The organism is Weeksella sp. HMSC059D05 (assembly GCF_001809725.1).
GTDB classification, from domain to species: domain Bacteria; phylum Bacteroidota; class Bacteroidia; order Flavobacteriales; family Weeksellaceae; genus Weeksella; species Weeksella virosa.
Genome location: NZ_KV798535.1, coordinates 178,793 through 236,463, shown reverse-complemented (window position 1 = coordinate 236,463; position 57,671 = coordinate 178,793). Strand labels below are relative to the sequence as shown.

The 57,671-nt window shown below is 35.1% G+C and carries 55 protein-coding genes, 1 other RNA gene and 1 pseudogene (2 of these 57 running past the window's edge); 17 read left to right on the top strand and 40 right to left on the bottom strand.

Annotated features, from left to right (window positions below; translation table 11 throughout):
* The 4 genes in view from HMPREF2660_RS05835 to HMPREF2660_RS05820 are tightly spaced (at most 13 nt apart) and all read right to left on the bottom strand, a layout consistent with a single transcriptional unit that may run on beyond the window.
* Positions 1-859, bottom strand: partial view of an MBOAT family O-acyltransferase gene (locus HMPREF2660_RS05835; RefSeq protein WP_013597677.1) — the 5' portion only. Its footprint begins 584 nt before the window's first position; only the first 859 of its 1,443 coding nucleotides appear in the window; its start codon is at positions 857-859; its stop codon lies beyond the left edge, outside the window.
* A 13-nt stretch (positions 860-872) separates the two neighbouring features.
* Complete coding sequence (locus HMPREF2660_RS05830) at positions 873-2,024, bottom strand: glycosyltransferase (RefSeq protein WP_070486072.1); 1,152 nt, start codon at positions 2,022-2,024, stop codon at positions 873-875.
* Positions 2,025-2,936: a glycosyltransferase family A protein gene (locus HMPREF2660_RS05825; protein WP_070486070.1), complete on the bottom strand. Its 912-nt coding sequence runs from the start codon at positions 2,934-2,936 to the stop codon at positions 2,025-2,027.
* Positions 2,926-4,083: a glycosyltransferase gene (locus HMPREF2660_RS05820; protein WP_070486068.1), complete on the bottom strand. Its 1,158-nt coding sequence runs from the start codon at positions 4,081-4,083 to the stop codon at positions 2,926-2,928. Before HMPREF2660_RS05820 ends, HMPREF2660_RS05825 begins: the two co-directional genes overlap by 11 nt.
* 93 nt (positions 4,084-4,176) lie before the next feature.
* Between HMPREF2660_RS05820 and HMPREF2660_RS05815 the strand changes: the two genes are divergently transcribed.
* On the top strand, positions 4,177-4,692 hold the full coding sequence (locus HMPREF2660_RS05815; RefSeq protein ID WP_070486066.1) for a Smr/MutS family protein: 516 nt from the start codon (positions 4,177-4,179) through the stop codon (positions 4,690-4,692).
* 13 nt (positions 4,693-4,705) lie between these two features.
* On the opposite strand, the gene HMPREF2660_RS05810 is transcribed toward HMPREF2660_RS05815, so the two are convergent.
* The 3 genes from HMPREF2660_RS05810 to HMPREF2660_RS05800 all read right to left on the bottom strand — a co-directional run bounded on the left by HMPREF2660_RS05810 (position 4,706) and on the right by HMPREF2660_RS05800 (position 7,006).
* Entirely contained in the window at positions 4,706-5,365 is a 660-nt protein-coding gene (locus HMPREF2660_RS05810; RefSeq protein ID WP_013597682.1) for an alpha/beta hydrolase, read from the bottom strand.
* Between the two features lie 125 nt (positions 5,366-5,490).
* The gene (locus HMPREF2660_RS05805) at positions 5,491-6,249 is read right to left on the bottom strand and encodes a TIGR02757 family protein (protein WP_070486064.1); all 759 of its coding nucleotides are present in this window, start codon (positions 6,247-6,249) and stop codon (positions 5,491-5,493) included.
* Between the two features lie 76 nt (positions 6,250-6,325).
* Positions 6,326-7,006, bottom strand: coding sequence for an ABC transporter ATP-binding protein (locus tag HMPREF2660_RS05800; RefSeq protein WP_041942047.1), 681 nt, complete (start codon positions 7,004-7,006; stop codon positions 6,326-6,328).
* 248 nt (positions 7,007-7,254) lie between these two features.
* Here HMPREF2660_RS05800 and crcB point away from each other — a divergent pair, with 248 nt between their 5' ends.
* Both crcB and HMPREF2660_RS05790 read left to right on the top strand, forming a co-directional pair.
* Positions 7,255-7,626 (top strand): fluoride efflux transporter CrcB, encoded by a 372-nt coding sequence (gene crcB / locus HMPREF2660_RS05795; RefSeq protein ID WP_070486062.1) that lies wholly within the window; start codon positions 7,255-7,257, stop codon positions 7,624-7,626.
* The gene (locus tag HMPREF2660_RS05790; RefSeq protein ID WP_070486060.1) at positions 7,623-10,454 is read left to right on the top strand and encodes a M16 family metallopeptidase; all 2,832 of its coding nucleotides are present in this window, start codon (positions 7,623-7,625) and stop codon (positions 10,452-10,454) included. Before crcB ends, HMPREF2660_RS05790 begins: the two co-directional genes overlap by 4 nt.
* A gap of 57 nt (positions 10,455-10,511) precedes the next feature.
* Here HMPREF2660_RS05790 and HMPREF2660_RS05785 read toward each other — a convergent pair whose 3' ends face one another.
* From HMPREF2660_RS05785 to HMPREF2660_RS05770, 4 genes are read right to left on the bottom strand one after another with little or no spacing between them, the layout of a single operon-like run.
* The gene (locus tag HMPREF2660_RS05785) at positions 10,512-12,227 is read right to left on the bottom strand and encodes a phospho-sugar mutase (RefSeq protein ID WP_070486058.1); all 1,716 of its coding nucleotides are present in this window, start codon (positions 12,225-12,227) and stop codon (positions 10,512-10,514) included.
* Positions 12,228-12,233: 6 nt separating this feature from the next.
* Positions 12,234-12,941, bottom strand: a complete 708-nt coding sequence (locus tag HMPREF2660_RS05780) for a GIN domain-containing protein (protein WP_168160793.1) — start codon at positions 12,939-12,941, stop codon at positions 12,234-12,236.
* Between the two features lie 10 nt (positions 12,942-12,951).
* Complete coding sequence (locus HMPREF2660_RS05775; protein ID WP_070486055.1) at positions 12,952-13,914, bottom strand: glycosyltransferase family 2 protein; 963 nt, start codon at positions 13,912-13,914, stop codon at positions 12,952-12,954.
* A 1-nt stretch (position 13,915) separates the two neighbouring features.
* Positions 13,916-14,482: a DUF4199 family protein gene (locus tag HMPREF2660_RS05770; protein ID WP_013597690.1), complete on the bottom strand. Its 567-nt coding sequence runs from the start codon at positions 14,480-14,482 to the stop codon at positions 13,916-13,918.
* A 425-nt stretch (positions 14,483-14,907) separates the two neighbouring features.
* Here HMPREF2660_RS05770 and ffs point away from each other — a divergent pair.
* The 4 genes and pseudogenes from ffs to HMPREF2660_RS11115 all read left to right on the top strand — a co-directional run bounded on the left by ffs (position 14,908) and on the right by HMPREF2660_RS11115 (position 19,168).
* An RNA gene (gene ffs / locus HMPREF2660_RS05765) (signal recognition particle sRNA small type) lies at positions 14,908-15,006 on the top strand.
* 75 nt (positions 15,007-15,081) lie between these two features.
* The gene (locus tag HMPREF2660_RS05760) at positions 15,082-16,731 is read left to right on the top strand and encodes a CTP synthase (RefSeq protein ID WP_013597691.1); all 1,650 of its coding nucleotides are present in this window, start codon (positions 15,082-15,084) and stop codon (positions 16,729-16,731) included.
* Positions 16,709-18,568: a membrane protein insertase YidC gene (yidC, locus tag HMPREF2660_RS05755; protein WP_013597692.1), complete on the top strand. Its 1,860-nt coding sequence runs from the start codon at positions 16,709-16,711 to the stop codon at positions 18,566-18,568. The genes HMPREF2660_RS05760 and yidC overlap by 23 nt, the downstream gene beginning before the upstream one ends.
* A 57-nt stretch (positions 18,569-18,625) precedes the next feature.
* Positions 18,626-19,168, top strand: a pseudogene (locus tag HMPREF2660_RS11115) (YgcG family protein).
* Positions 19,169-19,230: 62 nt separating this feature from the next.
* On the opposite strand, the gene yajC reads toward HMPREF2660_RS11115, so the two are convergent.
* The 3 genes from yajC to nusB are packed head-to-tail and all read right to left on the bottom strand — an operon-like array spanning position 19,231 to position 21,016.
* A complete protein-coding gene (gene yajC, locus HMPREF2660_RS05740; RefSeq protein WP_013597694.1) occupies positions 19,231-19,548 on the bottom strand; it encodes a preprotein translocase subunit YajC in 318 nt (105 codons plus the stop codon).
* Positions 19,549-19,577: 29 nt separating this feature from the next.
* Positions 19,578-20,030 carry a DUF1573 domain-containing protein gene (locus tag HMPREF2660_RS05735; RefSeq protein WP_013597695.1) on the bottom strand — a complete coding sequence of 151 codons (453 nt, stop codon included), beginning with the start codon at positions 20,028-20,030 and terminating at the stop codon, positions 19,578-19,580.
* 32 nt (positions 20,031-20,062) lie between these two features.
* On the bottom strand, positions 20,063-21,016 hold the full coding sequence (gene nusB, locus HMPREF2660_RS05730; protein ID WP_070486049.1) for a transcription antitermination factor NusB: 954 nt from the start codon (positions 21,014-21,016) through the stop codon (positions 20,063-20,065).
* 61 nt (positions 21,017-21,077) lie between these two features.
* On the opposite strand from nusB, the gene HMPREF2660_RS05725 reads away from it, so the two are divergent.
* Together HMPREF2660_RS05725 and HMPREF2660_RS05720 are read left to right on the top strand one after the other, a co-directional pair.
* Positions 21,078-22,838, top strand: coding sequence for an ABC transporter ATP-binding protein (locus HMPREF2660_RS05725; protein ID WP_070486047.1), 1,761 nt, complete (start codon positions 21,078-21,080; stop codon positions 22,836-22,838).
* A gap of 83 nt (positions 22,839-22,921) precedes the next feature.
* Positions 22,922-23,305, top strand: a complete 384-nt coding sequence (locus HMPREF2660_RS05720) for a PUR family DNA/RNA-binding protein (protein WP_013597698.1) — start codon at positions 22,922-22,924, stop codon at positions 23,303-23,305.
* A 74-nt stretch (positions 23,306-23,379) separates the two neighbouring features.
* Here the strand turns inward: HMPREF2660_RS05720 and HMPREF2660_RS05715 are convergent, their stop codons facing one another.
* Positions 23,380-23,628: a GlsB/YeaQ/YmgE family stress response membrane protein gene (locus HMPREF2660_RS05715; protein WP_041942243.1), complete on the bottom strand. Its 249-nt coding sequence runs from the start codon at positions 23,626-23,628 to the stop codon at positions 23,380-23,382.
* A gap of 184 nt (positions 23,629-23,812) precedes the next feature.
* Here HMPREF2660_RS05715 and glmM point away from each other — a divergent pair, with 184 nt between their 5' ends.
* From glmM to HMPREF2660_RS05695, 4 genes are all read left to right on the top strand, one after another.
* Positions 23,813-25,195 (top strand): phosphoglucosamine mutase, encoded by a 1,383-nt coding sequence (glmM, locus tag HMPREF2660_RS05710; protein ID WP_070486045.1) that lies wholly within the window; start codon positions 23,813-23,815, stop codon positions 25,193-25,195.
* 61 nt (positions 25,196-25,256) lie between these two features.
* A complete protein-coding gene (locus HMPREF2660_RS05705; protein ID WP_070486043.1) occupies positions 25,257-26,624 on the top strand; it encodes a tetratricopeptide repeat protein in 1,368 nt (455 codons plus the stop codon).
* Positions 26,625-26,699: 75 nt separating this feature from the next.
* The gene (locus HMPREF2660_RS05700; protein WP_070486039.1) at positions 26,700-27,281 is read left to right on the top strand and encodes an acyl carrier protein phosphodiesterase; all 582 of its coding nucleotides are present in this window, start codon (positions 26,700-26,702) and stop codon (positions 27,279-27,281) included.
* Between the two features lie 41 nt (positions 27,282-27,322).
* The gene (locus HMPREF2660_RS05695; RefSeq protein WP_070486037.1) at positions 27,323-28,951 is read left to right on the top strand and encodes an acyl-CoA carboxylase subunit beta; all 1,629 of its coding nucleotides are present in this window, start codon (positions 27,323-27,325) and stop codon (positions 28,949-28,951) included.
* An 87-nt stretch (positions 28,952-29,038) separates the two neighbouring features.
* On the opposite strand, the gene HMPREF2660_RS05690 is transcribed toward HMPREF2660_RS05695, so the two are convergent.
* The 9 genes from HMPREF2660_RS05690 to HMPREF2660_RS05650 are packed head-to-tail and all read right to left on the bottom strand — an operon-like array spanning position 29,039 to position 39,035.
* On the bottom strand, positions 29,039-29,587 hold the full coding sequence (locus HMPREF2660_RS05690; RefSeq protein ID WP_013597704.1) for a sugar transferase: 549 nt from the start codon (positions 29,585-29,587) through the stop codon (positions 29,039-29,041).
* A 16-nt stretch (positions 29,588-29,603) separates the two neighbouring features.
* The gene (locus HMPREF2660_RS05685) at positions 29,604-32,096 is read right to left on the bottom strand and encodes an exopolysaccharide transport family protein (protein WP_013597705.1); all 2,493 of its coding nucleotides are present in this window, start codon (positions 32,094-32,096) and stop codon (positions 29,604-29,606) included.
* Between the two features lie 5 nt (positions 32,097-32,101).
* Positions 32,102-32,899 carry a polysaccharide biosynthesis/export family protein gene (locus HMPREF2660_RS05680; protein ID WP_013597706.1) on the bottom strand — a complete coding sequence of 266 codons (798 nt, stop codon included), beginning with the start codon at positions 32,897-32,899 and terminating at the stop codon, positions 32,102-32,104.
* The gene (locus HMPREF2660_RS05675; RefSeq protein WP_070486035.1) at positions 32,889-33,998 is read right to left on the bottom strand and encodes a glycosyltransferase family 4 protein; all 1,110 of its coding nucleotides are present in this window, start codon (positions 33,996-33,998) and stop codon (positions 32,889-32,891) included. Before HMPREF2660_RS05675 ends, HMPREF2660_RS05680 begins: the two co-directional genes overlap by 11 nt.
* On the bottom strand, positions 33,985-34,731 hold the full coding sequence (locus tag HMPREF2660_RS05670; protein WP_070486033.1) for a glycosyltransferase family 2 protein: 747 nt from the start codon (positions 34,729-34,731) through the stop codon (positions 33,985-33,987). The genes HMPREF2660_RS05675 and HMPREF2660_RS05670 overlap by 14 nt, the downstream gene beginning before the upstream one ends.
* Positions 34,722-35,837 carry an EpsG family protein gene (locus HMPREF2660_RS05665; protein ID WP_070486032.1) on the bottom strand — a complete coding sequence of 372 codons (1,116 nt, stop codon included), beginning with the start codon at positions 35,835-35,837 and terminating at the stop codon, positions 34,722-34,724. Before HMPREF2660_RS05665 ends, HMPREF2660_RS05670 begins: the two co-directional genes overlap by 10 nt.
* Positions 35,837-36,826: a glycosyltransferase family 2 protein gene (locus HMPREF2660_RS05660; RefSeq protein ID WP_070486030.1), complete on the bottom strand. Its 990-nt coding sequence runs from the start codon at positions 36,824-36,826 to the stop codon at positions 35,837-35,839. The genes HMPREF2660_RS05665 and HMPREF2660_RS05660 overlap by 1 nt, the downstream gene beginning before the upstream one ends.
* Positions 36,823-37,893 (bottom strand): glycosyltransferase, encoded by a 1,071-nt coding sequence (locus tag HMPREF2660_RS05655; RefSeq protein ID WP_126414769.1) that lies wholly within the window; start codon positions 37,891-37,893, stop codon positions 36,823-36,825. Before HMPREF2660_RS05655 ends, HMPREF2660_RS05660 begins: the two co-directional genes overlap by 4 nt.
* Entirely contained in the window at positions 37,884-39,035 is a 1,152-nt protein-coding gene (locus HMPREF2660_RS05650; RefSeq protein ID WP_070486028.1) for a glycosyltransferase, read from the bottom strand. The genes HMPREF2660_RS05655 and HMPREF2660_RS05650 overlap by 10 nt, the downstream gene beginning before the upstream one ends.
* Positions 39,036-39,776: 741 nt before the next feature.
* Between HMPREF2660_RS05650 and HMPREF2660_RS05645 the strand changes: the two genes are divergently transcribed.
* Positions 39,777-40,988 (top strand): hypothetical protein, encoded by a 1,212-nt coding sequence (locus tag HMPREF2660_RS05645; RefSeq protein WP_070486114.1) that lies wholly within the window; start codon positions 39,777-39,779, stop codon positions 40,986-40,988.
* Between the two features lie 8 nt (positions 40,989-40,996).
* On the opposite strand, the gene HMPREF2660_RS05640 is transcribed toward HMPREF2660_RS05645, so the two are convergent.
* The 7 genes from HMPREF2660_RS05640 to HMPREF2660_RS05610 are packed head-to-tail and all read right to left on the bottom strand — an operon-like array spanning position 40,997 to position 47,053.
* Positions 40,997-41,587: an HAD-IB family hydrolase gene (locus HMPREF2660_RS05640; protein ID WP_070486026.1), complete on the bottom strand. Its 591-nt coding sequence runs from the start codon at positions 41,585-41,587 to the stop codon at positions 40,997-40,999.
* Between the two features lie 3 nt (positions 41,588-41,590).
* Positions 41,591-42,316, bottom strand: coding sequence for an SDR family NAD(P)-dependent oxidoreductase (locus HMPREF2660_RS05635; RefSeq protein ID WP_070486025.1), 726 nt, complete (start codon positions 42,314-42,316; stop codon positions 41,591-41,593).
* 3 nt (positions 42,317-42,319) lie between these two features.
* Entirely contained in the window at positions 42,320-43,642 is a 1,323-nt protein-coding gene (locus tag HMPREF2660_RS05630) for an FAD-binding oxidoreductase (RefSeq protein WP_070486023.1), read from the bottom strand.
* A gap of 1 nt (position 43,643) precedes the next feature.
* Positions 43,644-44,528 (bottom strand): decaprenyl-phosphate phosphoribosyltransferase, encoded by an 885-nt coding sequence (locus HMPREF2660_RS05625; protein ID WP_083299069.1) that lies wholly within the window; start codon positions 44,526-44,528, stop codon positions 43,644-43,646.
* Between the two features lie 13 nt (positions 44,529-44,541).
* Positions 44,542-45,573 (bottom strand): glycosyltransferase family 2 protein, encoded by a 1,032-nt coding sequence (locus HMPREF2660_RS05620; RefSeq protein ID WP_013597719.1) that lies wholly within the window; start codon positions 45,571-45,573, stop codon positions 44,542-44,544.
* Between the two features lies 1 nt (position 45,574).
* Positions 45,575-46,390: a glycosyltransferase family 2 protein gene (locus tag HMPREF2660_RS05615; protein WP_070486021.1), complete on the bottom strand. Its 816-nt coding sequence runs from the start codon at positions 46,388-46,390 to the stop codon at positions 45,575-45,577.
* A gap of 3 nt (positions 46,391-46,393) precedes the next feature.
* Positions 46,394-47,053: a hypothetical protein gene (locus tag HMPREF2660_RS05610; RefSeq protein WP_013597721.1), complete on the bottom strand. Its 660-nt coding sequence runs from the start codon at positions 47,051-47,053 to the stop codon at positions 46,394-46,396.
* A 259-nt stretch (positions 47,054-47,312) separates the two neighbouring features.
* On the opposite strand from HMPREF2660_RS05610, the gene HMPREF2660_RS05605 reads away from it, so the two are divergent.
* Positions 47,313-48,314 (top strand): glycosyltransferase family 2 protein, encoded by a 1,002-nt coding sequence (locus HMPREF2660_RS05605; RefSeq protein WP_070486020.1) that lies wholly within the window; start codon positions 47,313-47,315, stop codon positions 48,312-48,314.
* 126 nt (positions 48,315-48,440) lie between these two features.
* Here the strand turns inward: HMPREF2660_RS05605 and HMPREF2660_RS05600 are convergent, their stop codons facing one another.
* The 4 genes from HMPREF2660_RS05600 to HMPREF2660_RS05585 are packed head-to-tail and all read right to left on the bottom strand — an operon-like array spanning position 48,441 to position 51,714.
* On the bottom strand, positions 48,441-49,112 hold the full coding sequence (locus tag HMPREF2660_RS05600) for an NAD-dependent epimerase/dehydratase family protein (protein ID WP_070486018.1): 672 nt from the start codon (positions 49,110-49,112) through the stop codon (positions 48,441-48,443).
* Between the two features lie 14 nt (positions 49,113-49,126).
* Entirely contained in the window at positions 49,127-49,927 is an 801-nt protein-coding gene (locus HMPREF2660_RS05595; RefSeq protein ID WP_070486016.1) for a glycosyltransferase family 32 protein, read from the bottom strand.
* On the bottom strand, positions 49,924-50,769 hold the full coding sequence (locus tag HMPREF2660_RS05590) for a hypothetical protein (RefSeq protein ID WP_070486014.1): 846 nt from the start codon (positions 50,767-50,769) through the stop codon (positions 49,924-49,926). The genes HMPREF2660_RS05595 and HMPREF2660_RS05590 overlap by 4 nt, the downstream gene beginning before the upstream one ends.
* A gap of 30 nt (positions 50,770-50,799) precedes the next feature.
* On the bottom strand, positions 50,800-51,714 hold the full coding sequence (locus tag HMPREF2660_RS05585; protein WP_070486012.1) for a glycosyltransferase family 2 protein: 915 nt from the start codon (positions 51,712-51,714) through the stop codon (positions 50,800-50,802).
* A 507-nt stretch (positions 51,715-52,221) separates the two neighbouring features.
* On the opposite strand from HMPREF2660_RS05585, the gene HMPREF2660_RS05580 reads away from it, so the two are divergent.
* Both HMPREF2660_RS05580 and HMPREF2660_RS05575 read left to right on the top strand, forming a co-directional pair.
* Positions 52,222-52,863 (top strand): DUF6266 family protein, encoded by a 642-nt coding sequence (locus HMPREF2660_RS05580; protein WP_070486010.1) that lies wholly within the window; start codon positions 52,222-52,224, stop codon positions 52,861-52,863.
* Positions 52,864-53,038: 175 nt separating this feature from the next.
* On the top strand, positions 53,039-53,326 hold the full coding sequence (locus HMPREF2660_RS05575) for a helix-turn-helix domain-containing protein (RefSeq protein WP_070486008.1): 288 nt from the start codon (positions 53,039-53,041) through the stop codon (positions 53,324-53,326).
* Between the two features lie 186 nt (positions 53,327-53,512).
* Here the strand turns inward: HMPREF2660_RS05575 and HMPREF2660_RS05570 are convergent, their stop codons facing one another.
* The 5 genes from HMPREF2660_RS05570 to rfbB all read right to left on the bottom strand — a co-directional run.
* On the bottom strand, positions 53,513-54,382 hold the full coding sequence (locus HMPREF2660_RS05570) for a glycosyltransferase family A protein (protein ID WP_070486006.1): 870 nt from the start codon (positions 54,380-54,382) through the stop codon (positions 53,513-53,515).
* Complete coding sequence (locus HMPREF2660_RS05565; RefSeq protein ID WP_070486004.1) at positions 54,383-56,179, bottom strand: ABC transporter ATP-binding protein; 1,797 nt, start codon at positions 56,177-56,179, stop codon at positions 54,383-54,385.
* Positions 56,179-57,039 carry a glucose-1-phosphate thymidylyltransferase RfbA gene (gene rfbA, locus HMPREF2660_RS05560; protein WP_070486002.1) on the bottom strand — a complete coding sequence of 287 codons (861 nt, stop codon included), beginning with the start codon at positions 57,037-57,039 and terminating at the stop codon, positions 56,179-56,181. The genes HMPREF2660_RS05565 and rfbA overlap by 1 nt, the downstream gene beginning before the upstream one ends.
* A 30-nt stretch (positions 57,040-57,069) precedes the next feature.
* Positions 57,070-57,456 carry a four helix bundle protein gene (locus tag HMPREF2660_RS05555; RefSeq protein WP_013597729.1) on the bottom strand — a complete coding sequence of 129 codons (387 nt, stop codon included), beginning with the start codon at positions 57,454-57,456 and terminating at the stop codon, positions 57,070-57,072.
* Between the two features lie 107 nt (positions 57,457-57,563).
* Positions 57,564-57,671: the end of a dTDP-glucose 4,6-dehydratase gene (rfbB, locus tag HMPREF2660_RS05550; protein ID WP_013597730.1), read on the bottom strand. The gene runs 939 nt beyond the window's last position; only the last 108 of its 1,047 coding nucleotides appear in the window; the start codon falls outside the window, past its right edge; its stop codon occupies positions 57,564-57,566.

The window sequence follows — 57,671 nt, the reverse complement described above, 5'->3', positions numbered from 1 at the left end:
ATATATGCCAACGTCGCCAAAACTCGGCAATATCTCTTGAGAAATAAGGATAGTTGAAGTTTTTGAGTAGATTGATCCCGAACAAACGAGCAACTCCTAAAGCGATATCCGAATAGCCAGAGAAATCACCATAAATCTGGAAAGTAAAAAAAAGTGCCCCCAGTACCAAATTAGAACCAGATTGTGATTCGGGATTCGAAAAAATTTCATTGGCGTAAATAGCACAATTGTCTGCAATGACCATTTTCTTGAATAATCCCCATAGAATTTGCCGCATTCCATCTACGGCTTGGGTATAATTAAACACCCGTTTTCTTTTGATTTGTGGCAATAAATGCGTTGCGCGTTCTATGGGTCCGGCAACCAAAAGCGGGAAAAAACTAACGAAAACAGAGTAGTCGATAAGATTTTTTTCGGCCTTTATCCTCCCCTTATAAATATCGATAATATAAGAAAGTCCATGAAAAGTATAGAACGAAATTCCGACCGGCAAGATAATTTGCAATGTCCACGGATGCACCTGTAGACCAAAACCGTTGAGCAATTCGGCGAAAGAATCTGCAAAAAAATTGTAATATTTAAAGAATCCTAAAAACCCTAAGTTAATCCCAATACTTATGGTTAGCCAGATGTTTTTTATTTTTTGATTGGGTGCTTGTTCTATTTTCAATCCAGAAAAATAATCCAACAACGTAGAAAATCCCAACAAAAATACGAAACGCCAATCCCAACAACTATAAAAATAATAGCTAGCGACGAGCAATAGGATATTCTGAAGTTTGAAGTTTTTCCTAAGAATCCAATAGAGTGCAAAGACGATGGGTAAGAAAATAGCGAAACTTATAGAGTTAAAAAGCATAGATCAGTAATTTTTAGAGGATTTTTTTCCACTGTTCGATGATTGCGGTTTTTCTCCATTTTTTAGATTCTTTGCAAGAAGTTTCCATCAATCGGTTTAGTTCTTCTTCGTTTTGGATGAGATAAGTTAATTTTTCTTGAAAGGTTTTTTGGTCGTGAAGCGGCACTAGAAAGCCATTCTTATCATTGATAATATCCGAAGGCCCAAACGGACAATCGTAAGCAATCAGAGCGTTGGAGCACAAATTAGCTTCTATTAGAACAGTAGGTAAACATTCTTTTTTACTCGTAAAAAGAAAAATTTTACTTCGAGATAGCTCTTTATAAATTTCTTCTATAGTACACAATCCCAGTAATTGCACGTGATGTTTCAGATGGTTACTTGCTTCTATCTTCTTTTCTATTTTATTTTTTGATGGTCCGTCTCCAATGATTTTTAATTGAAACCTATTAAAATTAATATTTTCTAGAATTTTTAATAATTCTTCTACATTTTTATCATCATCTAAACGACCTACATAGATCAAGGTATTTTCTTTTTGAGAATTTTGTTTAGAATCGTACGATTCAAATGGTAATCCAATAATATTAGGGATATGCCAAGTAGATGAATTTAATAATTTATAGTGATTATAAGAGTCTGTATTGATACAAACTATTGCTTTTATTTTTTTATAATTTCTCCTCAATAATCCTTTCCACCAAACCCCTCCTACCTGATAGTTTGCATGCTCCCACGCAATGGTTTTTTTCCTTACTTTTTTATGGACAGCCAACTGTGATGATAACTTATACCAACAACTAATAATTATATCATAATTTTCATGATTCTTATTCATCCAATTATGTAGCATTTGCCATTGTCCAAAATCATACACATAATTTTTTATATTATTTTTATATGGTAATCGAGAAGCATATTTATTTAAATTGACATTGATTTTTTGAAAACCCCAATGAGAGAAAGTATCTATCACCTCAATTTTCACGCGTTTATCTAAATAGAAAAAACTATCGGTATTTTTTACCATTAATAAAACAGAAACCTCATATCCTTGTTCTACCAATTCATTGGCAAGATTGGTCATTACACGTGCAACGCCACCTGCCTTGAAAAGTTTATAATAAACCAGTAATATTCTTTTTCTTTCGTTCGGTTGCTTCATTTATTTTAACTTGTAATAAAGATAACTCAACGGATACAAAAGTAACGAAATGAATTTGAATTGATCGAGCCCAGCATTGATTTCAGAAAGTGTCTTTTTATTGATGATCGAATACACCTGATATCCAACTAAATTTCTGATGAGCGCTTTCGGATAATGCAGAAGTTGTTTCCCGTAAGAATTGATAAACGATTGATATCCTTTCATCAAACCATAGGTATTTTTCCCCGTCCAACGTGTATTGGAAACAGAATTCTCATCGGTTACATCAAAATGATACGTTCGGACAATTTTATTCACAAACCTAGTTTTGATACCTGCTGCATCATAAGTATTGTAAAAAACCGATTGCGGTATATATCCTTTTCCTTGGTAAGAAGAATAATCGAAATCGGCCAATAATCGCTGATAAGTTTTGGTAATAAAAATGCCAAATTTATCGCCCATTACTTTGTATCGATACCGCATCTCTAATATAGAACCATCAAAACCATCACCCGGATATGGATCGCCTACAACTCTACCATCTTCGTATTGCGATAAGCCCATAACAGAAATATACTCGTCTTGGTTATTGATTCTTTCCACTTCATCAAACAACACTTCTAGAGAAGTTTTCGGGTAAGAATCATCCGAATCAACCACCATAAAATAAGGCGTTTTCACCTTTTTTACTCCTTCGAAAACAGTAATAAACTTGTGTTGATTTTCATGGTAAATGTAGTGAATCTCTATTTTCTTTTCTTGCACAAATTCATCAACCAATTGTTTGGTTTCGTCTGTAGACCCATCATCCATTATGAGCCAAACAAAATCCTGGAAAGTTTGCCGTAATAGCGAATCGTACACCCGTTGCAAGGTATGAGCACGGTTATAGGTCGGCGTTATAATCGTGATAGATTTAGTGTTCATTGTATAATTTTTCGAAGGTCTCGGTGACTTGAGAATAGATTATTTGTTTGTCGAATTTTTGGTAAGCTAACTGAGCATTCTGTTTCAATCGATTAACCAATTCATGATCGGTCAAGAATCGACGCATAGCCTGGTAAATTTCATTTTCGTCTGCTTGTATCAAAACACCATCTACCTCATCGTCGATCATTTCGCTAATCCCACCCACATTGGTACTGATTATTGGCACGCCTAAACATAGCGTTTCGCCCAATATCAACGGATAAGATTCTGTTTTAGAGGGTAGGATAAAAAAATCTGCACTCTTCACATACGGATAAGGATTTTTTAGCGTGCCTAACATTTGCAAACGATCATCGAGTTGCAATTCTTCATGTAATTTGGTAAGCACTTCTCGTTGATCACCGTCTCCTATGATATAAACTTTATGATCCAGACCTTCATCAATCAATCGTTTGTGTGCACGCATCAACATCGGGAAATTTTTCCTTTTTTGTAATCGAGCAACCGATACAAATACCGGAGTATCACTTTTTTCTACCGTAAATTCTTTGGCTTTTTCATCGATTAGCTCTTTGTCGATTACATTGTAGATTACTTTTGCGTGCGGAAAAACTTCTTGATAATATTCGTTGATGACATCGCGTGTTTGTTTTGCTCCATAAATCATCACATCGTACTGATGCATATAATCGATAAATTTTTTGGCCATCGAAGGTTCTAAAAATCGGATATCGGTATGGAACCATCCAACTTTCTTGGTCGGAAGTGGCGATTTCAGCACATCTTCTAATTCAGAATAGCTCGAAGCAACTTCAATATCTAAATGCTGAATGCCTAGCTTTTTATATAATTTTTTCGGATACTTTTTGTAGTAACGCAAGCGTAAATTTCTTACAACTAATTGCACAAATCGAATCGGGAAAAACGAACTCATTTCTTCTCGCCCCCCGACAATGGTATAATAATGAACATGTTTCGGAATTTCTGTTCGCAATACACCTTGATGGAGATTGACCAGTAAACTAAATTCGAATTTATCACGTGGTAAGTTTTCTAATAAATCCAACACCACTTTTTGTACGCCACCCATTTCTAGAGAGCGTAACCGAAACATCACTTTTATTTTCTGAGTTTTTGATTGCATAGCTTGGTTTTCATGGTAAAAATACAAAGTTTTAAACAGTTCGAAATCCTATTCAACATAAAAAAAACCATATTTTTGCAGTAAACCTCTACAATGTTTCAGAAAGGAGACAAAGTAAAAGCCATAGACGATAATGTACAAGGAACGGTTACCAAAGTCCATCTACCCAAAATATGGGTATCGGATGAGCATGGATTCGAATATATTTTTTTCGAAAATGAGTTGATACTTGACCAGCCAATACGGTATGATTTTTCGACGGAAGAAGAGAATACAACTTTTGAAAAACCAAAATTCAAAACTTTCCGGAAATCGCACAGAACGCCTTATCTCACACGAGAAGTCGATCTGCATATTGAGTTTTTAGTAGAAAACACTCAACTTCTCAATCAATCAGAAATCTTACAGATTCAATTGGATATTGCAAGAGAAGAAATAGAAAAAGTCATGGATGAGGATCAAATCCGATTGATTCTTATTCATGGCTTTGGTAAGGGTGTTCTAAAAAGAGAACTGATAGAATTATTGTATCGTTATACCAATATCGAATTTTATGACGCCAATTTTAGAGAATATCATGGCAACGCCATCGAGGTGAGATTTTTATAGTTTTATTCTGGTTTTAGGCATCTAATTCTTTTTTAATCCAAGCCATCATATCAAAATAATTTTGTGGTATTATCCCGTGTCCGCTTCTATACTCATGGTATTCGTGCTTTATCCCTAAATTGGTGAGCAGCTTTTCTCCTAAGCGTGCTCCCTCTATTGGCAAAACCACATCTTCTAGCCCATGAGAAACAAAAAAACTAAGATGTGTATAATCTGCCCTATTTTCTTTAATATCAATGAAATGATCTTCTGGATAACCACTCAAAATCAAAACATTTTTCACTTTCTCTGGATAGGACAACGCAATAGCATAGCTAAGAATTGCTCCTTGACTGAAACCACTTATCCAAACATTCGAAGCATCTAGTTTCTCTTGTTCATTAATGGCATCTATAAAATCTACCAAAGAATTTCTCGACTCGACTCCTTCTTCGAAGTTGGTCATTTTCACACCATCGGTAAAATCCAGCCCATACCAACCAAATCCTCCATAAATAAGCGGAAATCGTCCTCTTACCGAGACAATATGTGCTTCTGCTGGTAAATCATTAGCGAAACTAAAAAGATCTTCTTCGTTACTTCCATACCCATGGATCAATAAATACAAAAATGCACGATCGGTCTCTACAGTGGGTTTTCGCTCTATATATTGAATGCCTTTTAGTTCTTTCATATCATTATTTTCTGTTTACAAAGTTACTCATTTCCTACCGAAGTCTTGCCTTCTTTTGTTGGATAACAAATTTATGTTTAGGAAAAATTTATATTGGATAGTAGGTATTCTGTAGCAAATTGTTTCTAAAATCCTTCAAAAACACCCAGACCAAAAAGTGCATAATCATATTTTACTGGATCTTTTGGATCCATTATTCTCAATGCTTCATCCAACTCTTTTAGGGCTTTTGCATCATTTTGTTTTCGAGTCAAAAGTCCAAGTTTTCGTGCTACATTACCAGAATGAACGTCGAGCGGACATGACAGAATAGCGGTTGGGATCGTTTGCCAAATACCCAAATCTACTCCTTGTGGATCTCTACGTACAAACCATCTAAGCATCATGTTGAGTCTTTTTGCAGAGGAGTTTTTCATCGGATCAGAAATATGTTTCTTGGTTCGAGGCAAATGATCGATCTCGAAAAAAATATTTCTAAAAGCACAAATAGCTTCTTGCATCGATGTTGAAGTTTGGTATTGAGAAAACACTGTCTCCAAACCACCGTGTTGTTGATAAATGTTGCGAAGAGATTTCATGAAGAATTGCAAATCATCGCTATTGAATGTTCTGTGCACAAAACCTTGCATCTTATCCAAATTATTCGCCGAGAAACTCATCACAAAATCATACGGAGAATTACCCATCAATTGCATCATTTTATCGGCATTTCTAATAATCATTTGTCGTTTTCCCCATGCAATAGTTGCCGTTAGAAAACCTGCAATTTCTATATCTTCTTTCTGTGAATACCGATGCGGAATTTGTATAGGATCTGTTTGTATAAAATCTAGCGTATTGTATTGCTGAACTTTTTCCTCTAAAAAATCCTTTAGATCTGTCATCTTACAAAGATAAGAAAATAAGAGAAGGATTGTTTGCCTCAATTTTCTGGGCAGAAAAAATATTTTCTAGTGTAGATTAATGTACAGTTTCTTTTACCAACAAACCATCTTGTATCTCTAGTTTACGATCGGTCATATTGGCCAATTCTTCGTTGTGGGTAACGATGACAAAAGTCTGATCCAATTCGTTTCGTAACTTAAAAAACAAGTGATGTAGTTCATCGGCATTTTTAGAATCTAAGTTCCCCGAAGGTTCGTCTGCAAAAACCACTGAAGGATTATTAATTAACGCTCTAGCAACGGCAACTCTTTGCTGTTCACCACCAGAAAGTTGATTGGGTTTATGACTAAATCTATGCGATAGCCCCAACATCGATAATAATTCTTTGGCATGTTTTTCTGCTTCGGTTCGAGGAGTCTTTCGTATAAAAGCCGGAATCATTACATTTTCTAGTGCTGTAAACTCTGGTAAAAGTTGATGAAACTGAAAAATAAAACCAATATTCTCATTACGAAATTTTGACAACTCCACATCCGAGAGTTTTGTAATATCCTCCCCTTTTATTAAAACAGTAGTAGCATTCGCAACCGGATTAGATGGTTTTTCTAAAGTCCCAAGAATCTGCAACAAAGTTGTTTTCCCTGCACCAGAAGCCCCTACAATAGATACAATTTCTTTTGGCATTATATCGATTGTTACTCCTTTGAGAACTTCTAAATCCTGATATTTCTTATGAATGTTAACCGCTTTTATCATGCTGTAAAAATACATTATTGTTTTTTAATAATGCAACGGAAAGCATTACAATTGATAGTATTTATCTAATTTAGCTAAAAATTAAAAACATGCCCCAACAACCAAAGATGAGTTTCCTAATTCTAACGACAAAACGCGATGAATTTATTCGTTGAAATAATAGGAAGATTTACCTTGCCCAACCACAAAAACACGCATCTAGTTATCCGACAATTGCAAAAAGCACTAAACAAACATACTATCTTGACATGAAAACCTTTTTTTATATTTTTATAGGCGGAGGAATCGGATCTGTTTTGCGTTTTGTATTGTCTAAGTACATGATACAATTTTGGCACAAGGATTTCCCAACAGGAACACTAATTGTTAATCTTATTGGATGCTTTTTGATCGGAGTTCTTTTTACATACTTTACGAAATATACTACCCCAACAATTTTCAGTTGGTTGTTGATTGCTGGTTTTTGCGGTGGCTTTACCACTTTCTCTACCTTCAGTTTAGAAAGTATTGTTTTATTAGAAAAAAATCAATATTCTATATTTGCTATATATATCCTATCTAGTCTATTGGGTGGGATTTCGCTTAGTTTTCTAGGCGCAAAAATTGCCTCTTATTTATGATAAACGATACAATTACCCCTTTTCAATCTGTAGAAAATGACCCCACAAAAACTCGGATCTATACTTTAGAGAATGGTCTAAAAGTGTATTTGAGTAGAAATGAAAACGAACCCAAAATCCAAACCTATATCGCAGTAAAAACAGGTTCGAATAACGATCCTGAAACTACAACCGGATTGGCACACTATTTCGAACATATGATGTTCAAAGGAAATTCTAAAATTGGTGCTTTGGATTGGGAACAAGAAAAAAAATATTTAGACCAATTAGAAGAACTTTTCGAAGCACACAGAAACACCAAAGATTTAGCTGCAAAGAAAGAAATTTATCAAGAAATTGATCGTCTTTCATATGAAGCATCTAAATTGGTTGTCCCAAATGAATACGACAAATTTACCTCGATCATTGGTGCATCACAAGTCAATGCGCATACTGCTTATGATGAAACGGTCTATTACAATACGATTCCGAAAAATGAACTAAAAAAATGGCTCGACTTAGAATTTTGTCGTTTTTCTGAAATCGCACTTCGTCTTTTTCATACGGAATTAGAAACCGTGTATGAAGAATACAACCGAAGCCAAGACAATGATGGACGTTTGATTTTCAACACTTTAATGAAACTTCAATTTCCAGATTCGAAATATGGAACACAAACCGTTTTAGGAAACCCTGAAGATCTAAAAAATCCTTCGATGCGTGCGATCAAAGAGTATTTTCATCAATATTATGTAGCCAACAACATGGCAATCATCATGGTAGGAGATTTAGAGTACGAACCAACCATCGAAGCGATAAAGGCAACTTTTGGACAATTACCAACCCGTTCTGTGCCACAACAATATCGAGCAAAAGAAAAACCGATGACTCGAAATATTTCTCAAGATGTTCATAGCCCTTCGGCCGAACGTGTACAATTCTCTTTCCGTCTCAACGGTGCAAATTCTACCGATATTCCTTACCTCAAATTACTCGACGTTTTGCTCAATAACAGTATTGCCGGTCTGATGGATCTCAACATAAACCAACAACAAAAAGCACAAACAGTCGGTAGCGGGAGCAGTATTTTTAGAGATTATTCTTTGCATCTTTTTGCTGGTTCGGCCAAAACAGGCCAAAGTTTAGAAGAGGTAGAAAAATTGATTCTTGATGAAATAGAAAACATCAAAAAAGGAAATTTCGACCAGTGGTTATTACAGGCTGTTGTCAATGATTATAAAAAATCGAGGGTGAAAAATTGGCTAAAACCAAGCTCTCTAGGGAGTACACTTTACCGTTCTTTTATCAACGACCAAGCATGGGAAAATGTAGTAAACGAATTGGAGGTGATGCAAAAAATCACAAAAGAAGAGTTAATGGAGTTTGTCAAAAAAAACTATCAATACCGCGTAACGATTTACAAACGAGAAGGCGAAAACAATACGCTGAACTATGTCGAAAGCCCCAACATCACACCAATTGAAATAAACAGAAAAGAAGAATCTGAATTCTTTAGCAGCTTCAAAAAGAAAAAAAGTAAACCAATAGAACCACAATTCATCGATTTTGATCAAATGATTAAAAAGGATAAAATTGCTCATTTCCCTTTTTATCACATCCAAAATCCACATAATGAAATGGTCCAAGTGTATTATATTTTCGAGGCAGGACAAGACCATGACAGTTTATTGAATTTTTCTTTAGGAATGTTGAGTTTTGCTGGAACAAAAAACTATTCACCAGAAGAATTTAAAAAAACATGCTACAAATATGGTGTCGATTTTAATTTTCAGGCAGGTAACGAACGTTCTATTTTATCGATCAACTGTCTAGAAGAAAACCTCGAAAAAGCACTACATTTATTCGATGAGTTACTGTACCATTTTACCTTTGATCAAGAGAGGGTGGAAGAATATAAATCTCAATTGATAAAAAATCGTGAAAACGCGATGCAAAATCGTTCCAAGATCAACAATGCATTGTATATGTGGGCGAAATATGGCCCGAATAACCGGCAGCGAAACATGTACAAAACCAACAAAATCCATACACTTGAACGAGAAGATTTCGAGCAATGTCTTCATCATTTCACTGCTTGTCCCAAAGAAATTTTTGTGTATGGATCTAATAGAAACCATGTAAAAAGACTACTCCTACAACAAATTCATCCTAGCGTAAAACAAACTCCGGCAAAGCGTATTTTTTCACAAGATGCAAGCAACGGCACGATTTATTTCGTACCGTATGAGATGGTCCAAACCGACCTAAATTTCGTTAGCCGTGATGATTTATTCGATCCGAAAAAAATTGCTTACGCTATGATGTTCAATGAGTTGATAGGCAGCGGACTCTCGTCTATAGTTTTCCAAGAAATACGAGAAGCCAAATCGCTAGCGTACTCGGCACGAGCCTATTACGAAACCGGGAACACATGCCAAGATTACAGTTATGTTACGGCTTCGATCGGAACACAACCCGACAAGATGGTGGATGCAATAAAAAGTATGAATACGATTCTAAACAAAATGCCAAACGCCAAAATTCAGTTTCAGGCTGCAAAGACATCAATAATCAAAAGCATATCGAGTAAACGATATCAACAAGCAGATATTTTCTTTTATTGGATGTCGATGAAAGACAAAGGAATCTCTTTCGATTACCGAAAAGAAATCTTATCAACCATAGAAAGAATGAGTATCGAAGATTTTGATATTTTTTATCAGCAACATATTGTTCCCAAAAATCAGAATCTTGCAATTATGGGAAAACGTGAAGAAGTAGTACCACGTTTAGAGGAATTGGGACTTTCGATAGAAGAAAAATCAATCGAAGAACTGTTTAATTTCTAAAAAAAATATCGTTCGTATCAATAGATTCGAACGATATTTTTTCTGTTGAAAATTAGATTACAACTTGGTGAAATCGTCTTTTAGAACTTTTATTTTCGCCAACAAATCTTTCTTTACTACTTCGTATTGATCTGCAGAATCTAACGGATGATGAACCGAAAAATAGAACTTAATTTTCGGCTCTGTCCCCGAAGGCCGACAAGCTACCTTGCTGCCATTTTCGGTATAGAATATCAATACATTAGATTTTGGTATTGACAAATGCTCTTCTTTATTTGTGATTAGATTTCGAGAAACAGAGGTTTGATAATCATTAATTTTGATTACTGCAGAACCTGCTATTTCTTTGGGCGGATTTTCTCTGAAAGTCAGCATCATTTTTTGGATCGTTTCTGCCCCTTCTTTACCGGGTTTTACTAACGAGATCAAGTCTTCTTGATAAGCGCCCAACTCTACATAAATGTCGATTAGTTTTTGATACAATGATCGACCTTTAGCTTTTTCTACAGCAGCAATTTCGGCAATCAACAAAGAAGAGGTTACCGAGTCTTTATCGCGAACAAAATCCCCTACCATAAAACCAAAAGACTCTTCTCCTCCACCGATAAATTTCTGTTTACCTTCTTCTTGGCGAATCATGTCTGCAATCCATTTAAAGCCCGTTAGTCCGACTTTACAATCTACTCCGAATTTTTCTGCCATCGGGAAAAAGATATCCGAGGTTACAATCGTCGAACCAATGAATTCTTTTCCAGTAATCTTACCATCTTTTTGCCATTGTTCTAGCAAATAATAAGTTAGCAATGTATTGGTCTGATTACCGTTGAGTAAGATCATTTTCCCGTTTAAATCTCTAATAGCAACTCCTAATCTATCAGCATCGGGATCGGTACCGATTACTAAATCTGCCCCGATTTTTTCGGCCAAATCAAGAGCCATAGAGAGTGCTTCGGGTTCTTCTGGGTTGGGAGACTTCACGGTCGGGAAATCGCCATTCGGTTCTTTTTGTTCTTCGACTAAATGAAATTGTTTGAAGCCTGCTTTATCAAATGCTTTTGGCGTGATGGCAATTGAGGTTCCGTGAATCGTGGTGAAAACAATTTTTATATTTTCTTTTCCTTGATCATTAAAACGTGCATTTTCTACGGCAGCTTCGATAAAAGCGCGATCAACTTCTTCTCCGATAAACGTTAACAGCTCGTCATTTCCAGAAAAGTTGATATCTCCAACTTCTACAGTTTGTACCTTTTCTATAATAGCTTTATCATGTGGTGGTACAATCTGTCCACCATCATTCCAATACACCTTGTATCCGTTGTAGTTTGGCGGATTATGCGAGGCCGTGAGAACTATCCCTGCATTACAATGCAAATGTCGTACAGCAAACGACAATTCTGGAGTCGGCCGAAAGTTATCGAACAGATAAACTTTTATGCCATTTGCGGTTAGGATGTCGGCTACGATTCTTGCAAATGTATCGGAGTTGTGTCGTACGTCATAGGCTATTGCCACAGATTTTTCTTCGGATGGGAATTGTTCTTTGATATAGTTTGCCAAACCTTGTGTTGCAGCACCCAACGTGTATTTATTGAGTCGATTGGTTCCTACACCCATTATTCCGCGCATTCCTCCAGTACCAAATTCCAAATCCTTGTAAAAAGAGTCATCCATTTCTTTTGGATCTTGTTCGATTAGTCTTTTTACTTCTTGGCGTGTTTTTTCATCATACACGTCTGTTAACCATTGCTGTGCTTTTTCTAAGCTTGTTTTCATGTTGTACTATTTTTTTATTACTTGCGCTTGATCAGCAATTTTGGTGTCTTTTCTTGGGTTTCCTATATATTCTACAACAGCGGTCCCTTTGGCATCTCCTACCAAAGAGTTTCTAGAGTTTATAATGATTTGTGCATTATTTTCCACTACAAATTTGGTATCATTTACTTCGAAATTTGTTAAGTTTAGGTTTGCCTGATCATAGGCTTTCAAATTCAGATTGACTGCTGTTCCTCTTAGGTCTACTTGAGTTTGATTTTGTGCTTTCAAATCAAAATCATTCGTTATTAGATAGATTTCACTTAATTTTGCTTGATCTTTTAACGAGATTGCCAGATTGTCTGCATTCAATGTTCCGACTACTTTAGCACTGGTTAAACCTTTTATTTCTAAGTTTTTAAAATCCCTAGTTACATAAACAAAAACTTGGTAATTGTTGTATTTATCCACTGGAATTTTCTCACTGAGTAACAAGGTTTTACCTTTGGCTTCTATGGTAAAGTTATCGAGAATATTTTGATGACTTTCTACCTCTACTTTATTTTCAGTTCCAGGTATCAAGGTTAATTCGCAATTACAGTTTGCTTCTAGTGACTGTATAGTTTCTACATTTTTCGAAACAATTTTTTGGTTGGATGGACCTTCTCCATCTATATTCGATTGACATGATGCAAAAAGCAAGCTTGCCACAGAAAGTACATATATTTTTTTCATAATTTTTAATTTAATAGACATTGATTTGATCCTTTATCGAATACAATGTTTTGTCTGTTTTTTTTCTTACGATGAGTTCTCCCAAAAACGCTGCCAAAAATAGCTGAGTTCCTAAAACCATCGTTGTCAAAGAAATATAAAAAAAAGGATTATCGGTTATTAAGCGGGCTGGTTTTTCTCGTATATAAACTTTTATAAGCTTATCAAAGCCTAAATACATCGAAAATAAAAATCCTAATAGAAACATTAACGTACCCAAAAGGCCGAAAATATGCATTGGTCGATTCCCAAATTTCGAAACAAATGATAATGTTATCAAGTCTAGAAAGCCATTCACGAAACGACTTGCGCCAAATTTAGAATAACCGTATTTCCTTGCCTGGTGCCGTACTTGTTTTTCTAAGATTACATTGTAGCCATTATTTTTGGCCAAAACAGGAATGTATCGGTGCATATCCCCATAGAGTTCAAGGTTCTTTGCAACTTCACTTTTATAGGCTTTCAGGCCGCAATTGAAGTCATGTAACTCGACTCCAGAGGTTTTTCTTGCCACCCAATTGAATAACTTCGAGGGTAGATTTTTCGTTAGTTTGGGATCTTTTCTTTTTTGCTTCCAACCCGAGACGATGTCTGCATTTTTATTAATCAACATGGAATAAAGATTTGGGATTTCTTCGGGGAAATCTTGTAGATCAGCATCCATCGTAATGACAACTTCGCCTTTTGCTATTGCAAAAGCTGCACTTAACGCTTGAGATTTTCCATAATTTTTTCGGAAACGAATGGCTCTTATTTCTGGGTTGAATTTTGATAAATACTCAATTACCTGCCAAGAATCATCCGTACTCCCGTCATCAACAAAAATCACCTCGAATGAGTAGTCGTATTGTTGACATATTTTTTTTATACGACTGAATAGTTCTTCTAAAGAATCTTGCTCATTGAGCAACGGAATGACAATCGAAAGCTTCATTTTAATAGATACGTTTTTTTAGAAATTGAGCAAAAAAGGCCGAAATCATTATGTAATACAATAAAACTAAGGGGTAGAAGGCAAAGAAGTTACGAAAAGAGAATAAATTAACGCCCATCACACTTTCGTCTTCTCGTAATTTTTGGATATCTTCTTTGATACTTGCTTCATTGTTATCGGAAAAAGTATCCATAAAACCATCTTTAAGGACATCTTGTAGCCATAGACCAGATGTATTCATAAAAATGAAAATAATTATTAGACTAACACTTCCACCCAAGAATAAGGGTAAAAACCCTTCTCTCAATCCTTCTCTAAAGGTCATTAAATGCTCTATTTCTGTAGCGGTTTTGGCTTTTCTCTTAGAGTAAGTAAAGACCTTGTAAAAAGCATAACCTCCATATAAAGGCACCAAAACAAAGGCGTTGAGAAAGATAGAGGTTTTGTAAAAAGATTTTGCAGTAATGGACCCATTGGTGCTGAAAATCATATAATATCCGAAAAAAATAACCAAAGTTGCAGCGACTAAAATCACGGCATCTTTAATAAAAGTTGACAATTGATTCATCTGACAAAGATAACGAAACTCGTTTGAAAAAAATGTATATTTACACTAACTATCCTTTACTTTTATATTCTGAATTTTATAATAAGATTCTAGCATTTCTACCTATTTTTTGTTTTTTATTTATTCATAATCGATTGATCTGTTACACAACCTAAAAAGAATGCATGATCAAGAAAAACTTCATTATAATCCAGCCAAACAATTTTTGGATAGAGATTTTTCATCGAAAGTAGTAAAGATTGAGAAAATGCAGAGTATTATCTTTGTATTTGCATACACTTTTTTTTTAATAAGCTAGGTATATTCACCCATAACACACGAAACAAGAAAAAAATTACCAACTAACAATCAACAAATTACAAAGGATTGAACATGTTTTTAGCGAATTGATTTTCTGTTATAAAAAAATAAGCATATATTTGCATCGGCAAGTCCTACACAACCAGCTCCTGTTGAATCCTCCAGGACGGGAACGTAGCAAAGGTAAACGGTTGTAGCGGTGTGATGTAGGTCGCTTGCCACTTTTTTTTTAAATTCCTCTCAACAATTTTTTTCCCCTTATTTTTATTCGTAATTTTGCGTCCATTGTTTTGAATTCAATGGAAAAAAATACACCAAAATTTATCTTTGTAACAGGTGGCGTTACCTCTTCCCTAGGGAAAGGAATTGTCGCATCTTCCCTTGGAATGTTGCTACAAGCACGTGGCTATCGTGTAACAATCCAAAAATTAGACCCTTATATTAACGTCGATCCAGGCACACTGAATCCGTACGAGCATGGTGAATGCTATGTAACCGAAGACGGAGCAGAAACCGACCTCGATCTCGGACACTACGAACGTTTTCTCAATCGAGCTACTTCACAAGCCAATAGCGTAACTACTGGTCGTGTGTACCAAACCGTAATAGAAAAAGAACGTCGTGGAGATTATTTAGGTAAAACTGTTCAGGTTGTCCCACATATTACCAATGAAATAAAAAGAAGAATAAAACTTCTTGGCAATACAGGAGATTACGACATCATTATTACCGAAATCGGAGGAACTGTAGGCGACATAGAGTCGTTACCTTATATAGAAACCGTTCGCCAACTGATTTGGGAATTAGGGGAGAAAAATTCTATAGTGATTCACCTCACATTAGTTCCTTATCTATCTGCTTCTGGCGAATTGAAAACCAAACCTACCCAACACTCTGTTCGTACTTTGATGGAAAGTGGCATCCGAGCAGATGTATTGGTTACGCGCACCGAACATCATTTACCAAAAGACGTAAAAGCGAAATTGGCACAATTCTGCAATGTGAAAAAAGAAAATGTAATCGAATGTATGGATGCCGAATCCATCTATGGCGTTCCTTTCTTATTGCATGAGCAACAATTTGACGAAGTCGTTCTCAAAGGACTAGATTTACCTTATAATCAACAACCCGATTTTACACTTTGGAAAACGTTCTTAGAACGCTCACTACACCCAAAAAACGAAATCGAAATTGCTTTGGTAGGAAAATATGTAACCCTCCACGACTCCTACAAATCAATCACAGAAGCTTTTACACATGCTGGTGCAACACTAGACACAAAAGTAAAAGTTCGTTGGGTTTATTCTGGCGATCTTACCGAAAGCAATGTGGCCGATGAACTAAAAGGTGTACACGGCATATTGATTGCTCCTGGTTTTGGGGATCGCGGTATTAATGGCAAAATTATCGCAGCCAATTATGCTCGCCGAAATCGTATCCCAACCTTAGGGATTTGTTTAGGGATGCAGATCATGGCGATAGAATTTGCGCGTAATGTTTTAGGCTATGAAAAAGCAGATTCTACCGAAATGGATACCCAAACACCTCACCCTGTTATCTCTCTAATGGATGCCCAAAAAAATGTTACCGAAAAAGGTGGTACAATGCGTCTAGGAAGTTGGGTATGCGAATTGATCGAAGGTTCTAAAGCTGCCTCTATATACAAAAGCCAATTGATCAAAGAGCGTCATCGTCATCGTTACGAGTTCAATAACGATTTCAAAGAAGAGTTCGAACAAAACAACTTTATCCCAACAGGAATTAATCCTGAAACAGAACTGGTAGAAATATTAGAACTAGACCAACATCCATTTTACATGGGTGTGCAATTTCACCCGGAATACAAAAGTACGGTTGACTCACCTCATCCATTATTTATACAATTTATCGAGGCAACCCTTAATCACTCATTAAACGAAAAAATCAATGCAAAAGGAGAGAAACTTTGACTTTAATCAGCTCATCGGCTTTGTATTAATCGCCATATTATTTGGTGTTTACTTCTGGATGACCAAGCCCTCTGAAGAAGAATTGGCTAGGCAAAAACAGGAGTTACTAGCCAAAGAAGCTACTGAAAAAAACAAGGGAACCCAAAAAGATATTGCTCAATTCCCTACCGACTCCCTCGCTACACAACAAGTGGTAAAGGAGGAGAATGTTACCTTCGAAAATGAGCACGTAAAAATTCAGGTTAACGGTAGAGGTGGACAAATTGGCTTAGTACAATTAAAAGAGCATTTAGCATTCGATTCACTAAAAGGCGTTGATGCACAACCACTCTATTTAGTGAAAGATGGCAATAGCCAGTTTAATTTAAGCTTTAAAGATATCAATGGAAAAACCATTAATACGAAAGAACTAATTTTCAGCCCGAAACAAGAACAAAAAGGGTCGACTAAAGTTCTTACGATGACCGCCCAAATTGGTGCCGGGCAATTGCATTATATCTACTCTTTTGATGATAAATATGGATTAGATTTCCAGATACGGTCACAAGGATTGCACCGAGTAACGCATGACAAAAACATTGCACTTAACTGGAATTTGGATGCATTTAGTTTAGAAAAAGGTAAAGATCAAGAGCATTATTGGTCGCATACATATTTCAAACTCTCGGGTAAAAATAGCGTAGAATATGAACTTTTTGGTGCCGATAAATGGGAAGAAAAAGAAAGTATTGATTGGATTGCCTTTAAGCAACAATTTTTCGCTTCTATTCTATCCTTTGATGGGGGATTGAAAAACACCAATGGTGGTTCGATAAATTACGAAATCGGAAAAAGCAAATACAACAAAGGATTTAATTTTAGCGCACCAATCGAAATAAAATCTGGTGAAATCAATCAACATTTATCATGGGATTTTGTTCCACTAGACTTTAATAATCTGAAAAAATACAATGATAAAGGATTCGAAAAAATTGTATCGTATGGTTGGGGATTCTTAGGATGGTTGAATAAATATTTTTTCTTATTTATATTCCAATCTTTGGCAAAAATTGTTCCATACGGATGGGCAATATTCTTGATGACCATCGTAGTAAAATTAGTTCTATCACCGATTATGTACAAGCAGTACAGACAAAGTGCAATGATGAAAGTTTTGCGTCCTGAACTCAATGAACTCAATGAAAAATTCAAAGATCCGAAAGATGCAATGAAAAAGCAGCAAGCCACCATGGAAATTTATCGCAAAGCAGGGGTTAATCCACTTGCAGGTTGTTTACCAGCTTTATTGCAGATTCCGATTTTCTATGCTTTGTTCCGATTCTTTCCGAACGTAATCGACTTGCGAGGAGAACCTTTTTGGTTTGCTGAAGATTTAACCGCCTTCGATTCGGTTATTCAGATACCAGCAAGTATCCCATTCCTCAACGGACACTTGAGTATTTTTGCTCTTTTATATATCGTTGCGATGATGGTCTATTTCAAAGTATCTGGTTCGATGGATAACTTCAACAATATGCCACAGCAAGAAGGGATGCCCAATATGCAATTCATGAAATACATGATGTATATAATGCCTATTTTCTTCTTCGTATTCTTAAATAATTACGCTTCTGGTCTTTCTTGGTATTATTTGGTATCGAATGTGATTAATATTTTCATTGTTCTTTATATCAAAAACGTAATGATCAAAGAAGATAAAATCCATGCAATGATACAAGAAAACAAAGCTAAACCTATGAAAACAAGCAAGTTTAGCCAACGCATGCAAGAAATGATGAAAAAAGCACAAGAAATGCAAGCCGAACAAGAGCGAATGAAGAAAAACAATAAAAGATAATTCATCTTACACCATAACAACACAAGAAGCCTTATCTTTGAATAAGGCTTTTTTTATATGAAATATTTAAGATACGGTTTATTGTTTTGCACTGTTTTATGGTTTGGATGTCGCCCTTCGATTGATGAAAAAGAGTTGGCATATACCAAAATCATCGAAAGAAATAAACCCAAAGATGGTTTTCCGAAACCGGTTGGTTATGTAAACGATTTTGATTCTATTTTCTCTGTTACCGAAAAAAACAAATTGCAGGATAAACTTCAACGTTACGATAATCTTACCTACAATCGTATTATTTTGGTCACCATACCTAGCTATTATCAATATTCTTCGATAGACGATTTTGCAAAAAACCTTGGCGAACAATGAGATATGACTAAAAAAGAAATTGACAATACTATCTTTATTATTGTGAATCTTGCCCAAAAAGAAGTGAAAATAGAAGTAGGCTCTACAAGTGAAAATTTTATCCAAGACTCGATAAAAGAAAAAATCACAGAAAATCTATTACAAGATGCTCTGCCCCAAAATAAGCTTTACGATGGTTTTGACAAGGCTATAAATAAACTGATTATGGCTCGACAAAAATCAACCTTCTAAAATGTAAAAGGTGAAAACCGCATTGGTTTTCACCTTTTTATTTTAGAAGCTATTGAACTAGTTTATTTTTCTATAGTTTTGTAACGTGCAGTTGTCAACTCTTTTGAGATTGCGGTACGCTCCATTTTTATTTTCCCTGCACCAGTTTCTAGGATAAAATGGTCATCAGACAATTGTCCTATTCTACCATGAATCCCAGAGGTCGTTACCACCTGATCACCGACTTTTACCTCGTCTTGAAATAGTTTTTCTTTTTTTTGTCTTTGCATAGTCGGACGAATCATAAAGAAGTACATTATGATGAACATTCCACCAAAAAGCAGCAATGTTCCCCATCCTCCTCCTTCAGCGCCTGCTTGTAAAAAAATTGATGAAGTCATTCGTATTATTTTTTTTATTTATTAGTTGCTTATTCTACAACGTTTGCAGAAATCGTAAACTCCTCTAAACCTTGAGCTGTATTTGTCGTAAGACTTACTTTTTTCTGTGTGTTTCCTAGAACAGTTCCTGCAGTAAACTGAACTTTGATCGAATCTTTACCGCCTGCAGGTATAGGTTCTTTCGGCCACTCTGGCACTGTACAACCACAAGTTGCACGTGCATCTTTTATCACTAGTGGAGATTTCCCTTCGTTGGTGATAACGAAATAATGATCTTTCGATTCATTCATTTTCACATCGCCATAATTGAAGTTCGATTCGCTCAATACCAAAACTGGTGCATTTTCTGGATCCACCACATTTTCGGCAATTTCTGTTTTTTCCTGCTCAGTATACACATCTGTGGCACTTTCTTTTTTACAAGCTGTAAAAGCTGTTGTTATAGCTAAAGCACCCAATAAGAAGAGTCTATTTTTTTTCATACTTTTTATTATTTCTTCAAATATACTTAAAATTATTTTTCAAATAATCCTCTCCCGAATTTATTTACCTGATTAGAGTCAGTAAGTTTTCTCAAAGCTTTGTCTAAAATTCCATTCACGAAAATTCTACTTTTTTCGGTTGAATAATTCTTCGCCAATTCGATGTATTCATTGATCGTAACTTTGGTAGGGATACTTGGAAAACGTTTAAACTCGGTAATTGCCATCTCTAAAATAATCAAGTCAACAGCAGCAATCCTATCCAACTCCCAGTTTTCGGCCATCTCACCAATGAATTCTTTGTTTTGGGATTGATGCTTCACTGTTAATCGAAATAAATCTTGTGCAAACTTTTGATCTTCCTCGTCTTTATACACTTTGAAAAGCCTGATATTTTCTCCACTTTTTGTTGTAAAAGATTGTATCGTATTATACACCATCGTATTCGCAATATGAATATCATCTACCCAATTGATGTGTTGCTCCTCGAACCAATCGTGCAGACCTTCGTTATCGGCAATAAAATTCACGAAAAATTGTGTAATAAATGCTTTGTCCTCATCTAAAGAGTGTATTTCACTCTTCATATAATCTACATACAAATCACTTTTTATCAACGACTTGTAAATATTATTGGGGTACGAATCATAAATATCCCAACTAATTTGTTTGTTCTTACTTACATAGTCGTTCAACTCATTATTTATCGATAAAATATGAAAAACTTTGTTATCGACAAACTTCATATTCGGGTGTAAGTCTTCCTGTGTTGGGAAGTTTTTGGTTTTACCTATCTCGATTTTCTCGAGTGCAATGTCTTTCTGTATCAAAATAGTATTAAGAAGGTAAAGGTATAAATCGTATATCTGATCGATGCCTTTCATCATATTTTTCTCGATGATACGAACATCACTATCAGACCCTTGACTATTGTACGCATAGATTGCTTGCATTACTTTTTCTCGAAGTTGTCTTCTTCCCAACATAATTTCAATGATATAACGTCCTAAATTTTGGCAAAGGTACGTAAAATTGTAATTTTGTCTAGTGAAAGCGTTACAGAAATTAAATAAATTCTTGTGGAACTATAAATGGAAACTCATTATTGGTTTTTTTCTCATCATTTGTTCCAACTATGTCAATGTATTTTCAATCAATTATATTGGGAAAGCTCTGAACTCTGTACAAGAGTTATTGACCAACTTTATAGAGAAGGGTAACCTCGATATTGAAACCCTCAAGCAAGGTCTTTTATGGACAGTCTTGGCTTTTATTGGTTTGAAGATTTTGGCCGGTATATTAACCATCGGAACGCGACAAATGATTATTGCCACTTCGAGATTGATAGAGTACGACCTGAAAAATGTTATCTTCCAGCATTATCAGAACCTATCGCTCACCTTCTATAAGAAAAATAAAACAGGCGATTTAATGAACCGTATCACCGAAGATGTTTCGCTCGTACGACAATATTTAGGGCCGGGAATTATGTACCCAATCGATTTACTTTCTCGCACGTTCATTTTGTTTATCTTTATGTTGCAAATCGATCGAGACCTTACCCTATACACCCTGGCACCTTTACCTATTTTATCTTTATTGATTTATCAAGTTGCACTTCGGATCAATAAAAGAAGTAAAATACTGCAAGCACAACAATCGCTTATATCTTCTTCTGTACAAGATACCTTTGCCGGAATACGAATCATCAAGTCTTTCAACACCGAGGATTTTATCAAGAAAAAATACGAATTAAGCTCTGATTTATACCAAGATAAAGCACTTTCTTTAGCACAAATTCAGGCAGCTTTTGGTCCGTTAATGATTATTATTGTAGGGCTTAGCAATCTAGTGATTTTATATCTAGGCGGAAAGAAATACATGGACGGAACGCTAAGCATTGGTGTAATCGGACAATTTTTCATGTACCTCAACATGTTGATTTGGCCATTTACATCTTTGGGTTGGGTAACGATGATTGTGCAGCGTGCGGAAGCCTCGATGGCAAGAATCAATGAGTTTCTTGATCAAGAATCAGAAATAGTAAATCATACCCAAGAGCCTACACCAATCAAAGGAGAAATCGAGTTCCGAAATGTCAGTTATATCTATGAAAATACAGGTATCAAAGCTCTCGACAGTGTTTCCTTCAAACTAAAAAAAGGAGAAACCTTAGCGATTATTGGCAAAACAGGTTCGGGAAAATCGACCATTGCTTTACTGATTGCTCGTTTGTTGCAACCAACATCAGGTGAAATTCTTCTGGATGGCAAACCTTTGGATTCATTCAACTTATACGACTTGAGAGAAGCTATTGGGTTTGTCCCTCAAGAATCCTTTTTATTTTCGGATACTATCCAAAACAATATTCTATTTGGGAGTGATGAACAAGACCAAGAGAAAGCAATACATTATGCCAAACAAGCTGTGGTGCACGATAACATTATGGGTTTCAAAGAAGCTTATCAAACGGTTGTTGGAGAGCGCGGCGTCACACTTTCGGGTGGGCAAAAACAACGTATCTCTATTGCAAGAGCTTTGGTAAAAAACCCTCAGATTCTTATTTTCGATGATGCTCTTTCTGCTGTTGACACTGAAACAGAAGAACAAATTCTCACAAATTTAGAAACCGAAATCGAGTCCAAAACAGCCATTATTATTACTCATAGAATTTCATCGGCCAAAAATGCCAACGAGGTTTTAGTCTTGAATGATGGGCAGGTTGAAGAGTTCGACACACCATCGAATTTAATGAAAAGTGATAATTATTTTTCTATCCTATATAGAGAGCAACTCAAAGAAACCTAAATTATTTTTAGAAACCCTTGCTTTTAGTTAAAATTTATTTAGTTTTGTTAACAAAGTATTAAAAAATAAATTACCTTTAACACATGAGCGAATTTGAAAAATATGAAAGTGTAGATACAGATGGGATATTTTCCAAGGTACTACGAGCAGGACGCCGAACGTATTTTTTCGATGTAAGAGAGACCAAGGCAGGCGATTATTATCTCACCATAACCGAGAGTAAAAAGAATACTTTAGACGATGGAAACATCCAATACAAAAAACACAAGATTTATTTGTATAAAGAAGATTTTACCAATTTCAAAGAATTGTTAAACGAAACTACCGCCTATATTCTAAAAGAAAAAGGTGAAGTTGTAATTTCTGAAAAACATCAAAACGATTTCAATCCGAAGAAAGAGTTCTCGAACGACCAAAGTAATGGGGTAACAAACGATTTCACAGATCTCGAGTTCGAAGACATTTAATCATAAACTTTATCGACAAAAAAAGCCGTGAAATTGTTTATTATTCACGGCTTTTTTTATGCTATAAGCTTGGTTTATTTCGCTATTTTTTTATAGATAAAAAGCAATAGCACTGCACCTAGAATTGCAACAAGAAACCCCTGGAAAGACCATTTACTTTCGTCGAGCGTAAAAAAGAAAGAAGCTATCCATCCGCCCAAAATAGAACCTAAGATCCCAATTATTATAGTTACGAAAAATCCTCCTGGGTCTTTACCTGGAGATATCATTTTAGCAATTACACCCGCAATTAATCCGAAAATAGCCCATGAAATAATATTCATGATAAAGCCAAAAATCAAAGTTGAAATTAACATATTTTTATTTTTTTAAAGTTTATATTATCAGTTTAACAAAAAACATACCTAAAAAGAAAAAGATAAATAAAACTTAAAATTTTAACATTTCTCCAAAACTCAATATTATAGCGTAACTTTGCCTTGGTTAATAAAAAAACAAACTATACGAATGGCTTTAATAAAATCTATATCTGGTTTACGCGGCACTATTGGTGGCGAACCTGGCAACAACCTTACACCTATCGATGCAGTGAAGTTTGCAGCTGCCTATGGTACTTGGCTAAGAGAAAATAAAACGAAACAATCTTTATCGGTGGTGATTGGTCGAGATGCCCGTATTTCGGGCGAAATGATAAGTCAATTGGTATCCAACACCTTGATTGGGTTAGGCATACATGTAATCGATTTAGGCTTATCGACCACTCCTACGGTAGAGGTTATGGTACCAAAACTAGATGCAGATGGAGGGATAATCTTAACCGCTTCTCATAACCCAAAAGAATGGAATGCACTGAAACTCCTCAATGAACAAGGAGAATTCATTTCTGCAGCAGAAGGGCAAAAAATTTTAGACCTTGCCGAAAAAGAAGCTTTTCAGTTTGCGAAGGTGGATGATCTTGGCCAATATAAAAGCTATACAACCGCAATTGACGAACATATTGAAATGATTTTGGCTTTACCTTTGGTAAACAAAGAAGCCATACAAGCAAAAAATTTCAAAGTGGTGATAGATGCTGTAAATTCTACCGGAGGAATTGCTATCCCCAAATTGTTGGATCAATTAGGAGTATCGTATATAAAATTATATTGCGAGCCGAACGGCCATTTCCCACACAATCCAGAACCTCTAAAAGAACATCTTACCGATATCTCTAAAAAAGTAGTGGAAGAAAAAGCAGATTTCGGCATTGTTGTAGATCCCGATGTAGACCGCTTGGCACTAATCAATGAAGACGGCTCTATGTTTGGTGAAGAGTATACCCTGGTAGCTGTTGCCGACTACGTATTGAGCAAAACTCCTTCTGCAACGGTTTCAAATCTTTCTTCTTCGCGTGCTTTGAGTGACATTGCTAAAAAATATGGCCAAATTTATGAGCCTTCTGCAGTGGGTGAAGTAAACGTGGTAGAAAAAATGAAAGAATTGAATGCGAAAATTGGCGGTGAAGGAAATGGTGGAATTATTTATCCAGAGTTGCATTATGGCCGTGACTCATTGGTCGGGATTGCACTTTTCTTGACACATTTAGCAGAACAAAATAAAAAAGTAAAAGAACTTAGAGATACTTATCCGGCTTATTATATGGCCAAAAAGAAAATCGAATTGACCCCTGAAGTCGATGTTGATCAAATTTTAGAAAACATCCAAAACTATTATAATGACACCAATATCAATACCATAGATGGAGTAAAAATTGATTTTGACGATGAGTGGATTCACCTAAGAAAATCGAATACAGAACCGATTATCCGAATCTATACCGAGAGTACTTCGCAAGAAAAAGCAGAAGCTTTGGCCGATTCTGTTATAGAAAAAATAAAACATATTGTATAGAAAGTTATAAACTAGAGAATAGAACCTTAATTTTATCAAATAATATCACTAACTTTCGTATATGGATGATGAATTAATGAATAATGATTACGTAGACCAATTTGAATCGATGCTCGAAAACAATGATACTATTTTTTTCGATTCGGAGCAAATGTGTGAGATTATTGCTTTTTATCTAGAAATTGGTGATTACGAATATGCACAGAAGGCCTTAGAATATGCCTATCAATTGTATCCAGACAATACCAATATACAGATAAAAGAGTTAGAGTACTATATATATATCGACGAATTGGTTGCTGCTACAGAAATAATAAGAAAACTAAGAGATTTGGCTCAAAATGATTTGGACTATCTTTTGGCAGTGGCTAAATATTGGAGCCTGAAAAACAACCCAAAGTTAGCAATCCAATTCTACCAAAAAGCTTTGATGTGGGATGAAGAGCTTGATTATATTTATAATTGCATTGGGAGCGAATACCTCCATTTAGATGCTTTGAGTTCTGCGTTGGTGTATTTTAAAAAATCATTGGACGAAAATCCACAAAACGAATTTGCTTTCTACTCGGCCATACAATGCTACGAAGAGCTTCATCAAACCAATGAATGCATAGAGTTTCTCAACCATATTATTGATCAAGATCCATACAACGAAAATGCATGGTATCAATTGGGTACACTTTATTCAAGTCAGAAAAAATACCAAGAAGCCCTTCGGGCATTCGATTTTGTTACAATCATCAATCCGCAAAACATTTCAGGCTATAACCAGAAAGCATTTTGCTTCGAGCAATTACAAGATTATACAGCGGCTATTCTAGAATACCAAGAAATTTTACCTTTGGATGATACAGCGGCTTTTACCTACATCAAAATTGGGGAATGTTACAAGAAATTAAAACAACCATTCAAAGCACTTCAGGCTTTCCACAAAGCTATTCATGATGATCCACAATTAGAAAAAGCTTGGATTTGCACTTCTGATTTGTATGAGAGTTTAGGAAATTATCAAGACGCAATGTATTACCTAGATCGTGCACTAGATTTGGATGCCAACGTTTCTGATTATAGGAAAAGACATGCCTATCTCAACATTCAACTTGGCCAGTACGAAGAAGCCATACAAGACTATCAGTTCTTAACCGAGCATGACCCCCTAAATCTCTACAATTGGTTGGGCATGGTAGAGACCCTGATTGCGATTGGTGATTATTCTCGTGCTGTAGAAACCATCCATAAAGGACTGGTACACTTCAATCGTGCCGAATTGTTGTATCAGCTAAGTAATTGCTATTATTTATTGAATGAGGAAGAAAAAGGTCTAAATGCTTTTCAACTTGCAGTACGACTAGACGAATCCATCAAGGTCGAGATGTATAAAAAATATCCTATTCTTTTTAATAGAACAAGCTTTTTATTCGAAGAATAACACATTTTCAACGCTTTTAAATTCGATAAACTTGTGGCGAAATCGTAACTTGTGGTCATGCAAATCACCTAACTAATGAACTACGTAGCACATCAAGTTTTATCATTCGGCGACCCGAATCTTCAGCTAGGAAATCTATTGGGTGAGGTAGTAAAAGGAAATCAATATCAGCAATACTCACCCAACTTACAAAAAGGGATATTATTGCATCGGCAAATAGACACATTTACCGACGCACACCCTATTGTGAAAGAGAGTACTGCCCTTTTGCATGCCGATCAAGGGAAATTTTCTCCTATTGTAATTGATGTTATTTTTGACTATTTCTTGATTCAACATTGGGAGACATTTGTTACACAACCTTTTAAGAGCTTCAAAAAAAATTGTTATCAATTATTCAAAACATCAGAACAAATCTTCCCACCAAAATTACAATACATTATCTACCATTTACTTTTACATGATTGGTTCGAGAACTACACTACACTAGAAGGTGTTGCACTTACCTTGCGCAATATTGGCAAGCGAACAAAGTTCGAGAATCGTTTGGCTAACTCCCTACCAATTCTTCGACAACATTTACCAGAGCTAGAAAGAAATTTTTTTTCTTTTTATCCACAATTAGAACAGAATTGCCGAAGATTTCTTTTTAGATAACATCAAATTTCCTTAGCTTTAACCACAAACAAAAATGAAAAATGGATCTTACATTTAACAAGAGAGAAGATTACAATAAATTAGAGTTAAGTAAACTCAAACGCAAGTTAACAGAAGTGTATTTGGGTGGCGGCGAAAAGAGAATAGCATCCCATAAAGCAAAAGGAAAACTAACTGCTCGCGAACGGATCGACTATTTACTAGATCCCAAAAAACCAAGCATAGAAATTGGTGCTTTAGCTGGCGATGGAATGTACGAAGAAGAAGGTGGTTGTCCTTCTGCAGGAGTTGTTGTGAAAATTGGATATGTATCTGGCAAACAATGCATCGTTGTTGCCAATGATGCAACAGTAAAAGCAGGTGCATGGTTTCCGATAACGGGTAAAAAAAACCTTCGTGCACAAGAAATCGCCATGGAAAACAGATTACCCATCATCTATTTGGTCGATAGTGCAGGAGTATATTTACCAATGCAAGACGAAATATTTCCGGACAAAGAACATTTTGGTCGTATTTTCCGTAACAACGCAATCATGTCATCAATGGGGATTACCCAAATCTCTGCCGTTATGGGAAGCTGTGTTGCCGGTGGTGCTTATCTCCCAATAATGAGTGATGAGGCCATGATTGTAGATAAAACCGGCTCTATCTTTTTGGCCGGAAGTTACTTGGTAAAAGCTGCTATCGGAGAAGAAATAGACAATGAAACCTTGGGTGGTGCTACCACACACTGTGAAATTTCTGGAGTTACCGATTACAAAGCCAAAGACGACAAAGATGCTCTTGATCGGATCAAATCGATTATGAGTAAAATAGGTGATTATGAAAAAGCTGGTTTCAACCGAGTAGAAGCTGTAAAACCTGCACTCAACGAAGAAGATATTTACGGTATCTTACCTATATCTCGTGCCGAGCAATACGATATGTACGAAATCATCAAGCGTTTGGTTGATAATTCTGAGTACGATGAATACAAAGGCGATTACGGTAAAACGATAATTTGTGTTTATGCACGTATAGATGGTTGGGCAGTAGGGATTGTAGCTAATCAACGAACCGTCGTAAAATCTAAAAAAGACGGAATGCAGTTTGGTGGTGTAATTTATTCGGATTCTGCCGACAAAGCAACCCGTTTTATTGCCAATTGTAATCAGAAAAAAATCCCATTGGTCTTCTTGCAAGATGTTACTGGCTTCATGGTTGGGTCTAAATCCGAACACGGTGGCATCATCAAAGATGGTGCAAAAATGGTAAATGCAGTTTCCAACTCTGTTGTACCAAAATTTACTATCGTCGTAGGTAACTCCTATGGTGCAGGAAATTATGCCATGTGTGGTAAAGCTTACGACCCTCGTCTCATTGCCGCTTGGCCTTCTGCGCAATTAGCAGTAATGGGTGGTGAACAAGCAGCAAAAGTATTGCTACAAATAAAAGAATCTGCACTAAAAAGTAAAGGGATCGATGTAGACGAAACCAAAAAGAACGAACTTCTTGCAGACATTACCGAAAAGTATAACAAACAAACGAGTCCGTACTATGCAGCTGCTAGAATTTGGACCGATGGTATCATCGATCCTTTGGATACGCGAAAATGGATTTCGATGGGGATAGAAGCAGCCAATCATGCACCGATAGAAAAACCTTTTAATTTAGGTGTAATTCAGACCTAAATAAATAGAGTCGTACACTTATTGATCAATGAGAAACGCCTTCTGTTAGAAGGCGTTTCTCATTGATGGTTGTTTAATTTGTATAATTTATACAATTGTTTTATAGATATAATACAAATCCTTCCCGAAGGACCAATGTTTCACATATTCTTTATTGATGGCAACTTTCTGTGGCCAAATCACTTCATCATTGTATTGCAATGGGTTTTCTTGTAGAGCGAGGAGCTCTTCTTCGTTTCTAAACTTCAATTGGGCTGGACCTGTAAGCCCTGGTTTCACTTGTAGAATGATCCGGTCTTCACCTTGTAATTTATCTGCATACCCCTCTAAATCTGGACGTGGACCAACGAAACTCATCTCACCGATCAGAATATTATACAATTGTGGAATCTCATCTAGTTTTGTTTTTCGCAGTAATCTGCCAAAAGAAGTTATTTGTTTTTGATGGTTTTTGGTTCGGATGGTTCTAATCTTATAGATGGTGAAAAGCTTGGCATGTTGCCCCACTCTTTTTTGGCTAAACAAACCGAATTGCTGTGTATCTATCGTAGCGAGAATAATCAATAAAAAGATTAATCCTACCAACAGAAGTAGTAGGATTAAAGCAAAGGTTTTATCGAAAATGCTTTTCAGCATATAGCATCATTTTGATTTAATGTCGTTTGAAGTTACGAAAGAAACGTTTAATTCTACCGATAAAATTATCCTCGAAAAATTCATCTTCTTCAAAATAGCCATAACCATATGTCATACCGTAACCGTACTCATTCCCGTAGCCATAGCCATAGCCCATTTTCACTTGGAAATCGTTGAGGATAATCCCGATATTATTCAGTTCTCCGTCTTCGTATTTCGACTGGACGGCATTCAAAAAATTGCGCTCAGAGTAATTATATCGCGAAATGAAAAGTGTGGCATCTGCATACTTCAGCAAATCATAAGAGTCGGAAACTAAGCCAATTGGAGGAGTATCGAGAACAACATAATCGTAGCGTTCTTTCAGTTGGTTTATCAGCTCATCCATTTTCGTACTCAGAATCAATTCTGATGGATTTGGCGGAATTGGTCCGGCTGTAATGATATCAAGATTTGGAAGTTTTGTCGGTTGAATGATCTCCTGTAATCTGGCTTCATCAACCAAATAGTTGGTAACCCCGATATGGTTATTGAGCTTGAAATCATCAAAAATCTTCGGTTTGCGTAAATCCAACCCCAACAATACTGCTTTTTTATCTCCTGCTCCCAATACTGATGCCAAGTTCATCGACACAAAAGTTTTCCCTTCGCCTCCGATAAAAGAAGTTACTAGAATTGTTTTATTATTGGGATGCACAGCTGTTTTCTTGTACAAGAATTTCAAGTTCGATCGTACAGCACGGAAACTTTCTGCTATTCCTGATTTTGGTCGATCGATAACAATCAAAGGATTCATCTCACCTAAGTTTCCTATAATTCCGATCAAAGGGATTTTGGTTCGAGAGGTAATATCTTTTATTACTTTTACTTTCGTATCGAACAATTCTCTCAGAACTATATAAAGTAAGGGAGCTGCCAATCCGATTACCAGAGCGATTATGTAGTTTTGTTTACGATCGGGTGCGATAGGACCTTGTGATAAGTTTTGGGCATTGTCTACTATCAAAATATCCGATACATTCGATGCTATTTGCATATCGGCAATGCTGAGCTGCGTCATCAAACTGTTGTACATTTCATCATTGATTGCAAAGCCACGATTCGCTTCTAAGAAAGAGAATTCTTGTTGTGGTAGGAACTGTGCTTGACTTTCGTAATCACTCAACTTGCGTTCGATATCTTTCAGATCCGAGTTCAGTTTTCTACGTTGAGCACTCACTACATTATCGATCGATCTACGCGCTTCGGCTATTTGTTGATTCAGCAACTGTATTTCTTCCGACTGTGGCTGATAGGTCAACAACATTTCTTTTTTACGGTTTTCTAATGATTCGATTTCGGCAACATAATTCATGTAGTATTGTACATCGAGCCCAGCTATATTCAGGGCAATCATATTGTTAACGCTAGAATTTGATTTCGGAATCAAAGAGTTCAGAGCATTGATACGATCTATTTGCATCACTCGCTCACGCTCCAGGGAAGTAACGGCCGAGATTACTTCGCCTTTTTTACTTTCAAAATCATAAATCCTTTCTCTTTTTTGTAAATCGGTAAGGTTTTGGGATGCGCTATCGAGTTTTACTTTTACTTTATCGAGCTGAGATTGCAAATATTCTTTGGTCTTGATTGTAGCCAAGTTCTTTTCGGCCATTTCGTTTTTTATCAAGACTTTAAGAGAAGTATTGATGATATCTACAGCCTCGTTGAGATTTGTGGCCGTTTTACTCACCGAAACTATATTTGCGCCGGTTTGTACAGGTACTATGGAAATATTGCTCGAGGTACGCTGAATTGCTTCGTTGAGCGTTACCAGTTTGAAGGTATAGTTGCTTCCTTCGTAGTAAGGAATTTTGGTTCGAATGATTTTAAATCGGAAATTCTTCCCAGAAATCCATTGTCCATAACGAGCTTCAACCGGTAATTCTATATTGATGTTTTTTGAGTAGAGTGAGTCTTGTTCATAATTATATACTCTTCCTGTACCCGAGGTACTTGTTTGCTTGAGCCGGAAAGAAAATTCATTGATTGGTTCTACTGCAATTTCTTGATTGATAATTTGGGTATGAACCGTATCTACTACTACATTGAAAGGTGCATCTGTTTTATACGAATCTTTCTTTTTTAGTTTTCCTTCTTCGTAATAATATACATATCCTTCTGTTTCTTTTACAACAAAATCGTTGTGTGTTCTAGACGACATTACATATGACAGGGTTTGTACACGATTATTCGACCCTCCCCAAATGAAGTTAATCGAATTCGATGCACTCATGGTATTCGAGTTGTTGATTCCAGAGCCTATACGAAATGTTGCAGAAGTTTTGTATATATTTTTAAAATACCAGCTATTGAGATAAAAAGCTACCCCCAAAGCAAAACCAACAGAAAGAATAAATAGCGGCCAATGATTGATTATTCGAGGAATAAGTCGCTCGAAATCGAAAGCAAGAGGCGATACTTTATTTACTTTCTGAGAGTTTTGGTCGCTTGAACTATGTTGTTGCATATAGATTAGAGTTTATCAAAAAATAAGTATGCACCCAAAACGGTTGCTAATACACCCATTACAGTTGTAACGACAGATAACGGGTTGAGGCCTACACCCCACACTTTTTCTTTGCGTGGATTAATTACAATAATATCGTTATTCTGAACCCAGAAAAATTCAGAATTCATGATCGATTCTTTCGTCATATCGATATAAACTTGTTGTGTACCGGATGGAGTTGTTCTAATGACACGTACATTTTTCAGATCCGAGTAGATGTTATTCGTTCCTCCTCCTGTACTAGCCAAGGCTTCGAGCATACTAAAATCTCGTTTTCTACTTGTAAAATTCCCATTGACTCCTTCTCCTACTATAGTGTACTCTATCCCTGCCAAATCAACATCGATAAAAGTTCCATCGGGTGTATAGATCTTGTAGAATTCTGTTTTGATCTTTTCTCTTGCTTCTGCCAATGTAAGCCCTTCTACCTGAATCTTCCCGATACGTGGCAGTTCAATTGCACCATCTTCTCGAACATACACTCCTCCTAAAACGTTGTTAGTGTTATTTTGCTGATTGCCTCTTGCAATAAAATCACTCAAAATCCCCATGCTACTTGGTTCTCGGGATGAAACTTTGATAACAATATTATCGAATTTTTGGATATGATACACAGGTCGATTATAGGCAATCATTCCTCGGTTATCGAGTTTTAGTTTTTCGTCGGGTTGTATTAATTGTAAGTCTTTTAGAGATATACAGGATTGCAACGATAAAAGACCACAAAGTATACAAAAGAATAGAAATAATTTATTTTTCATATAGGTTAAGCTTTTGCTGTTTTCGATTCACTAAATGATATATAAGTACAACAAAACTAGTTGATAATATTAAAAATAACAAAAATAGAAAATTGATATCACTTCTACGTAATACGAAAGCAATTATGATAAATATGATATTGATGGATCCCAAAACAAGTCCTGTTGTAACATGATTTAGCCCTAAGAAAATTAGCTGATGATGCAGATGATTCTTATCGGGTTTCATAGGATTTTTGCCTTTACGCAACCGCGCAATGATTACCGAAACGGTATCGACAATCGGGATAACAAAGATATATAAACCAATTACAGGAGCCGAATTTAGTGAATAATTTGGCTGTGAGCTGATAAAGAGGAAACGAATCAATAAAAAGGTAAGGACAAAACCGACAACCATAGAGCCAGTATCTCCCATAAAAATTTTATAACGATTGGATAAATTGTATCGTATAAAACCAAGTAAGGAGGCTAGTAAAGAAACTGCCAAAGTGCCTGCCGAATAATCGAATAAACGGAAAAAAACAACGATAAAAGCAAAGCAAATTATGATACCTATGAAGCTTGCCAAACCATCTAAACCATCGATTAAATTATAAGAATTATTGAGAATTAAGAACACAAATACGGTAAAAATCACACTTAACACATACGGTAATTGATGAATACCAAATAAACCTCCCAAAGTGGTTATTTGTATCCCAGAACCAAAAACTATTAACAATGAACTAATTAGCTGTGCATATATTTTTTTATCGGGTGCCACAACCAACAAATCATCCATCAGACCAATAAAAAACAATATGGTGATTGATGACATAAAGAAAGAATAGTTATAGTTAATTTCTGAAGAAAAAATAGAAAAAGAGATAACCAACGCAAAATAGATAGCCACACCACCTAGCGTAGGTACTTTTTGCGTATGCGAACTTCTTTCGCCGGGCTGATCCATCAATTGTTTACGATGACTTACCCGGATGATTTTCGGTATAGAAATGAGAGTGATTGATAAGGCTACCAAAAATGCACCAATAATGTTGATATAAATTGGCGATAAACTCAGGGTATACAAATAATCTAGAATCTTAAATCCTTCCATACTTTTTGAGTCCATTTAGCGCCCAACAAAAGGTATAATACGCAGATTTTATCGGGCTTAGTTTTAAATATTTCCTATAAACATCATACTGTTTACGCATCATCTTTAGCTTATCTCGCGAAACAGAGTTTTCTCTAATTCTATATATGACCAAAGTTTCATTTAGAGCTCTTGCATATTTTATTTTGGTCAAAATCAAAAACCACATTGCATGGTCTTCTCGTAAATCTACCTTTGGTATTTGGATATCGCCTACTTTTCTTCTATCGTACACAGATGCACATAAAAAAATCGGGCAATTATAGAGCAAGCGATTATAGTCAACATAATCCACAGCCACAAAATCGTCTAAAATCGGTTGCAAGTTTTCGTCTACTCTTCTATAATTGGTATAGACCAGAGCTTCTTGATGGTCTTGTAGAAATGTGGTTGTTTTTTCTAGAAAGTTTGGTAACCATAAATCATCACTATCCAAGAAAGATATATAGGTACCTTGTGCATTTCTCAGACCCAAATTTCTTGCTTCTGCAGCGCCCGAATTCTTTGGTAATTGAAAAACCTTCACGCGAGGATCTTCAATCGATAAAAGCTTTTGGTACGATTTATCGGTAGAGCAATCATCTACCACCAACCACTCCCATTGTGTATAGGTTTGGTTTTTTATAGAATCATAAACTTCTAGAATATAAGCTTCCGAATTATAAACCGGTGTAATGATTGATACTAACGCCATAATCCATAAATTGATTCGGAACTAAAGATAGTCGAATAATTATTAAAATTTGTTTTGTGTGCTTGTTTTAATTGGAACCAAAAAAATAAGGCTATCGTGTAGCAGAAAAAGGTATTAAACACCAAGTTTTTTTCAAACACACGATCTTTGATATTATACAATATAGAACAAACCACCAAGCCAAGAAAAACCAAATAATAACCTGGTAAGCGAATACCGAAAATACCTTTCCCCAGAAAGAAATACAACATCACTCCCATCAGAAATAAATTCCTGAAAGCGACATAATTTTTATCGTGTTCAACGGCCTTGTTATAAATCATTATAAGGACAACGGTAATTATTTTTACAATATCCCCCACTGCAACCCCTCCTGACTTATATAAATCAGATTCGTATGCCTCAAACTTTTCTTGTCCGATTGGCATAACCTCCATAATTGCATCAATAACAGAAGTTAAACCAGTATAATTGGCTACAATAGCCATTCCTACAAATACTCCAATTAATGGAGTAGGAATTCGCACTCTTACCAACCAATAAGCCAAGAAAAAAACCATACTCGATTGATGAAACTGATAGGCAATCACCAAACAAAGCATGAATTTCCAGAACTTGCGATCCAGCACATAACGAACGCTATATAAACAAATTGCCGTCGCAATTCCTTGTCGGATATGTATATGTTCTTCAAAAAAAAAGTTTGGTACAGTATACATAAATAGCGCCAACATAGGGTAAGCGGAATATCTTTTTAGAGTAGAAAACTTCAGAGAAAGAGAGATAATAACCAACACCAAACTCACAATACCGAAATCAAATCCTAACTTATAGAAAAGTCGATTCATGTAAATATATCCACTTTCCACTCCAATCATTTTGGCAAACATGTGAACTTCCGACAAATACAACAATTCTCCGGATGCATAAAAAGCGTTGTAATACGCCAACCAGTCGGGACTTAAATTATAACCCAAGCCCGCCGTAAGCATCATCACAGCAAGGGTTAATTGGTAGTAGCTTTTATCCAACTGTTGATCTCTCGATACTTCTTGAATAGAGCCAAATGCCAAAAGAAAAATTATGATGTAGTAAATTAAACTCATTAAATTTTCTTCAGTAGATTTAGGTTAAAAAAAGAAAGCTGATAATACAACCATTTCTTCAGAGGCAAACTTACTATATAATTTTTTCCGAAACGCTGTAAATGTTTGATTTTATTGACTTCTAAATGATATTTTTTCAAAAAAATCGCCAATTCATCAATCATTTTTGATTTTAATGCTCGGTCTTTGATGTAAGCCACATACCCCAAGTACGAGTAATACCCCTGAAAAATCTGAAATCTTTCTAAATCTTCCTTATGTTTTGCGTATGGACTTTCGTAGAAATACTTTGTCACTTGCTCAATAGCCCAAAACATGTCCAACCCTTTTTCGGTATGGGTTTTTGTGATAGAATCTTCGCGCTCGAAATACTTATAAAAAGGTTGATTGATTTTGGCTATTGTTGTAGAGTCCAACACTAGTTTTGGGATCAGTTCTATATCTTCAAAATGTTTCCCGAGCGCAAACCGATGTTGATCAAAAAGTTTTCTATCAAAAATCTTATTGCAAGCAAAGCAAGACATTTCACCAAAAAGGGTGAAATCTTCGGCCAACACAATTTTCTCGGCCAATTGCGGCGACTGTTGTAATTCTCGAAACTCCTCCCCTTTTTCATTCACCTTCACCAAATCACAAAAAGCAATTTCAGCTTGGTGTTTTTCGGCCAAAGAATACAGGGTTTGCATCATTTCAGCATCCACAAAATCATCCGAATCTACAAAAGCCAGGTACTTTCCTGTTGCCTTTTCTATCCCAAAATTTCTTGCATCACTTAATCCTCCATTGGGTTTCTGATAACTTTTCACGCGTTTATCTTTCGCCACAAATTCATCTATAATCGTCTGCGACCGATCGGGCGACCCATCATTTACCACCACAATTTCTATCTCACGCAACGTTTGCGCCACCAAAGAATCCAAACATTTACGTAAATATTTCTCGGTATTATAGACCGGTACAATTACTGATATTTTGGTCGAATACTTCACAGTTTGTTTAATATTTCTTCGTATTGATGTATAATAAACTTTTTATCGAATCTACTTTTTATCGAATCTCGTATGCTCGAAGCGTCATGTTTATCTTCTAATATATGAACAATTCTTTCGGCAAACGCTTTTGTATTTTCGATTGCGAGTATTTCTCCATTGCGTTTTGGTTGTATTATTTCATTTATACCACCCAAACAATCATTGCATAGAGCATAGGTACCACAAGCACCCGCTTCGAGTAATACGTTCGGGAAACCTTCGTATCGAGAAGATAAGATAAATAAATCTGCCGCTGCCAAATACGGATACGGATTTTCTACATGACCCAAAAAATGTACATTCTCCAACCCCAATGCTTGTCTTTGATGCTCTAGCTTTTCTTTATCCACACCATCTCCTAAAACATAAAGATGAATAGGTGTATTTTTCAGTTCTGCAAAAACATTCAACAACAAATCAAAACCTTTGCGCGCTGTTAGATTTCCTATAGCGATTACATTTTTATGGTCGGATGAAAAAGGCAATTCTATGGGTTGATTTTGTTTCTGATCCAACAACTCGAAATCAACAGGGTTGTGGATTTTGACTATTTTTTCTTTATCCAACTGAAAGTTTTCTATCAAATCTTGACGCATATCTTCACTTTGGGCAATAATCGCATCAAAACGATGATAAAACTTATAAAAAAACAAGATTTCCTTCCGAACGACATGTTTAGAAACTACATTTGTTTCTCTCGAAACAAACTTCACTTTTGGGAAAAGCGGTATAAAATAGGATAAAAACGCTGAAATCTCACCCCAACCAGAAAACACGATGGATGGCTTTCGTTTGTAAATCTCTTGTAAAATCGGGAAAATTGCAAAGCGAATACGCTTCGTTTTCAGTTCTATGATTTCAACATCTGACTTCAGATCTTTGAGAAAAGGCCCCTCTTTCTGAAAAAGTAATAATACAGACCTGAATTGCTTGCGATCGAGCTCATTACAAATGGTTGTAACGATTTTCTCTGCACCTCCTTGATGAAGGTTGGGAAGAATAAAAAAAACAGTTTTCATGCCGATTCATTTTCATTGATAATCTTTTCTATCCCTGCCACAGCTTTCTCTAGTGTAAAAGGCAATTCGGTTTGTTGTATGTTTTTTTGGTAATCTTTGCTTAGATTGGCATCCGTCAGCAAGGCTTTCATACCGGTATAAATTCCGTTTTCATTGTTTTCTACAATTTTGCCCAATTGCCCATTTTCCAGGATTTCCACCACACCCGAAACATCGGTAGCAACAATTGGTTTTTGCAACACAAAAGCTTCGAAAAGTACGGTAGGATATCCCTCATATCGAGAAGAAAGCACAAAGTAGTCGGCCAATTGAAAGTACGGATACGGATTCGATCGAAATCCTAAAAACTTGAAGGTGTCTTGCAGATTTTTCTCCTTTGCCAAAGTTTGCAGTTTATCTAAATCAACACCATTACCGACAATCATTACGTTATGAAAAATCTTTTCGTCGATCAATTGTTGATGAACTTCTAGAAGTCGATCAAATCCTTTTTGATTAAAAACGGTTCCTACACCCAAAAAAATCGGGTACGAATTCTGAAAAGGATTTTCTACTTTTTCTTTAGAAAGTGCTAAAATTTCTTCGGTATCGATAGGATTGTATATTCGTACAATTTTCTTTTTTTGTTCTTCATTGTGAGCAAAACCTTGCATCCATTGTTGGATTTTGTCCGAAATAACCATTATTCGATCAAACTCAAAAAATCGTTGAATTTTCTCTTCTGTATATTCTGGGAAATTACTGAGGTCATTATGAATCCAAAGAATTTTCTTAGACGATTGGTTAGGCGAATTCAAAATCCATTCGGCAGCTCCCTGAATAGCAGCTATTTCTACATCGTATTGTTTATTACGCAGCTTAGTTTTATAAAGTAATTTTAGGTTTCGATTATAGAAAGCCTGATACAAAACACGATAAGCCTTGATCGGAATCTCGTGCCAACGGTTGGTTTCGATGATTTCTCCTTTGTTTAACCAAATAAGGTTGACCCATGAAGGTACAAAATCCAAGTATTTGCCAAAGCGAATATTGATCAGTAAATCGACCTCATATTTTTCTGGCGACAATTGATTGAGTAAACTCACCACCATTTTTTCGGCACCGCCATGCCGCAACGATCCGATGCGAATGAGAATTTTCTTTTTCAATGTTTAGGTTTAGGTTTGCGCAAAAGTAACTATTTTTACGCATTCTGTAAAAAGTTTAACCAAATAAACTGTGAAAAGTGATCAAATTGCTCGTTGAGAGGTTTACTAAATTCCTAAGTTTATTTCTCAATCAATAAATAACAACTTTCTAGAAGTTCACAACAAATGAATCCTTATTCGAAAAAACGAAAATGGGGTTCGGTGGCTAAACTCAACATTACGGCGTCACCTTTGGTGTCAACAAATATACAATTCATTAATTTCAACCAGCTCTTTAAGTTATTGAAATATGACAAAATGGTTACTACTATTAAAACATCATTAACCCTAATTAGAATCATACATTACAATTGGTTCAATAATTTCTTTTATATCAAATCAAATATGTATATCAGACAATTAACTAAATAAAGATATTTCCCAAGTGAATATTTGAAACATCAATCTACTATTTTTATATTGTAAATAGACATAAGTGTTCTTATCTCCTTTTATACTATGATGTGTTTAAAAATTTTCTTTTTCAATGTTTAGGTTTAGGTTTCGATAAAAGTAACTATTTTTATGCACTCTATAAAAAGATTAACCAAATAAACAATGAAGACCGAACTTAACCTCATATTAAACAAAACACCTTTTAAAACTATATCATTACTACTTTTATGCTGGCTTGTAATGGTATTGGTAAATTACTATATCAACACACATATTTTTTATATTGGTACTAGAATTACCTTCCCGATGAGTGTAGTCTACTTCTCACCTCTTTACCTAAAAGGGATTTTTTTTGCAGTTTGTTTTCTTGTTTTTAGTAGTATAGTTACGTATTATCATTCGACCATTAGTAAAAAAAATATTATCCTTGCTTATTTTATTATGATTATCTTAGGTAATCTTGCTCAAGGTTCTATGCATCAGTCTTTTTTACGCTCTATCGTTGATACTGATTTCCAATACTATCATGATGCCATACTCATAGACAACGGAAAAGTTTTTTTAAGTCAGTTTAACGAAATTCAGCAAGACTTAAAAATGCATTCCAAAACCCACCCTCCCTTTACTGTTTGGATTCATTATTTCTTTCTCAAACTAACCAACAACTCGCCAATTGGTCTAGCTTACGGACTGTCTGTTTTAGGGCTTATAAGTGTATTCCCTTTATTGAAAATCCTTAAGCTATTCAATTTTAGTGATGCTAAAAGAAATCTTTTTGTTATACTTTTTGCTGCAATTCCATCTATCAACATTTATTCTATAGTATCAATTGATGCCATTTACCTTACTTTTTCTTTATATTTTCTTTATGGTTTACTCTACTCTATAAAAACTCAAAAAATTTCGTTTATAAGTATTTTTTATATGTTTTTAGGGTTTACCTTTTCTAATATGATTTCTTTTGGAGGAACTTTTCTTGTTTGTGTAAGTGTTATCGCAAGTATCTACCAATGGAGGAAAAAAAAAGAAATAGCAACTCTAACGAATTCTATCATAGTTGGACTACTGTTTGGTATTATGATGATTCTTTTCTATACACTTCTAAATTACAACCATATAGAAGGTTTTTTTACAGCATCGAGATTAGAAAACCCTAGAGGTTTTAGAGGTTTTGATGAGCCAAGAATATACTTTTTTACTCGGATTGAGAATATCTCTGAAATTATTTTGTTTCTTTCTTTAGGTTTTTTTGCATTCCTATTACAACCTAGCAAGCTTTACTTGAAAAAAACAGATGTAAATTATTATTTACCATTGATTGCCCTCTTTTCTCTAGTATTAATGTTTGTAGCTGGAGCATATTGTACAGGTGAAACAGCAAGGGCATGTATTTTTATTTATCCTTACTTATTATTATTTCTTTTCAACGTTCGGGATTATAACATCTTAAAAACTATAACCTATTTAGCTATATTTCAAACATTCGGGATGCAAATGCTTGGCGACTACTTATGGTAAAAGAAAAATTATTCGAAAAAACGAAAATGCGGTTTGGTGGCTAAACTCAACATGGCTGCATCGCCTTTGGTATCACCAAAAGCCAAAATCTCATCATAAAGTGTTAAATCAATTTCCATTTCTATTCGGTTTTTTTTCTGTTGATAATTACAGTTTTCTGAGGCAAATTTACCTGTAAACACATCACGTTCATCATACTCGGTTTGTGTACAAATTAAGCCACAACCAAAATAATCGGCAAAAGGTTGTAACCAAATATCGACCGATGCAGAAACGATAAATTTATCGTGATAATTATTGATAGCTTCTACATATTTTTTTGCCTTGTCACGCAAAATAACATCTTTTTTTGCCCGAAAATAGGCTTGTGCCAATTGCTCTAACTCTTTTCGACTTTTACCTTGTAAAAAATCGGCTATAAAAGCTTCTTTAGCTTGGGCAGCATCGGTAATTTTCAGCTTTGTAAGAACAAAAGAAATGAAATGCTTCCTGAAAATTCGGTTGTACTCGCTAGGAAAACTGAATTTAAGAAAATCGAAAAGAGAGTCAACATTGGTCAACGTACCATCAAAATCGAATAAATAAAGTTTTCTTCTCATCGTTTACATTTTCATTCGCTTGAACACAAATTCTGGGATCAATTTTATAATCAACATAATATATCTCCAAACAAAACTTACATAAACTGTATTTTTCTTTTTCTTATAAGCTCGATAAATACTGTTCGCTGCTTGCTGTGGCGATGAGGTCAATGGTTTTGGTGTCTCTATGTTTGCCGTCATTTGCGTATCCATAAAACCCGGAATCACCGTCAGTACATGCACTTTTTTATCAAACAAATAGTTGCGCAAGCCTGCTAAATACGTCGTGAAACCTGCTTTGGCGCTCCCGTACATGAAGTTACTTTGTCGACCTCTTTCACCGGCAACCGAAGAAAGAGCGATGATCGTACCTTGTTCTTTTTCAGCCATTTGTTGAGCAAAATGATTAAGCAAGACAACCAGATTTGCATAATTGATTGCTATGATGTTTTTCGAGTTCTGATCATCAAACAACCCTTCATCCGAATTCTTACCCAAGAAACCTGATGCACAAAAAACCAAGTCAGAGGAAATATCTTTTACAAAGGAAAAATCACTTCCTTGCCGTAAATCTATCGTATGTACCTGACAACTTTGTTTGTATTTCACCTCGATATGTTGGGCAAACTTTTCGGTTAGTTTGGGATTGGAAGTCAATAAATAAAGCATCGGAAATCGTTCTCCTTCTGTCAATATTTTTTCGACAAACGCTCTTGCCACATCCGAATTTGGACCAATTACGACCATGATTTATTTGTTTTTAAAAAGATGAATTCGTTGATTTTGAAGAGAATCGAATTTGCTCGACTCCGTATTTTGCAAATAATCTGTCAGGACAATATCAGACATTGCGTCTTTGGTTCGGTAAATTCTACCGTCATACTGTTTTACCAAAGCATCTAATCGTTTCACCAATTGTGGCAAATTTTTGTTCAACTTAAAATCCAATGCGAGTGTATATCCCGGAAACGGAAACGAGTTATAAGCTTGTGGATTATTGAGTCCGAAAAGCTTCAGTACAACTAAAAAAGAACCATTCCCGCTTTGGGCTATCGTTTCTAGAATTTTGCGCATACCTTCTTTCCCATTTTCTTTTGGGATAACAAATTGATATTGTATAAACCCTTTCTTCCCGTAAATTCTATTCCAATGAAAAACAGCATCCAACGGATAAAAAAACGAATCAATATCAATGATTTGTCCACTTTTTTTCTTGAGTTGTTTATGATAATACAGAAAATTGAAAATTTTTATCGACCATGGATTCAGGACAAACGACGGGAAGTTGAATGGTATGTTAAGATGAAATTTCTTTTTCACGGTTAAAGGTTGTTCATACAGTTTTCCTGATAATTGTTTACGCACTGCATGTTCTCCTCTAAGCAACAATCCTTTGCCTAAATTTTTACCTTTTTGTAGACAATCTATCCATGCAACAGTATACGTCCAGCTTTCTGACTCGTCTATCAGTTGATACATTTCGTCTAGGTTCTGAGCCTGAATCGCTTCTTGTTGTATATAGGCTGTCTCTATTTTTTTGAGTTGAAACCGAGCAGACAGAATAATTCCTGTAAGGCCCATACCACCGATTGTTGCCCAGAAATAAGCTGCATTTTCTTCTCTCGAACAGCGAAGTACTTCACCATTTTCGATCATCAAATCAAAATATAGAACATGCTCTGAAAAGCATCCATCTACATGATGATTTTTACCATGAACATCCGAAGCTATGGCTCCTCCTACCGTAATAAACTTTGTGCCCGGCGTTACGGCTATGAAAAAACCTTCTGGGATAATCACTTCGATTATTTCGGATAAGAGTACACCCGATTCGCATTCGATAATGCCATTATCTCGATCAAAATCGATAAAATAATTTAATCTTTTGGTCGAAAGCAAAGTATCTTGCAAAGAAGCATCTCCGTAACAGCGTCCATTTCCACGAGCGATGATGGTCGGTTCTTGCGCGAGTACTTCTTGTATTTCTTCTATGGTTTGTGGAGTATATTCTTTGGCAATAATTTCGGGATAATTTCCCCAATTACTTACAGGTTTTTTGGTGGGATGTATCATTTTATTTCAGATAAATTAAAAACGTAAAGGCCAACCCCCAAAGCAAAAGAATCACTTGCAAGAAGCGGTCTTTGTACACCATTTTTGTTGGCGATTCGGTTGCATTGAAAACCATTGTTTGTTGCAAATATCGCAAAACTCCTAGAATGACAAAGATAAACGTATGAAAAACATAATGATGAAATCTGCTCTGTACTTCGTCTGACAAGACAAACATAATGTAGAAAACAATAGTAATCCCGCAGACCATCCCTAGTGTAACATTGAGAAATTCTATACTGTATCCTTCTAATGATTTTCTGGTTTTTCCGGTGAGATTTGTATTCATCAATTCGCCGCGTCTTTTCCCCAATGCCATGATTAGTGCAAGAGAGAAAGTAAGAATCACTGTCCAATCAGATACGGGTAAATCGGTTATATAGCCTCCTACCAAAACTCGCAGCAGAAAACCAAAGGCAATTATCATTACATCGAGCAGTGGTATATGTTTCCAACCCATCGAATAGCCGATATTCATAAAAAAATAAACAGACAACAAAAAAAATACCTTCCAATTGCCCATCACCGTTATCATTGCGACTGAAGAGAAGAGCAAAAAAAACAATAAAATGATAGCTGTATTTTTGCTTAAAGCACCGCTTGCCAAGGGGCGTTTTTTCTTTTCGGGATGCAAGCGATCTGCTTCAATATCCATGTAATCATTGAGGATATACACACTACTAGCTACTAAACTGAAAGCAATAAACCCAATAATAGACTTACCCAAGAGATCGACATCGAGTATTTTTGCAGCAAAGAATATAGGTAAGAATACAAATAAATTCTTCACCCATTGATGCACACGCATCAATTGTAGAATAGCTGATAGTTGAGTATTGGTTGACAATTCTTTATAGGTTTTAAGTGTTTACATTAGCTCCTAAATTTCGGTATTGCTGTTTGAAATGTTCTGTCCATTTTTTCCATTGTGCAAACTGAGCATCAGGGTGACTTTCTTTTTCTAACAATTGTTGTATTTGATGATCTGAAAAGTCTTTCGGGAAGTTTTCCATTGCATCCAACTCATTGTTCAACCACGCTTCATTCAAAATAAAATTCACTCGGTTAATATCCAAATCAATTCCATAATCATGATAAACTCCCGAAGCCGTCGATCGAAAAGTTGTTTGCATTACCTCTGTTTTGGTCCTACACAAAAGGTTCTTATTTTTTTTGTGCAGATGATAATAGACGGCCGCATTGCGCAACTGTATTTTTTCATTCAACTGATTCACAGAATCTTTCCAAATATACAACCAATAATCTTTATGATACAATCCCATCAGGATAGAATTCAACGCCCAATATTTTCGTTTCGTATCATTATCCACCAAACCCAAACGAAACAAAAGGGAGAAAAACTTGAAACGGTTGAACATATAAATGTCCATCAAAAATTCGGGAGCTGTAAAAAGCTTTTTAGGTATTGTTCGGTCTAAGTTTTCAGACAAAGGAGAAATGGCTAAATTTTCGTCATCCCTTTCATTGCCAAGCCAACCCAATTTCACCAAGCCTATTTTTTCTTTTTGCATTTCGGTGACCAAAACAGATAAATCTACTTTCTGAGTAAACCAAACATCGTCTTCGGTCACCAACACATACGATTGGGTTCGCTGCACAGCGTCTACCCACAAATCGGTCGGAATGGTAAACCCGTTGAGTTTATCCGTATCAAAGCGGTGATTTTCGATGGATTCTGATTTCTGTCTGTATTGTTTGGATAATCGAATTTCTATACGTGGATACTTTTGTCTGATTCGATCGAGATATTTCGCAGGCGTCCCATCATCGAGAACAGTGATAGAATCGTAGCCGCTAACATATTTTTCTATCGACTGTAAACAACGATCGAGATAATGCGGCCGATTGAAAGATTTGATGAGGACCTCCATATTACCAGCCTATTTTTCGTTGAAGTTTTTTGAACAATGAATTTTCTCTTTTCGATAAGATTTGATACACCTCATCATTCGACAAATCCTGCAACAATTTCCCATCTAATTTTTCTACTCCTCTTCTTTCTAAAGTATTTCTTATCACTTTCTTGAAATCATCTTTTGCCGAATCTTTATTCTTTTGCTGAGAAACTCCTTTTTCATGCAATCGATAGAGGTACAAAGGCTTTGGTAAAAAATAGAACGGACCAACTTCATACAACTTCAAATACAAATCCTGGTCTACTGCAGATTTCAAAGTAATATCAATATTCTCTATTTGCTGAAATGCTTCTTTTCTGAGTGTAAAGAAATGTGCAATTGAAGTGTTGATATTCACAAACAATTGATCATTGGCGGGAATCTTAGAAGTTCGTTCGAAAAGTCGAAGCGGCTGTAAATCATCATCGCACAACAACATCTGAGAATAAACCGCAACAATTGAGGGGTTGTTCTCGTAACTGTTTTTCATTTCTTCTAACGCTGTTTTTTCCAATGCATCATCCGGATCTACAAACCCAAAAATATCTCCCGTTGCCAAAGATAACAACCGATTTTTGGTAAATCCGACCCCTTTATTTTCTTGATTCTGATACAATTGAATACCCGGATTTTGTGCAGCCAACTCTTGTAACTTTTGATACGAATCATCTTGCGAACAATCATCGACGATGATAATTTCAAAATCTTTATACGTCTGATCTAGAAGCGATTGATAACATTGTTGAAAATACTCCCAATTCTGATAATGGGCTATAAGGATAGAAAATTTCATAACTTAATCAGCAATTTCTTTATACTCATCATATAATTTATTGACTAAATCAATATCAATATTTTCTTTCATTTCGAAAATATATAATGAGTTTGCTTTTTCTTTAATTTCTAAAAATTGTTCAATTATCTGATATTCTTTTCTAAAAGAATAATCGTGTACAGCAATTATAATTTTCTTATTATTTATTTGAGAAATTATGGTTTGCAATACACACGCCACCCTAAAACGACCATCTACCAATACGAAATCATATAGATTATCTGGATATTTTTCATATACTTCTTTAGAAAACCGCTCGAATGTATGTTTTTTTTCATTGCTAACTGGGTACCCCCAAAACTTGGTCTCACCAATATTTACAAATAAAATCTCTAAACGTGATGGAATATTTTTTCTTATTATTTTATATTTCATCATACTGGCAATCCAAGATTCATTGGTATCAACAGAAATAATTTTAGCTTTAGAATTTAATAAAGCGAAAATAGTGCTTCCCCCTAAACCGAATTCAAGATAATTTTGTGTATTTTTTATATACTTTTTCAGCAACTCCTTCTCATCTTCATGCATAATAAAAGGGTACTGATTAGGAATATCCCTACGTTGATTGATATAAGTAAGAATAGAATCTTTTAGTTTTTTAGTAGAGCTTTTTATCATTTTTTTTTCAAAGATAATAAACCTTAACTATTCTCATTAATTTTATTGGTAATCTTCCAATACTAAACACTATTAATTACGGGAGCTGCTGGTTGTATCGGTTTTATGTGTACTGCAAAAGCTGTTTGTTTATCTGTGGAGTTGATGGCTACAAACATTCTTTACCAAAGTTTGTATTGACCATCTGAGCAAAAACAAGAAAAAAAAGTGTTAAAAATTTCGTAAATTGGTACACAGAATAGTATAACAAATAAAACTTATGCAGCAACCTCTAGTGAGTATCAACATTCCGGTTTATAAATGCGAAGCGTATATCCAACGCTGCATGGAGTCGGTGAAAGCACAAACTTACCCGAACATCGAAACAATTTTCGTTAACGATGCTACACCCGACAATAGTGTGGCTTTGATCGAAGAGTTTATGCAAAACAATCCACAACTGTCGATGCGTTTGGTACATTTAGAAAAAAATCAAGGCCTATCGGTTGTACGCAATCGCGGAATTGACGAATCTTCTGGGAAATATATTTATATGTTGGATAGTGATGATTATATCACCCCCGATTGCATCGAAAAATTGGTTATTAACTCAGAAAAATACAATGTAGAAATTTCGGTAGCCGAAACCGTTTGCGAATACGAAGATACAGGTGAACGTGCTTATCTTTTTCGTATCAACAGCATCAATTCTATCGTGATGGAAAACGAAAGAATCTTCAAACGATTTGTTTACGGCGATTGGCCAATCATTGCACCGAATAAATTATATCTAAAAAGTTTCATCACAAAGAACAATTTACGTTTTGTACCCAACCTATATTCACAAGATGAGCTTTGGGCATTTCATTGTGCAGAAAAATTGCATTCTATCAGTTTTATACACGATACTACCTATATCTATTATTTGCATAGCAAATCGACAATTGCCAATAAAAAGAAAGTTAATTTCGAGAATCATCAAACCATTTTAGAGTGGTTTACCAAATCCTATCATCAGACCAAGAATGCAGATCGCAAAAAGTGGATTCGCAAGAAAATTGTGAATTTCAAAGATTTAACGATGATCATGCAGTACAAATTCATGCGCGATGATGTGTCGTATTGGAAACAAAACTACCGCAGAATGAAAAAAGCACCGAGCCTGAAACTGTCGGATTATCTAACGAATGATTTCACCAAAAAAGAAAAGAAAGCAAATATCTTGTACAATCTTCCTGCCGAAATTGGCTATCGACTATTCAAGAAAAGATACGAGGGATAACAAGCTGAGGCTTGTTTTTGGTTGGTGAATTTTTATTAGTAGGTATAACTTGTGATTTGAGCGTGAAGTTCAAAATAATTGACAAAAAAACTACATCAATGAACAAGAACAAGTAATTCTCCGAACTTACCCATAATACTTCTTGATCAAATTTTCTAAATAGTCTGTTTTGTTGGTGATCTCAAAACGATAGGCCAATTCGCTTAGATCGATGCTATAATGTTCGCCTTTGGGTTCTAAATTTACTTTTGCTTTTCCTCCGAAAACTTTTTCGAAACCTTCGATAATTTCTGGAATATGAAAATTCTCGGTATAAGCAACATTCACAATTTGGTTTTTCTTATCGTGCTGTATATAAGAAAGAGCAATGTTTTTCACGTCTTCGACATCAATCAAATTACGCGTTGCAAATTGATGTATCGTTAAGGCAGCTTGATCCATAAATTGTCGATAGAGATAATTCATCAGCAAGTTGGGATTTCCTCCCTTCCCAACGGCATTGCTCACGCGCAAAATCAAATAATTGCTTGCTTTTTCTTTGATGATTTCTTCCATGTGTAATTTATGCAACACATAAGGGCTATTGTATTTGGACGAATCGTAAATAGAACATGTGCTGAAATACACAAAAAAGAGGTTTGGATACTGCTCAATCGTTTCTTCGATTAATTTTTGCTCTCTCATGAACTGACTCGGATCTGTTTCAGAAGAGTTCGATACACCCGAAGCAAAAAACAAAACTTTATCCGAATCGACCTCAGCAAATTGAGTCGCAATTAAACCTTTTCCTATGATCATATTTCGGAATGTTTTTATTGTTTAAATAATTTAGATTTTATTTTTCTAATTATATAATTAAAAATATATCGAGTAGGAATCTGATCAAGAATCGGATCGATCGATAAGATCTGATGATTGAATACCACATTTTTTATTTTCTCCTTTGATCTTTCTTCTTGTAAAATTCTATGTAGAATTCCGTACATATTGACCATTTCTTTGTAAGTGTTTTTTTCTTCGGTCCAACTCCCATGCCACGATCCCGAAAAATGGTGCACTACGTAATTTCTTGGTAAATCGAGCGAAAAATAATTAGAAGGAAACAACTTTACCCCATACTTCAGTTCCTGAAATTCGTCTTTGTTTGCATCGGCACCAAATTCTTTGACTAATAGTTCTGAAAAAATTTGTGTGTTTGGAATTTCCTGATAAACCGATTGTTCATAGAATTCTATCATTTTTTTTGCTAAAATATGTTCTTTCTCGACTCCCCAAAATGCAGAATAAGGAATTCCCTTTATTTCGAAACCACAGACCGCCCTGTATTCTATAAAATCGTTTAACGTGTTACGCAATTCCATATCTGTGTCCAAATAAAAACCACCCCATTCGTACATGACCTTTGCGCGTGCAAAATCTGACACAAATGCCCATTTTTGTTTAGCGTATGCTTCTTTTACAAAATCGTTTTGGGAAACATCAAAATTATCTTCGTTCCATTCTATAATTTCATAATCGGGTAAATACTTTTTCCAAGATGCAATACAAAACTCGACCAAAGGAGGTTTTAGATTTTTTCCAAACCAACAATAATGTATTTTTTTAGGAATCATAATTTATAATATTTAGCAACACTTGGGTGTCCAATATGTAAAATAACCTCATCATCACAACCTACATCACCATCGCAAACACAAAATTGTTTGGGCAAAACATACGGATGAACACCTGTTTCCCAAGCTGCTTTCCACATAACCAAAGAACCGCGAGATGGATCACTTTGCATGATCTCCTTGCACGCCGTATAATATTTCTCCCCAGCCGAATGGCCTTTCCATAAGGTCATCGGACTTTGGTTATACGATCTTCCCATACCCAAGCTCTCATCTGCAATGGGCTGCGTATCCAGAGATTGCACCATATCTTGTTTCAGTAGTTGACGAATATTGTACGGTGCACAAAACCCAAACTTTTGGGTAAGCATCACCAAAGCATAAATATTTTCGTTAACAATTACCATATCGGTATCAATTGCACAAGCAAAATCGGCTTTGGATTCTAACATACCTTTAAACCTAAAATAAACACTAGTTCGATAACCAAATCTCGGATGATCTGTATCGACAACCGGTGATTCTACTTTTATGATGTTTAAGCCATCGGTATCTTGCCAATCGAAATCAGTATAAACCGTAATTTTGGCGTTTGGGAAATATTTTTTTATACCCGAAAGTGAAGGTTCTAATCTATTTTGCTGACTAAGCACGGCGCCTCCTGCATTTACGCGTTCTTCACCGAATTCGGTAAAAATAAATTCGTATTGGTAGGATTTTATTTTTTCTATAAAAGTCGAATCCAATGGTTCAATTGCTTGAAAAGCTGTAAATACTCTTTCTTTCTTCTCCGTTTCTCGACCAATAAGTATTTTGATCGCTTTTTTTATTCGTTGTAGCATGTGGTTGGTTCTCTAGTTATTTAAAACTAACTATTCGTTTATAAATAAATAGTTGGTATTTGATTTCACTTTAGTATTGTTCAAAAATATTTTGTCTTTCTGATTTACTAAAAATAAATATTCCTCTTTTATCGTTTTGTAGTATGTTTTATCTAAAAAGTAATACTTAAACATCGATATTTTTAATTTTTTTATTTCTTTATCTATATTAGAGTTCCTATTTGGATTAGATAAATAAAGCAATTTCATTCTTCTATTCTGCTCATCTTTATGATCATAACTACTTTCTTCTCTATATTCTCGATCATGAAAAATTCTAGTATTTGGTACCACTCCTAATTTTAACTTTTTGTACCAAAGTCGATGAAGATAATTACTATCCTCTCCGTAATGAAAAAAAACTGGATTAAACCCTCCAACAATTTCCAAACATTTTTTTGTCATTAACCAAGCAGCTGCATTTGCTCTACCTGTATAAACATCTTTAAGCTTATTCAAATATAAATCTGATAAAAAATTTGGTGTTTCGCTTGGCACTAAACATTTAGAAAACAAATAATCTATTTTATCTCCACTACCATTTAAATGAATAGGACTTACAATGCCATATTCATTATTTTGTATCAATACATTTTGCAAAACCTCAACTGTATTTGCTTCTACGGTTGCGTCTTGATTAAGTAAGAAAAAATATTCTCCTCCATTTTCCAAAGCTATTTTTAACCCTTGATTATTTGCACCACCAAACCCTTTATTCTCTTTGTTTTCTATTAATATAACAGATGGATAATTTTTCTTGATATATTCTACAGAATTATCTGTGGAATTATTATCTACCGCAATAATATTAACTGCAATTGAACTATTTTGTAAAGAATCGAAACATTTCTGTATCCAATCTCGGCGCATGCCATTATAGATGACGATTATAGCAAAAACTTTCATAATTGATATTTAGTTTAATAGATTTTATTAAACAAATTAGTAAAAAAAGTACCATTACTTGCTTTATCACAAACTATCGTAACCTTATACTTATAATAATCTATTAAATAACTTGCTTTTAATAGCTGAACTTTAGGAACACCGCCAGATGAGCCAATATTTGGATATATAAATACAATATTCATAAAGGTTATTAAGGTTTGTTTATAGTTACAAATTGTACTTTAGGTTAAACAAATATACAGTTTATCTAACGACTCAATAATCAGAATCTATATTTATTAGAAAAATAATTCCCAATAAAAACATTGCTCCGACTCTCCGTGGATATACCGTGGATAGAGAACGGATATACGAAGGTCTTACAATCATCGAAGAATGGTCTTACAAAGTCTAACAAGAGGGCATTGATAGGCAAATTCATGTAAAAATCGGCAAATCTCGGAAGCAACTTAGCTTTATAGAAAAAGCTGGGCCACTTTATGGGTACATTTAATTTTCTATAAAATGGGAAAAATCAATGATTCTTTATTGTCGGGCACATCAGGACGCACTGGGCGTATTGTCGTTGCCAATGTTTTTGGAAATGAAATTTCCAAAATTAGACCTCGAAAGAGAACGAAAAAGCCATCGCAAAAACAAGCACTGATTCAGCTTCGCATGAAAAAATGCGCAGAATTTATGGCGTCTTACCGTTCTTTTGCTTGTAGCCATTATGGGAAGAGAGTGGGAATGAACTCTTGCTACAATTTGGCGATGACCAATTTACTCGAAAATTTTACTATTGATTACGATACACAAACTTTCAACATCAACTACCCTACGATTTATTTTGCGAAAGGAAATTTGATGGGAATTATTGGCGTTACCTTCAACATGCCTTCTAATGATACCCTAGAAATTAATTGGCAAAACAACGCAGGATCTATCACCGAACGAGAAAATGATTGGCTACAAGTACTGATTGCTACAGAAGGGGAAGCAAATACCATTTTCTTAGAAAATGCAGCAAAACGTAGTACAGAAACCTTCACCGCGATTATTCCACCAATACAGAGTGGAAAAACGATTCACCTTTGGCTATCTTTCAGGTCAGAGGACAACAGTGAGGTAGCGAATTCGTTTTATGCAGGAACTTTAATCTCCTAAAAAAAGAAACTCAAATCAGCATTGGAAAATCATTCCCACCATGCTGATTTGAGTTTTATACACTACACGATTTTTAATTTTGAAATTTAGAAGTTTTCTTTAACTTAACTAACTCAATTTAAACATCTTACCAATGACTATATAATATTTTCGTTAACTACTAAAGCTTAACAATATGAATAATTTTACTTACTCTGAACATTATCTACAAGTCTTACGAAAGACAACCAAAAAGTTAATCAAGAAAAATGTAGATCAGCTCATATTTACGGATGATGATATTTTAAGCGACGAAGAAGTCATGAAAATTCTAAAGATTTCTAAAAGAAGTCTTTTCGAATACCGTAAAAAAGGTTTTATACAATTCATTAAAATCGGTGGACGATATTATTATATCCGCCTAATTTTATACCTAGATTTATTGCAACTCTACCAAGTGCCCTTAGAAAAAGAAAAAAAATAACTTACACTATATTGCTTTTATCTCTTTTTCAACCCCTAAAAAATGATGAAAAACTATTTCTATTTTCTATTCAAAAAAAAATGAATCGATAGTTCTGGTGTTGGATTTTTGTGTGAAAAAATAATCAACCTGTTAATGAACATCAGATTAATTAATATAGAAAATAATTGTTTCTATCAATTTTTATTACAAGAAGTATTTTTTTAGAATAAAAGCAATTTTCAATCGATTGCTTTTTATTTTTCTTAATCTTTTAAAGAAAGATGTTTCTCCAGACAATGTTTCAAAATCCCAATAAACCAAAGCGTAATGAATTCTTTTCTTAAAAGGGATTTGAGTATAATTCATCAACTCTTCAAAGGAAATTGCTGCTCCTTTTGGGTTATTCTTTAGTAGTTGAATAAAATCAGAACTTAAACCATCTTCCTGATATTCAGCAACAACGACAGTATCTTTTATATATAAAAAATTATAAAAACAACTAATTCTTTTAAAAACAATGGATTCTTTTAAAAACTTTTCCCCTTCAAAAACTGGATATGGATATTGTTTTGCAATTTTAGTTTTAAATATATATGAATTCTCTCCTAATAAATTCTTTTCATATCCTTTTCCAGAACCAAATGAATTATAGATAAGATTGTCTTTTGCTAGTGGTTTGTATTTATCTAAATTAGGGTGATTAACAACATAAATAGGAGATGCTATTGCAGCCAATGTATCGTCTTCATCTATTAGGTCTATTTTTTTATAAATAAGATTTATTCCATTTTCCACCATTTTATCATCACTATCTATGGTTAAGAAATAGGTAGTATCTATATTTTCTAAAGCAGTATTGATCGCGACATGTTTTCCTTGATTTGATTGAAAAATATAAGTTATTTTGAAATCTGCCTCAGTAGAAAATTGATCAATTAGTTCTTTAGTATTATCTGTAGAACCATCATCAACCACAAGCCATTTGAAATTCTTATTTTTTTGTGTTACTAAACTTTCAAAAAGTCTTGGCAATAAATGAGCACGATTATAGGTTGGTGTAAATATTGTAATCATCTATAATTCTTGTAGTTGAACCATTTTTCTAAACTTTTCTGATTTGGCTAGTAAATTTTGATATTCACCACTTTCTACAATTTCTCCATCGTGCATTAAGTAAATACAATCCACATCTTTTATTGTGGATAATCTATGAGCAATAATAACTATTGTTGTTTTCCCTTGTAGCAAGTCGATACTATCTTTAATATATCTTTCGGTTTCGGAATCCAAAGCAGATGTTGCCTCATCAAGAATAAGTAAATCTACTTCTCTATACAACTCTCTTGCGATTGAAATTCTTTGCTTCTGTCCTCCAGAAACCAGTATTCCATTATTACCTAATGCAGTGTTTTCTTTATCTTTTAGCCCAGCATAGAAACTATCCAAAGCTACCATTTTCAATGTTTGATGAAATTTCTCTAAATTATCTTCGTTTTTTTCATCCCACATAGTTATATTATTAAACAAAGTATCATCAAAAATAACTGCCTCTTGTGTAATATATCCAACTTTCTCACGATAAGACCGTATATCAAACTTATCTATACTCTCCTCATCACTGTACATCTGACCTTCATGTGGGATAATTAACCCACATATAATATTAGCCAAAGTTGTTTTACCTGCACCACTCTCTCCAACTAAAGCAATCGAAGTATTTTTACGAATTTGAAGATTAATATTTTTTAAAACTCGGGTTTCTCCAAATGTCACATGAATATTTTGTAATTCTATATTGTTAATATGATCGATTTTTTCTTCAGAAATATTTTCTTTAAAATCATCCATTTCAACAATTAAACTCTCTACTGCATTTACTCCTACAGAAGTTTTTATGAAACTATTTATAGTACTTTGTAGAGAAACAAGATAATTCAATGATCTATAAAACAACAATAAACTCACCATAATTGATGAAAAGTCATTCTGTAATACTTCAACTTGTAAATAAAGCACTACAGCAATAATTATGATGATCATTGGCTCACGCAATGACTCAGCTATTGTTCCAATTAATCCTATTTTATAAGATGTATTTTCAGAGTTTTTAATATCATTCTCTAAACGACTTTTAAAAATAGTGAATTTGTTAGTCGCTTTAAGATACTTAAAGTTATTGCTAACTTGTATCAGTTTCCCACTAAAACTATTACCAATACTCAACAATTCTCCTGCATGTTTTTTAGTAACTTTATTGATGTATTTGTATAAAAAATTAGTCAATCCCGCACCGAAACCAATCATTATTGCAAATTTCCAATTTGCTAAAAAGGCCATTAAAACATACGTAATAAGCATCACCACATGCTGTATAGACATAAAATAGGCATTCATACTAGTCATAACCTGACCAGTCTGAGCAACCATAATATTTTGTACTTTTCCTGCATCCAAATGAGTGAAACCTTCATAGCTTAAGCCATTAAGTCCTGCCAATAGCTTCAAGCGTATCTTTCTCAATGCTATTAAAAGTGTCTTATTCAAATAATTACCTTTCAAATAATAAAACACCCCTTTTAGTACAAAAAGTATAATCATGATGAGAAGAATATTGCTTAAGTTTACTTCTATATTCTTCTCTTGTAAAAAGTCTAATAAAGGCTGTAAATTACCTAAAGATTCATTGCCAGAACTATCAGAATTTGTTGCAATTGCCAACAAAGGAATAAACATGGCTAATCCTAAGCTATCAAATAATCCTATCAGGAAATTCAGAAATACATATACGTAAAAACGATTTCCGATAAATCCTTTTACATACTTAAAATAGCCGTAATAAGAAATTTCACTATTTTTCTTTAGCTTATCCACTACTCCAATATCTGTTTCAAATACTCACCATAACCACTTTTACCGTATTTCTCGGCTGCAGTCAAAAGTTGTTCCTTGTTAATAAATCCATTTCTATAAGCAATTTCTTCGATGCAAGAAATACTAAAACCTTGTCTTTTTTGGATCACCCGAACATACTCCGATGCTTCGTGCAAAGACTCGAACGTACCGGTATCCAGCCAAGCTGTTCCCCGTCCCATGATGCCCACTTCTAGCGTTCCACTTTCCAAGTACACTTTGTTCACATCGGTAATTTCCAATTCACCACGCGCCGATGGTTTCAAATTCTTAGCAATTTCTACCACTCGATTATCATAAAAATAAACACCCGGAACCGCATAATTCGATTTCGGATGAGTAGGTTTTTCTTCTATCGAAACTACTTTTTCTTGCTCATCAAACTCAACAACTCCATAACGCTCCGGATCAGAAACCTGATACGCAAACACACAACCGCCTTCTACATCGGTTTTGCTTTGTAGCAACTTGGCCAAACCTGCACCATAGAAAATATTATCACCCAAAACCAGCGCAACCTTATCTTCGCCAATAAATTCTTCGCCAATGATAAATGCCTGCGCCAAACCATCGGGGCTTGGCTGAATTTTATATTCGATTTTACATCCGATTTGCGATCCGTCGCCCAAAAGTTTTTGGAATGAATCGGAATCCTGTGGCGTGGTAATGATCAAAATATCACGAATTCCCGCCAGCATCAAAGTGGAAAGCGGATAATAAATCATGGGTTTATCATAAACCGGCATCAGCTGTTTACTCACAGAAATAGTCAACGGATAAAGTCTCGTCCCGGAGCCACCGGCTAATATTATTCCTTTCATTTATAAGTATTTAAGTATTTGAGTGATGAGTTATTGAGTATTGCTGAATGTCCATTTTCCTGAATCTTTCGACATTTTAACTAACATAGCCAATATTTCATCGTACTTCAAATACAATTCGTTATATATTTCTTTATCAATATAATTGCAAGCTAAAGAAAAATCCAGCCAATTTTGTGTCTCGGCTGCTTCTCCTTCTGAATCAATTAGTTTATTGATAAATAATTTTTCATATCTTCTTTTTCTCCAAGCTTCGGAAATATTTCCACATACGGATCTGGAAGAACGTCGGATTTGGTCTGTTAGTGAATATCTTTCTTCAATAGGAAATGACTTACTCAAAAAATAAATTTGCATTGCTGAATCAAAGGCTTTCTGATAAACTATTAAATCTTTATGATATTTTATTAAACTCATCTCTCAATTATTTAATTGTTCAACCACTCAACCATTCAACCACTCAACCATTCAACCACTCAACCACTCAACCACTCAACCATTCAACCATTCAATCACTCAACCACTCAACTATACTGTTTGTCATAATATTTCTGATATTCACCCGATGTTACATGGTCCAACCACTCCTGATTGGCTAAAAACCAATCTATCGTTGCCGATAAACCTTCTTC

What these genes read in the sequence shown, in the direction of transcription:
- HMPREF2660_RS05830 (WP_070486072.1), bottom strand. Translation starts at nt 2,024, where the DNA reads ATGAAGCAACCGAACGAAAGAAAAAGAATATTACTGGTTTATTATAAA.
- HMPREF2660_RS05825 (WP_070486070.1), bottom strand. Translation starts at nt 2,936, where the DNA reads ATGAACACTAAATCTATCACGATTATAACGCCGACCTATAACCGTGCT.
- HMPREF2660_RS05820 (WP_070486068.1), bottom strand. Translation starts at nt 4,083, where the DNA reads ATGCAATCAAAAACTCAGAAAATAAAAGTGATGTTTCGGTTACGCTCT.
- HMPREF2660_RS05815 (WP_070486066.1), top strand. Translation starts at nt 4,177, where the DNA reads ATGTTTCAGAAAGGAGACAAAGTAAAAGCCATAGACGATAATGTACAA.
- HMPREF2660_RS05810 (WP_013597682.1), bottom strand. Translation starts at nt 5,365, where the DNA reads ATGAAAGAACTAAAAGGCATTCAATATATAGAGCGAAAACCCACTGTA.
- HMPREF2660_RS05805 (WP_070486064.1), bottom strand. Translation starts at nt 6,249, where the DNA reads ATGACAGATCTAAAGGATTTTTTAGAGGAAAAAGTTCAGCAATACAAT.
- HMPREF2660_RS05800 (WP_041942047.1), bottom strand. Translation starts at nt 7,006, where the DNA reads ATGATAAAAGCGGTTAACATTCATAAGAAATATCAGGATTTAGAAGTT.
- crcB (WP_070486062.1), top strand. Translation starts at nt 7,255, where the DNA reads ATGAAAACCTTTTTTTATATTTTTATAGGCGGAGGAATCGGATCTGTT.
- HMPREF2660_RS05790 (WP_070486060.1), top strand. Translation starts at nt 7,623, where the DNA reads ATGATAAACGATACAATTACCCCTTTTCAATCTGTAGAAAATGACCCC.
- HMPREF2660_RS05785 (WP_070486058.1), bottom strand. Translation starts at nt 12,227, where the DNA reads ATGAAAACAAGCTTAGAAAAAGCACAGCAATGGTTAACAGACGTGTAT.
- HMPREF2660_RS05780 (WP_168160793.1), bottom strand. Translation starts at nt 12,941, where the DNA reads ATGAAAAAAATATATGTACTTTCTGTGGCAAGCTTGCTTTTTGCATCA.
- HMPREF2660_RS05775 (WP_070486055.1), bottom strand. Translation starts at nt 13,914, where the DNA reads ATGAAGCTTTCGATTGTCATTCCGTTGCTCAATGAGCAAGATTCTTTA.
- HMPREF2660_RS05770 (WP_013597690.1), bottom strand. Translation starts at nt 14,482, where the DNA reads ATGAATCAATTGTCAACTTTTATTAAAGATGCCGTGATTTTAGTCGCT.
- HMPREF2660_RS05760 (WP_013597691.1), top strand. Translation starts at nt 15,082, where the DNA reads ATGGAAAAAAATACACCAAAATTTATCTTTGTAACAGGTGGCGTTACC.
- yidC (WP_013597692.1), top strand. Translation starts at nt 16,709, where the DNA reads ATGCAAAAGGAGAGAAACTTTGACTTTAATCAGCTCATCGGCTTTGTA.
- yajC (WP_013597694.1), bottom strand. Translation starts at nt 19,548, where the DNA reads ATGACTTCATCAATTTTTTTACAAGCAGGCGCTGAAGGAGGAGGATGG.
- HMPREF2660_RS05735 (WP_013597695.1), bottom strand. Translation starts at nt 20,030, where the DNA reads ATGAAAAAAAATAGACTCTTCTTATTGGGTGCTTTAGCTATAACAACA.
- nusB (WP_070486049.1), bottom strand. Translation starts at nt 21,016, where the DNA reads ATGTTGGGAAGAAGACAACTTCGAGAAAAAGTAATGCAAGCAATCTAT.
- HMPREF2660_RS05720 (WP_013597698.1), top strand. Translation starts at nt 22,922, where the DNA reads ATGAGCGAATTTGAAAAATATGAAAGTGTAGATACAGATGGGATATTT.
- HMPREF2660_RS05715 (WP_041942243.1), bottom strand. Translation starts at nt 23,628, where the DNA reads ATGAATATTATTTCATGGGCTATTTTCGGATTAATTGCGGGTGTAATT.
- glmM (WP_070486045.1), top strand. Translation starts at nt 23,813, where the DNA reads ATGGCTTTAATAAAATCTATATCTGGTTTACGCGGCACTATTGGTGGC.
- HMPREF2660_RS05705 (WP_070486043.1), top strand. Translation starts at nt 25,257, where the DNA reads ATGGATGATGAATTAATGAATAATGATTACGTAGACCAATTTGAATCG.
- HMPREF2660_RS05700 (WP_070486039.1), top strand. Translation starts at nt 26,700, where the DNA reads ATGAACTACGTAGCACATCAAGTTTTATCATTCGGCGACCCGAATCTT.
- HMPREF2660_RS05695 (WP_070486037.1), top strand. Translation starts at nt 27,323, where the DNA reads ATGGATCTTACATTTAACAAGAGAGAAGATTACAATAAATTAGAGTTA.
- HMPREF2660_RS05690 (WP_013597704.1), bottom strand. Translation starts at nt 29,587, where the DNA reads ATGCTGAAAAGCATTTTCGATAAAACCTTTGCTTTAATCCTACTACTT.
- HMPREF2660_RS05685 (WP_013597705.1), bottom strand. Translation starts at nt 32,096, where the DNA reads ATGCAACAACATAGTTCAAGCGACCAAAACTCTCAGAAAGTAAATAAA.
- HMPREF2660_RS05680 (WP_013597706.1), bottom strand. Translation starts at nt 32,899, where the DNA reads ATGAAAAATAAATTATTTCTATTCTTTTGTATACTTTGTGGTCTTTTA.
- HMPREF2660_RS05675 (WP_070486035.1), bottom strand. Translation starts at nt 33,998, where the DNA reads ATGGAAGGATTTAAGATTCTAGATTATTTGTATACCCTGAGTTTATCG.
- HMPREF2660_RS05670 (WP_070486033.1), bottom strand. Translation starts at nt 34,731, where the DNA reads ATGGCGTTAGTATCAATCATTACACCGGTTTATAATTCGGAAGCTTAT.
- HMPREF2660_RS05665 (WP_070486032.1), bottom strand. Translation starts at nt 35,837, where the DNA reads ATGAGTTTAATTTACTACATCATAATTTTTCTTTTGGCATTTGGCTCT.
- HMPREF2660_RS05645 (WP_070486114.1), top strand. Translation starts at nt 39,777, where the DNA reads ATGAGTGTAGTCTACTTCTCACCTCTTTACCTAAAAGGGATTTTTTTT.
- HMPREF2660_RS05640 (WP_070486026.1), bottom strand. Translation starts at nt 41,587, where the DNA reads ATGAGAAGAAAACTTTATTTATTCGATTTTGATGGTACGTTGACCAAT.
- HMPREF2660_RS05635 (WP_070486025.1), bottom strand. Translation starts at nt 42,316, where the DNA reads ATGGTCGTAATTGGTCCAAATTCGGATGTGGCAAGAGCGTTTGTCGAA.
- HMPREF2660_RS05630 (WP_070486023.1), bottom strand. Translation starts at nt 43,642, where the DNA reads ATGATACATCCCACCAAAAAACCTGTAAGTAATTGGGGAAATTATCCC.
- HMPREF2660_RS05620 (WP_013597719.1), bottom strand. Translation starts at nt 45,573, where the DNA reads ATGGAGGTCCTCATCAAATCTTTCAATCGGCCGCATTATCTCGATCGT.
- HMPREF2660_RS05615 (WP_070486021.1), bottom strand. Translation starts at nt 46,390, where the DNA reads ATGAAATTTTCTATCCTTATAGCCCATTATCAGAATTGGGAGTATTTT.
- HMPREF2660_RS05610 (WP_013597721.1), bottom strand. Translation starts at nt 47,053, where the DNA reads ATGATAAAAAGCTCTACTAAAAAACTAAAAGATTCTATTCTTACTTAT.
- HMPREF2660_RS05605 (WP_070486020.1), top strand. Translation starts at nt 47,313, where the DNA reads ATGCAGCAACCTCTAGTGAGTATCAACATTCCGGTTTATAAATGCGAA.
- HMPREF2660_RS05600 (WP_070486018.1), bottom strand. Translation starts at nt 49,112, where the DNA reads ATGATCATAGGAAAAGGTTTAATTGCGACTCAATTTGCTGAGGTCGAT.
- HMPREF2660_RS05595 (WP_070486016.1), bottom strand. Translation starts at nt 49,927, where the DNA reads ATGATTCCTAAAAAAATACATTATTGTTGGTTTGGAAAAAATCTAAAA.
- HMPREF2660_RS05590 (WP_070486014.1), bottom strand. Translation starts at nt 50,769, where the DNA reads ATGCTACAACGAATAAAAAAAGCGATCAAAATACTTATTGGTCGAGAA.
- HMPREF2660_RS05585 (WP_070486012.1), bottom strand. Translation starts at nt 51,714, where the DNA reads ATGAAAGTTTTTGCTATAATCGTCATCTATAATGGCATGCGCCGAGAT.
- HMPREF2660_RS05580 (WP_070486010.1), top strand. Translation starts at nt 52,222, where the DNA reads ATGGGAAAAATCAATGATTCTTTATTGTCGGGCACATCAGGACGCACT.
- HMPREF2660_RS05575 (WP_070486008.1), top strand. Translation starts at nt 53,039, where the DNA reads ATGAATAATTTTACTTACTCTGAACATTATCTACAAGTCTTACGAAAG.
- HMPREF2660_RS05570 (WP_070486006.1), bottom strand. Translation starts at nt 54,382, where the DNA reads ATGATTACAATATTTACACCAACCTATAATCGTGCTCATTTATTGCCA.
- rfbA (WP_070486002.1), bottom strand. Translation starts at nt 57,039, where the DNA reads ATGAAAGGAATAATATTAGCCGGTGGCTCCGGGACGAGACTTTATCCG.
- HMPREF2660_RS05555 (WP_013597729.1), bottom strand. Translation starts at nt 57,456, where the DNA reads ATGAGTTTAATAAAATATCATAAAGATTTAATAGTTTATCAGAAAGCC.